Consider the following 55,123-nt stretch of genomic DNA (forward strand, 5'->3'; position numbering starts at 1 on the left):
GCGGCACCATTGGCGCCAAGAAGGTGGCCCAGGCCAAGAACGATGGCCATACCGTGCTGATCCACCATATCGGCATGGCTACGGCCCCGGCGCTGTACCGCAACCTGGGCTTCGATCCGCTGAAGGACTTCGAGATGGTCGGTGAAATCGCCGACGTGCCGATGATCCTGGTCGGCAACAAGCAGCTGCCGCCGAACACCTTCAAGGACCTGCTGCCGTACATCAAGGCCAACGCCGCCAAGCTGTCGCTGGCCAACGCCGGCATCGGCTCGGCCTCGCACCTGTGCGGCCTGCTGTTCCAGAGCGCGATCCAGACCGAGCTGACCACCGTGCCGTACAAGGGCGCGGCGCCGGCGCTGACGGATATCCTGGGCGGCCAGGTCAACCTGCTGTGCGACCAGACCACCAACCTGGCGGGCCACCTGAAGGCAAACTCGGTCAAGCCGTACGCCGCCATGCAGGCGCGCCGCGTGGAAGCCTTCAAGGACATCCCGACCGCGGGCGAGCAGGGCATGCCGAACGTGGAAGTGAAGGTCTGGCACGCCATGTACGCACCGAAGGGCACGCCCAAGCCGGTAATCGACAAGCTCACGGCCGCGCTGCAGAAGGCCGTGACCGACCCGGCCTTCCGTGCCAAGATGGCCGAGCTGGGCGCCGAGGCGGTGCCGGCACAGCGCGCCACGCCGGAATCGCTGCGCACCTACCTGACCGCCGAAATCAACAAGTGGACCCCGGTGATCAAGAAGGCCGGCGTCTACGCGGACTGATCGGGTGGATCGCTGGAAGTGATGCGCCAAGCGCGCGGGCCACTGGCTCGCGTGCGGCAACACTGGCATAAAAGAATGGGCCATGCGGCAACGCATGGCCCTTTTTGCTTTGGGGCCGGACGCACGGGGCGGGCCGGCAGGCCGGCGTCCGGCATCCTATATTGTTCAGACGCCCGCGCGGCGCGTCGCCTGTGTGGCCCGGCGCACGAAGGGGCTTGAAACCGGCCGGGGGCGTCGCCAACTACGGTCGTGACATATTCACGGAAGCCACCATGGAACAGTATCACGGCACTACCATCGTCAGCGTCCGCCGCGGCAACCAGGTCGCACTTGGCGGTGATGGTCAGGTCACTCTCGGCAATATCGTGATGAAGGGCACCGCACGCAAGGTGCGCCGCATCTACAACGGCAAGGTGCTGGTCGGGTTTGCCGGCAGCACGGCCGATGCATTCTCGCTGCTGGACCGCTTCGAGGCCAAGCTGGAGAAGTACCAGGGCAACCTGACCCGCGCCGCGGTCGACCTGGCCAAGGACTGGCGTTCGGACCGCGCGCTGCGCCGGCTTGAAGCCATGCTGATCACCGCCGACCGCGACACCACGCTGGTCATCACCGGCAACGGCGACGTGCTCGACCCCGAGGGCGGCATCGCCGCGATCGGCTCGGGTGGCGCGTATGCGCAGTCGGCCGCGAAGGCGCTGATAGAGAACACCGAGCTGTCGCCGAAGGACGTGGTCGAGAAAGCGCTGACCATCGCCGGCGAGCTCTGCATCTACACCAATACCAACTTCGTCATCGAGACGCTGGAATAAGCGAAGGCGGCAACGCGCGCCCTACTGAACGGATACCATGTCGCACACCATGACCCCGTCGGAAATCGTTTCCGAACTCGACAAGCACATCATCGGCCAGGACAAGGCCAAGAAGGCCGTGGCGGTGGCGCTGCGCAACCGCTGGCGCCGCCAGCAGGTGGCCGAGCCGCTGCGCCAGGAAATCACGCCCAAGAACATCCTGATGATCGGCCCGACCGGCGTCGGCAAGACCGAGATCGCGCGCCGCCTGGCCAAGCTGGCCGACGCGCCGTTCATCAAGATCGAAGCGACCAAGTTCACCGAGGTGGGCTACGTCGGCCGCGACGTCGACACCATCGTGCGTGACCTCGCCGAGATGGCGATCAAGCAGACGCGCGAGTCCGAGATGAAGAAGGTGCGCACCAAGGCCGAGGACGCGGCCGAGGACCGCCTGCTCGACGTGCTGCTGCCGCCGCCGCGCGACATCGGCTTCTCGCAGCCGGAAGAGAAGGATTCCAACACGCGCCAGGTGTTCCGCAAGAAGCTGCGCGAAGGCCAGCTGGACGACAAGGAAATCGAGCTGGAACTCGCCGCCGGGGTGCCGAGCATGGACATCATGGGGCCGCCGGGCATGGAAGACATGACCGAGCAGATCCGTTCGATGTTCGCCGGACTGGGCCAGGGCAAGAAGGCTCGCCGCAAGATGAAGGTAAAGGAAGCCTTCAAGCTGCTGATCGACGAAGAGGCCGCCAAGCTGGTCAATGACGAGGAGCTCAAGCACAAGGCCATCGCCAATGTGGAGCAGAACGGCATCGTGTTCCTGGACGAGATCGACAAGATCGCCAGCCGCAGCGATATCGGTGGCGGCGAGGTGTCGCGCCAGGGCGTGCAGCGCGACCTGCTGCCGCTTGTGGAAGGCACCACGGTGAACACCAAGTACGGCATGATCAAGACCGACCACATCCTGTTCATTGCCTCGGGCGCGTTCCACCTGTCCAAGCCGAGCGACCTGATCCCCGAGCTGCAGGGCCGTTTCCCGATCCGCGTGGAACTGGAATCGCTGTCGGTGCAGGACTTCGAGGCCATCCTGACGCAGACCGATGCCAGCCTGACCAAGCAGTACCAGGCGCTGTTGAACACCGAAGAGGTCAACCTGGTGTTCGCGCCGGATGGCATCCGCCGGCTTGCCGAGATTGCGTTCTCGGTCAACGAGAAGGTCGAGAATATTGGCGCGCGCCGCCTTTACACGGTGATGGAGCGGCTGCTGGAAGACCTTTCCTTCCACGCCACCAGGTCGTCGGGCGAGACCGTGACGATCGACGCGGCGTACGTCGACCAGCGCCTCGGCGATCTGGCCGGCAACGAGGACCTGTCGCGCTACGTGTTGTAAGCGGGCACAGGCCGGAAGAAGAAGGCGCACTACGGTGCGCCTTTTTTGTGCCGTTTTGGCCGGAATCTGTTGTCAGTAGGTATCCGCCTGCCACATCGCGGTAAGCATCGTAAGCATTGGTAAGCACACTGGCGGAGCCGCGTCTCGCAATGAGACCCTTGCGCACCTTGACGGTCGATTGACCGGTGCGGGAGCCACCGCATCCCACTCAACTACTGGCAGGAGAAATCAATGGTCAACTACAAGACCCGCCGCGTGGTGCTCGCCACCGGAGGCCTGCTGGCCGCACTGGCCGCGGCCACCGCATTCCTTTGCATCCGTCCCGCGGTGCCTTCCGTGCAGGCAGCCGAAGCCGCGCAGGCTGCACAGGCCACACAGGTCAATGCGCGCGGTGCCGCCGCCAAGGCTGCCGCCGCGACGCTGGCGCTCGATGCCGGCGCGCTGTTCTCGCTGTCGGACCGGCATGCGGGCGACGCCATGCGCATCGTCGCGCAGGGCGACACGGCCGAGGCCAGCGAAGGGCTGGACTGGGAACACGTGCAGCTGCGCCTGTAAGCGCGCGGCTGCCGCAATCCACCTTCCTTACCCTTCTACCGCGACACCGGCCGCTTCCCCAGCTTGCGCTGCAAGGTGCGCCGGTGCATGTTCAGCGCCCGCGCCGTGGCGGAGATATTGCCGCCATGCTCGGCCAGCACGCGCTGGATATGTTCCCACTCGAGCCGCGCCACTGACAGCGGCACCGGCTCTTCCAGCGCGGCCTGCGCCGCGTCTTCCGACACCCCCGCCATCAGCGCCGTCAGGATCGAATCGACATTGGCCGGCTTGGCCAGATACTCGTCCGCGCCTTGCTTGACCGCCGCCACCGCGGTGGCGATGCTGGCATAGCCGGTCAGGATCAGGATGCGCGCGTCGGGCAGCGCCTGGCGCAGTGGCGCGACCAGCTGCAGGCCGGATTCGGCCGGCGCGGTGCTGCCGGCTTCGGGCGGCGGTTCCAGGTGCAGGTCGAGCGTGACATAGGCAAAGTCGGTACGGCCCGCCAGCGCTAGCGCGGTGCGGCCGTCATGGGCCACTTGCACGGCGTAGCCGCGGCGCATGAGCGCGCGCGCCAGCGTGCCGGCAAAGACTTCGTCGTCGTCAATGACGAGGAACGGCGTGCCCGCCGGTGCGGTGGCTTCAGGAACCGTCTGGAAGGTATCGGTCATGGTCAGGTGTGGCGCGTGGGTTCAGGATGCGCTGCGCGCAGGCGGCGCCGATAGCGAGGACAGCGCGGGCAGCCGCAGCTCGGCCACCGTGCCGCCGCCCGACCGGTCGCGCCAGGCCAGCTCGCCGCCCATCTGGCGCGCGCCACTCTGCGCCAGGTACAGGCCGATGCCCTGGCCGCCATGCTGGCTGGCCACCGGCATTTCGCCGAGCTGGCCGCGCAGTGCTTCGGGAATGCCCTCGCCATGGTCGGCGACGCGGAACGACAGCCACGGCGCCACTTGTCCCGGCTCCATGGCGATCTCCAGTTGCAGCGGCTTGCTGGATCGGCCCGCGTTCTGCTGGGCGCGCGCGGCGTTGTCGAGCAGGATGGTCAGGATCTGGCCGACCCGCGCGGTTTCGACCGGCTGCGCGCCGGCACCCGGCGTGGCGCTGGCCTGCAGGCTGGCGTTGGGATGGCGCAGTTGCCAGCGCTCGGCGAAGGCCGGCAGCCAGGCAGCGAGGCGCTGCGGCGCGAGCGTCGCCGAATCTTCGCGCAGCCGCGCCAGCGTGGTGCGGCAGAGCGCCAGCTGCTGCTCGACGGTCTGCAGGTCGGGCAGGTAGCTGCGGATCGGCGTGGTGCCGAGCGCCGCGTCGGAGGCATCGGCGCGCAACTCGCCGGCGATCACCGCCAGCGTCGCCAGCGGCGTGCCGATCTCATGCGCCACCGCGGCGGCCTGGCCGTTGAGGTCTTCCACGCGCGCCTCGCGCAGCAGCTGCTCGCGTGCCAGGTTCAGTTGCGCTTCGCGCTGGCGCAGCACGCCCGACAGCCGTGCGACGAACAGCGCGATCATCACTGCGCTGGCGACAAAATTCAGCCACATGCCCGCCAGGTGGTAGTTCACGGCGTTGTCGGGGTTGTGCAGGTCCAGCGGCACGTACTCGAACAGCAGCACCGTGTAGCAGGCGAGCGCATACACCGACAGCGCGATCACCTGCCGCCACGGCAGGATGGCCGCGGCGATCGCCAGCCCGGGCAGGTAGAACGACACGAAGGGGTTGGTCGCGCCGCCGGTATAGAACAGGATCGCCGACAGCGCGGTCAGGTCCACCAGCAGCTGGCCCATCAGTTCGGCTTCGCCGGGCGCGCTGTTGCGCCGCCTGTGCTGGCGCAGGCGCAGGGCGGTGATCAGGTTGAACAGCGCCTGCAGCCCGAGCACCACCATCAGCGGCTTATACGGCAGCCGGATGCCGGCGATCGGGTCGCATGCCAGCAGCGTCAGCGCCTGCCCCGACAGCAGCGCCCAGCGCAGCCAGAACAGGCGGCGCAGCGTCACCTGGCCATGGCGGGGCGAACTGGCGGCCGGCAAGGGCGACAGGAAGGGCAGGTCAGGCAAGCGGGGCGAGGGGGGCACGGCTGCGGCAGTGGTCATGGCGCGAGTGTATCAATGCGGCTGGAAGGTGCCGGCGCGTGCGACACCTTGCCGCATTGGCGGCGCGGTGCCGCCGCTGCCAGACTAGCCGGCTTTGGCCGGTACCCGCGTGCCACCCGCGCGCCGCGTACCTGCCCCGGCGGGCCTGCACGCGGCGCGCGACGCCATGTTCTAATGTCTGCTTTCAGGAGAGACAAAGATGCAAGCCAAATTCCGCGCGGCCACGCTGGCCGCATCGATTGCCGCACTGGCCACGGCGCTGGCGTCCGGAGCCGCGCTGGCCCAGGTCGACGTCAGCAACGCCTGGGTGCGCGGCACGGTGCCGACCCAGGCCGCTTCGGGCGCGTTCATGGTGCTGCATGCGCACGAGAACGCGAAGCTGGTGGGCGTCTCGTCGCCGGTTGGCGAAGCCGAGATCCACGAGATGAAGATGGAAAACAACGTGATGCGCATGCGGCAGATCAAGTCGCTGGACCTGCCCAGGATGCAGAACGTCGAACTGAAGCCCGGCGGCTACCACGTGATGCTGATGGGCCTGAAGAGCCAGCTCAAGAAGGGCGATACCGTGCCCATCACGCTGAAGATCGAGCAGGGCGGCAAGGTGACCGAGCAGAAGGTCAACGCCGAAGTGCGCGACATGGTGCCGGGCGGCAGCCACGGCGAGCACAAGCACTGATCAGAAGGGGGCCAGGCATCGCCCTGGCCGCCAGCCATCATGGCCAACAAGCAACACGGCACGCGCCAGAAACTGGTTTTCCGCGGAGGCACGCCGCCCGCACCGCCCGCACCACCCGAAAAGCCGACAAGGCGCCCTGACGCCCGGCCGCAGCCGCCAGTGCCGGGTGCCGCCAAGCCGGCGCGGCGGCGTCAGCCGCGCAAGCTGATCGGCTCTTCCGATTCCTGACTGGCCGCCGCCGCCAGCATGCGCTCGCGCAGCCAGGCGTGGGCGGGGTCGGCATCGGTGCGCTCGTGCCAGATCATGCTGAAGGTGAAGTCCTCCAGCGCAAACGGCGGGTCGAACACGGCGTAGCGCGAGTCTTCCTCCAGCGCGGCCAGGCTGCGCCGCGCCGTGGTCAGCACCAGGTTGGTCCCGGCGATCAGCGCCGGCGCCACGCTCCAGTGCGGCACCACGCAGGCGATCTTGCGGCGCCCGCCCAGCCTGGTGACCGCAGTGTCGATCGCGTCCATGCGTTCGCTGTGGGTTGCCACCAGCACATGCGAGCGCGCCAGGTAGGCCACCTGGTCGAGCCGGCCGGTGTCCCGCACCGTGGCCGCGTCCACCGCGCAGGCATAGCTTTCGCGGAACAATTCGGCTGACTGCACGCCTTCAGGCTGGTAGCTGAACACGCCCAGCGCCATGTCGATCTCGCCGTCTGCCACTTGCGCCGTCATGCCCTCGCGGCTGGCCTGCGACACCACCAGGTCGATATTGGGCGCGGCCTTGCGCACCGCGCGCAGCAGCCGCGGCAACACCACCAGCGCACCGTAGTCGGACATCGCCAGCCGGAAGGTGCGGCGGGTGGTGGCCGGCTGGAAGCCGCTCGGCCCGAGCAGGATGCGCACCTGCGACAGGGCTTCGGCCAGCGGGCCGGACAGTTCATGGGCGCGCGCGCTCAGCACCAGGCCGCCCTTGCCGCGTACCAGGATGGGATCGTCGAGGAGCTGCCGCAGCCGCCCCAGTGCATGGCTGACCGCCGGCTGGCTCAGGTGCAGGCGCAGCGCGGCGCGGGAGATGTGGCGCTCGGCGAGCAGTGCTTCAAGCACCACCAGCAGGTTCAGGTCGATTCCGCGTAGGCTATTCATTCGACGAATATTAAACGTATGAAAGCAGAATTGGGAATTCGCTTTGCGATATTTCAAACTGTCAGGCATCGCAGTTTGCCCTACGGAGCGTGACATGTCAGGCATCCAGTTGCCGAATTCCTTCCCGATTACCTTGCTGTTGCCCCTCGCAACCGCCGTGCTGGCGGGCGCCGTGATTCCGTTCCAGGCGGGTGCCAATGCCACGCTGGGGCGTTCGCTGGGCCATCCGCTGGCGGCAACGCTGGTGTCGCTGCTGGTCAGCCTGGCGGCGCTGCTGCCGCTGCTGTGGCTGCTGCGCGTGCCGCTGCCCGCGGCATCGATCCTGGCGCGGGCGCCGGCGTGGACCTGGATCGGCGGCGTCCTGGGGGTGTTCTATATCTCGGCCGCCCTGGTCATGGCGCCGAGGCTGGGCGCGGCAGGCTTTATCGCCGCGGTGGTGGCGGGACAGGTGCTGGCCGCGCTGCTGGTGGACCAGTTTGGCCTCGCCGGGTTTGCGGCGCGGGCGATGACGCCGGGGCGGCTGGCGGGCGCGGCGCTGATCGTGGCGGGAATGCTGGTGATGCAGTGGGGCGGCGCCGCTGCGCCCGCCGGCGCGGCGCCGGCGGCTCAGTCCGCGGCGGGCTCCGGCGCCTGAGCGCCGCGCTGGCGCGCCGCCAGGCAGCCGGGACACAGGCAGTGTTGGCCCGGCACGATGCGCCGCGCCGGCAGCAGCGGCTGGCTGGCGCACCAGCACTCGCGCAGCCCCGCCACGTAGCCGCACACGAAGCCGGCGCCGCATTGGCTGCAATGCTCGACAGGACGGAGCTGGCCGGTCAGGACGGTGGCGGGATCGGTCATGGTGCGGGATTGGGAACTGGTGCGCCGGGGAGCGGGACAAACGGTCAAAGACGGCAAAGATGGCAAAGGCCGTGGGCCATGCCGGATTGCCCGCGCTGTTGCGCGAACGGAACGCTGGCGGGCCGCCGTGGTGCCCCGTGCGGCGCTTGCAGGCGGATGGCCGGACCTGCCCGGGCCGCGGGACTCGCGCCCCGCGCGGTTTCTTGTAAAATCGGCGCCTGCCATAGCCGGATGGCGCACTTTCGGGCGATCCCTGTTGCGCGCTGTTGCGTTTTCCCCCGGCTACGCGGCTGTTAGCCATCATACCTGTTGAATCTCACGGATGTCCCCCATGAACGCCGACAACCCCGGGCCTGCCGCGACTGCGGTGGCCGCCATCGCTCCCGCACTGAAAGCCGAGATCCTCGCCGAGGCGCTGCCGTATATCCGCAAGTTCCACGGCAAGACCATCGTGGTCAAGTACGGCGGCAATGCCATGACCGAAGAAAAGCTGAAGCACGGCTTCGCGCGCGACGTGATCCTGCTGAAGCTGGTTGGCATGAACCCGGTGGTGGTGCACGGCGGCGGCCCGCAGATCGATGAAGCGCTGAAGAAGGTCGGCAAGATCGGCACCTTCGTGCAAGGCATGCGCGTTACCGACGAAGAGACCATGGAAGTGGTCGAGTGGGTGCTCGGCGGCGAAGTCCAGCAGGACATCGTGATGCTGATCAACCAGTACGGCGGCCAGGCCGTGGGCCTGACCGGCAAGGACGGCGGCCTGATCCGCGCCAAGCGCCTGCAGATGCCCGACCGCGAAAATCCGGGTGCCTTCATCGATATCGGCTACGTGGGTGATATCGAGGCGATCAACCCGGCGGTGGTCAAGGCGCTGCAGGACGACGCCTTCATCCCGGTGATCTCGCCGATCGGCTTCTCCGACGACGGCCAGGCCTACAACATCAACGCCGACGTGGTCGCCGGCAAGATGGCCGAGATCCTGAAGGCCGAGAAGCTGGTCATGATGACCAACATCCCCGGCGTGATGGACAAGAAGGGCAACCTGCTGACTGACCTGACCGCGCGCGAGATCGAAGAGTTGTTCGCCGACGGCACCATCTCGGGCGGCATGCTGCCGAAGATCTCGTCGGCGCTGGACGCGGCCAAGAGCGGCGTGCATTCGGTCCACATCGTCGATGGCCGCATCGAGCATTCGCTGCTGCTGGAAATCCTGACCGAGCAGGCGTTCGGCACCATGATCCGCTCGCACTGAGCGGCACCGCCGGGGCGCGGGCCACGACCGGCCGCCCCGGCATCCCCATCATCACCAGAGCTGCCCGGCGTGACTTCCAGTCTTCCTCCTCCGCGCCGTGTCCGCGCTCGCCTGCGCCGCCGCCCGGCCGGGGACAACTCCGGGCGCACGGTCTGGCTGTTCGACCTCGACAACACGCTGCACGACGCCTCGCACGCGATCTTCCCGGCGATCAACCGGCTGATGACCGCCTACGTGGCGCGCGTGCTCGGTTGCGACGATGCCACTGCCAGCCGCGTGCGCGTCGATTACTGGCAGCGCTACGGCGCAACGCTGCTCGGCATGATCCGGCACCACGGTGTCGATCCCGCCGACTTCCTGCGCGCCGCGCATGAATTCCCGGCGCTGGCCGAGATGGTGCGCGTGCAGCGCGGGCTGGCGGCGCACCTGCGGCGCCTGCCGGGGCGCAAGATCCTGGTCACCAACGCGCCGCAGGACTATGCGCGCGCGGTGCTGGACATCGCCGGCATCGGCCACTGCTTCGAGCGCGTGGTGGCGATCGAGCAGATGTGGGTGCATGGCCACCTGCGCCCCAAGCCGGACCGCCGCATGCTGCGCCGGCTGCTGGTGCAGGCGCGCGTGGCGCCGCATCGCGCGGTGCTGGTGGAAGATACCGTGTCGCACCTCAAGCGCTATGCCGGCACCGGTATCCGTACTGCCTGGGTGACGGGCTACCTGCGCACGATCGCGCCGTCGCGCCCGCACGACGTACCTGGCGTGGCCGCTTCGGCGCAAGATGACGGCAGCCGGCGCGATGCGGCGGTACGCTCGACGCTCGAGGCGGAAGAAGACCGCCGCGCCGGCCATGCCGTGCAGGAGCAATCGGTCACGCTGATTGCCGCGGAAGCACAGGTACCGCAGGCACCGCAGGCGCAGCCCGACAACGTGCCGCGCGTGCGGGCCCGCGTCCCCAACCGGCCGGCCTATGTGGACATAAAAGTACAATCGATGCATCAACTCCAACGACGAATGCGGAGAAACGGGTCATGACGCAAAGCAACGGGGACCAGCCGGAGGCAGTCATTACAGGCGGGGCCGATGAGATGGACACACCCGCGGACACACCCGCCGCGCCTGCCGCGCCGGCGCGCAAGCGCCCGCGCCCGGGCGAGCGGCGCATCCAGATCCTGCAGACGCTGGCGACCATGCTCGAGCATCCGCGCGGGGAAAAGATCACCACCGCCGCGCTGGCCGCGCGCCTGAGCGTGTCCGAGGCGGCGCTGTACCGCCACTTCGCCAGCAAGGCGCAGATGTTCGAGGGCCTGATCGGCTTTATCGAGCAGACCGTGTTCGGCCTGATCAACCAGATCACCGCCAAGGAAGAACACGGCCTGCGCCAGGCGCATGCGATCGTGCGCATGCTGCTGTCGTTCGCCGAGAAGAACCAGGGCATGACGCGCGTGCTGACCGGCGAGGCGCTGGTGGGCGAGCATGAGCGGCTGCAGGAACGCATCAACCAGGTGGTGGACCGCATCGAGGCCTCGCTGCGCCAGTGCCTGAAGGTGGCAGTGACGCAGGCCGAGTTTCCCGCGGACGCCGATATCCCGGCGCGCGCGGCGCTGATCATGGCGACGGTGCAGGGCCAGTGGCACCGCTATGCCAAGAGCGGTTTCCGCAAGTCGCCGTCGGACCATGCCGAGGCGCATCTGCGCGTGCTGCTGGGCTGAAACCGACACGCCGGGCCGATTGCTCTATAATTGCCCGGTCGCGCCGATTTGATGACTGGCTTGCGGGCGCGCGGCAGCCACGGGAACACCAAGGGACCAAGGTCCGGGCTGCCACTATAAATGCGGCTAAAGAGGTTGGGTCGGCGCCCCACGTCACCACGACGATGATCGGCACCGGCACGCGGAATCCCGCAAGGAATCCAGTGAATCCCGACTTGGCTGCGATGCTTTACACGCAAATGCCGGTCGGGTTTTTTTATGCCCGTTCGCCGCGGGCCCGGATTCCATGACTGATGTCGCCCTGCCGTCTGCCGCGCCCAGCGCGCCCAACGCGCTCTCCCTGCCGCCCGATTCGGTCGGCGTGGTCACGCCGCAGCGCATGCACTTTGCCGAGCCGCTGAAGCTGCGCAACGGCACGTCCCTCGCCGGCTATGACCTGATGGTCGAGACCTACGGCACGCTCAACGCGGCGCGCTCCAACGCGGTGCTGGTGTGTCACGCCCTCAATGCCTCGCACCATGTCGCTGGCGTCTACGCCGACGACCCGCGCGACGTGGGCTGGTGGGACAACATGGTCGGCCCCGGCAAGGCGCTCGATACCAATCGCTTCTTCGTCATCGGCGTGAACAACCTGGGTTCGTGTTTTGGCTCGACCGGGCCGATGAGCGTGAATCCGGCGACGGGCCAGCCTTATGGCGCGACGTTCCCGGTGGTGACGGTAGAGGACTGGGTCAACGCGCAGGCGCGCGTGGCCGACGTGTTCGGCATCACGCAGTTCGCCGCGGTGATGGGCGGCAGCCTCGGCGGCATGCAGGCGCTGGCCTGGAGCCTGATGTACCCGGACCGGCTGCGCCACTGCATCGTGGTTGCGTCCACGCCCAAGCTGTCGGCCCAGAATATCGCCTTCAACGAAGTGGCGCGCAGTTCGATCCTGTCGGATCCCGACTTCCACGGCGGCAACTACTACGCGCATGGGGTCAAGCCCAAGCGCGGCCTGCGGGTGGCGCGCATGATCGGCCATATCACCTACCTGTCTGACGAGGACATGGCGGAGAAATTTGGCCGCGAACTGAAGGCGGAGGACATCCGCTTCTCGTTCGATGTCGAGTTCCAGGTGGAGAGCTACCTGCGCTACCAGGGAGACAAGTTCGCCGAGTACTTCGACGCCAACACCTACCTGCTGATCACGCGCGCGCTGGACTACTTCGACCCGGCGCTGGCCTTCGGTGGCGACCTGACCCGCGCGATCGCGCAGACGCAGGCGAGCTTCCTGGTGGCGAGCTTCAGCACCGACTGGCGCTTCGCGCCCAGCCGCAGTCGCGAGCTGGTCAAGGCGCTGCTGGACAACAAGCGCCCGGTCTCGTACGCCGAGATCGACGCGCCGCACGGCCACGATGCCTTCCTGCTCGACGACCCGCGCTACCACAACCTGATGCGCGCCTACTACGACCGCATCGCAGAGGAGATCGGTGCATGAACGCCCTGGCCAATCCCAATATCCTGGCGCTGCGCCCCGACTTCCGCGCGATCGCGCGCTGGATCGAACCCAACTCCACCGTGCTTGACCTGGGCTGCGGCGACGGCAGCCTGCTGCGCGTGCTGCAGGACGAGCTCGACGTGCAGGCCTACGGCATCGAGATCCGCGACGAAGGCGTGCTGGCGTGCGCGCAGAAGGGCGTGCATGTCATCCAGCAGAACCTGGAAGGCGGACTGGCGCTGTTCGAGGACAAGAGCTTCGATACGGTGATCCTGTCGCAGACGCTGCAGACCATCCACAACACCGCGCAGGTGCTGCGCGACACGCTGCGGGTGGGGCGCGAGTGCATCGTGTCGTTCCCGAACTTCGGCTACTGGCCGCACCGGCTGTCGGTGTTCCGCGGGCGCATGCCGGTGTCGGAGTCGCTGCCGTACCAGTGGTACAACACGCCCAACGTGCGCGTGCTGACCATCAGCGACTTCGAGGAACTGGCGCCCACGGTCGGCTTGCGCGTCATCGACCGCGTGGTGATGCACGAGGGCATTACCGTGAACTGGGGCGTCAACTGGCGCGGCAGCCTGGCGGTGTACCGGGTCTGCGCGGCCTGACCTCGCACGGCGGGCGGCGCCTGGCCGCCTGCCTTATTGCGGCAGCGCGCCGGCCTCATACTGCGCCGCATACTCCTCCGACGGCGGGATCGGCTTGATCACGTCGATCAGCACGCCGTTGGGATCGGCGGTGATGAAATGCCGCTGGCCGAAGGCCTCGTCGCGCAGCGGCAGCAGGATCGGCAGCCCCGCCGCCTGCAAGCGGTCATGGACCGCATCCGGGTCTTCCACTTCAAAGTTCAGCAGCAACCCCTGGGCGCGCTGGCCGCGTGCCGGCGCGGGGATGGTTTCGTGGCTGCTGTCCAGCACGGCGAGATTGACCGATGGATCCCCGGCCAGTTGCAGGTGCACATACCAGTCGCTGGTGAACAGCGGCACGAAGCCGAGGTGGCGCTGGTAGAACGCGGCGGTGCCGGCGACATCGCCGGTCATGATGACGGGGTAGCAGCTGGTGACTTTCACGGGACGAGCTCCTTTTTTCTGCATACATACAGCTTGTATGTAAATTGATATTAAGATACAGGCTGCATGTATGCAAGGAGAAAACCGCGTGGCCCGATCCAACCGCGAACGTACCGAGGCTACCCGGCAGGCGTTGCTCGACGCGGCTCGCACGCTGTTTGTCGAACGCGGCTACGGCGAAACCTCGACCCCCGACGTCTGCGCCGCGGCCGGCATCACGCGCGGGGCGCTGTACCACCACTTCGCCGACAAGCGAGACCTGTTCCGCCACGTGCTGGCTGACGAGGCCGCGGCGGTCGCCGCCGATATCGAGGCCGCCGCGCCCGCCGGCCTGGATCCCGCCGAAGCGCTGATGGCCGGCGCGCAGGCCTATCTGGATGCGATGACAGTGCCCGGCCGCACCCGGCTACTGCTGGTCGAGGGGCCCGCCGCGCTGGGCCTGCGCGAAACGCTGGCGCTGGACGACGCCAACGCCGCGCGCACACTGCGCGAAGGACTTGATGCTGCCGGCGTGGGCGGGCAGGGCGAGGTGGCGCTGCGCGCGCTGGCGCCGCTGCTGTCCGCGGCCTTTGATCGTGCCGCGCTGGAGATCGAGGCCGGCGCCGATGCCGCGCGGGTGCGCGAAGCCATGCTGTGGCTGCTGCGGCGGGCGCTGGGCAAGGATTAGTCAGGCAGGAAGCTCGCTGGCGGTGGCGGCCAGGTGGTCGACAAAGGCGCGCACCTTCGGCGGCACGTGGCGCGTCGGCGTATACACCGCGTAAGCTGTGCCGATATAGGGCTCCAGGATGTCCCACTCCGGCAGCACCGTGACGACGCGGCCCTCGTCCAGGGCGCTGCCGAGCGAGAAGTCCGGCACCAGCCCGATGCCCGCGTCGCCTTCCACCATTGTCATGATCGCCAGGCTGTTGTTCAGCGTCAGCCGTGGCGGGATACGTACCACCACGGTCTCGCCGCTGGCATGGTGGCGCAGCGTCCAGCGCTCGCCAAAATTGCCATAGCCCAGGTACAGGCAGCGCGCCGCCGGCAGTTCGGCCGGCGCAGCGGGCGTGCCGTGCTGCGCCAGGTAGCGCGGCGAGGCCACCAGCCGGTAGCGCACCTCGCGCAGCGGCCGCGCCGCCAGGCCGGGCGCCAGCTCGCGCGCGATGCGCACGGCCACGTCCAGGCCTTCCTCGACCAGGTCGACCATGCGGTCGATCAGGGTCAGCTGCAGGTCCAGTCCCGGGTATTTCTGCAACAGGGCGGGCAGGCGCGGCGCCAGCCAGGCCTGCCCGAACGAGACCGGCGCGCTGACGCGCAATACGCCGTGGGGCGTGCCGCCATGTTCGCCTGCCAGCGCGGTGACCTCGCGCGCGGCGGCGGTCATGCGCGCGCAGGCGGCGTAGACCGACTGGCCCAGCTCGGTCAGCGCAAAGGCGCGCGTGGTCCGCTGCAGCAGGCTGGCGCCGAGCGTCGCTTCCAGCCGAGACACGTGCCGGCTGACGCCCGACGGCGTCATGCCGAGATCCTGCGCCGCCGCGGAGAAGCTGCCGCATTCGACCACGCGGGCGAAAACGGCCATCGCGTTGAGTGGTGTATCCGACATGCGGCGTCTCCCATCTTTGATCACAGCTCAAATACTAATTGAGCTTCAGCGGGATTGTTGAGCGGATGGCACGGTGGAACAATGCCGCCATTGCATCCCCCGGAGCGCTCCATGCCTTCACCCCAATCCCTGCCCGGCGGTGCCTGGCGCATGGTCGCGGCCATGGTGTTGTCAGGCACCATCGGCTGGTTTGTCGTCACCAGCGGGCAGCCGCCGCTGGACGTGGTGTTCTTCCGCTGCATCTTCGGCGGCGCCGCGCTGCTGGGCACGCTGACGCTGCAGCGCGGCTGGGTGCGCATGAGCCGCGCGCAGCTGGGCTGGCTGGCGCTGGGCGGCGTCACGCTGGTGCTCAACTGGCTGGCACTCTTCTCGGCATACGCCCATAGCGGCATCGCGATTGCGACCGTGGTCTACCACACGCAGCCGTTCTTCCTGCTGCTGCTGACCTCGGCGATGCAGCGCGAGCCGTTCCCGTTCGCCAGGCTGCCGTGGCTGGTACTGGCCTTTGCGGGCGTGATGCTGATCACCGGGCTCGAGCACGGCACCACCGGCACGGCGATGCTGGCCGGGATCGGCCTGGCGCTGCTGGCGGCCTTGCTGTATGCGGTGACGACCATGGCTACGCGCCGGCTGCAGGCGATCCCGCCCGGGCAGATCGCGGGCCTGCAGATGGTGCTGGGCGTGCTGATGCTGGCGCCGCTGGCGCATCCCGCGGCCGGCAGCTACTGCACCGGCACCTGGGCCGCGCTGCTGGCGCTGGGACTGGTCCACACCGGCATCATGTACACCTTGCTTTACGGCGCTTTCCAGCGGCTGAGCGTGGTGTCGATCGCCACGCTGTCGTTCGTCTATCCGTTGGTGGCGATCGTCATCGACGTGATGGTGTTCGGCGTCGTGCTCGGCCCGCTGCAGGTCGCGGGCATGCTGCTGGTGCTGCTGGGCGTGGTCGCCAACCAGCTCGGCTGGAGCCTGCCGTGGCGGCGCCCGGCACAAGGCTGATGCGACGCCGGGGTCGCTTGCACGCAGCGCCGGTTGACCGAACTCCTGACTACGGTTAGTGTAGGCAGCTATCGAACGACCGTTCTATTTGCGCCCTCGCCATGACTGCTTCCGCCGCTTCCCTGTCCGCCACCGCTCCCGTCGCGCTGCATGCGTTCGACGAGGCCATCGCCCTGGAGGCCGCTGGCGAGAACCGTTTCCTGGGCCGCACCACGCCGGCCTACTGGAACATGATCGGCCCGTTCGGCGGCATCACCGCCGCCACGCTGCTGCAGGCGGCGCTGCTGCACCCGCAGCGGCTGGGCGACCCGATCGCGCTGTCGGTCAACTTTGCCGGCCCGATCGCCGAAGGCCCGTTCGAGATCGAGGCACTGCCGGTGCGGACCAACCGCTCGACCCAGCACTGGAACCTGACGCTGCGCCAGGGCGATTCCGTGGCCACCACAGCCACCGCGGTGTTCGCGGTGCGCCGAGAGACCTGGGCCTGCGGCGAGGCGGTGATGCCCGAGGTGCCGGCCGCGGACACGCTGCCGGCGATGGGCGGCTTCGCGCCGGTGCGCTGGCTCAAGTCCTATGACATGCGCCCGGTGCGCGGCGCCAAGCCGACCGCCGAGGCCGGCACCGAGCACCCCGACAGCCTGACCCAGTTCTGGCTGCGCGATGCGCCGGCGCGCACGCCGGACTTTGCCGCGTTGGCGTCATGGGCGGACAGCTTCTATCCGCGCATCTTCCTCAAGCGCGCGGGCTTCGTGCCGGCCGGCACGGTGTCGATGACCACGTATTTCCACGCCGATGCGCCCACGCTGGCGGCGCTGGGCGACAGCCACGTGCTGGCGAGCGCGCAGGCGCAGGTGTTCCAGCAGGGGTACTTCGACCAGCGCGCGCAACTGTGGAGCCCGGCTGGCCAGTTGCTGGCCAGCTCGCACCAGATCGTCTACTACAAGGAATAAGAAGGGGCGGGCTCAGGCGATCGCTTCGCGCGCCTGGGCCTCGTAGCGGTGCACGGTATTGCGCATGGCCCAGAGCAGCATCACGCCGGGCAGCGCCACCACCACGGTGCCAAGGTAGAACGGCGCCCAGCCCCAGGCCTCGACCATATAGCCCGAGGTCGGCCCCACATAGACCCGGCCCACCGACGCCAGCGCCGACAGCAGCGCGTACTGCGTGGCCGAGAACGAGCGGTTGCACAGCGTCATCAGCAGCGCCACGAAGGCCGCGGTGCCCATGCCGCCGCACAGGTTTTCCACCGCGATGGTCGCGCCCATGGTCCACAGGTGCGGCGGCGTCACGGCGAGGATCCAGTAGCCCAGGTTCGATACCGCCTGCAGCACGCCGAATACCATCAGCGAACGGTACAGCCCCAGCCGCACCATCAGCGTGCCGCCGAACAGCGCGCCGATGATGGTCGCTGCCAGCCCCAGCGTCTTGTTCACGATGCCCACCTCGCCCGCCGAGAAACCCACGCCGCGGATCAGGAAGGTGGTCGACAGGCTGCCGGCAAAGGCGTCGCCCAGCTTGTACAGCACGATCAGCAGCAGCAGCCACCACGCGCCTGGCCGCGCGAAGAAATCGCGCAGCGGGCCGAGCACCGCCTCCTCCAGCGAGCGTGGCGCGCGCGAGGGCACGTCGGGCTCGGGCGCCCACAGCAGCGTGAGGATGCCCACGGCCATCAGCGCCGCCATCAGCAGGTAAGTCTGCTGCCAGCCCAGCACGCGGTCAGCCAGCCACAGCGCCAGGCCGCCGGAGACCAGCATCGCCAGCCGGTAGCCCAGCACCTTGACCGCCGCGCCGGCGCCGCGCTCGGCCGGGCGCAGCACGTCGGTGCTGTAGGCGTCGAAGACAATGTCCTGCGAGGCCGACAGGAAGGCCACCAGCGTGGCCAGTGCCGCCAGCGTCCACAACGCCTCGCGCGGGGGGCAGAATGCCATCGCGGCGATGCCCGCCACCAGCCCCAGCTGCGTCACCAGCAGCCAGCCGCGGCGCCGGCCCAGCAGCGGCGGCGTGTAGCGGTCCATCAGCGGCGCCCACAGGAACTTGAAGATATAGGCCTGGCCTACCAGCGAGAAAAAGCCGATGGTCTTGATATCCAGGCCCTCGACCGTCATCCAGGCCTGCAGCGTGCCGGAGGTCAGCGCCAGCGGCAGCCCGGAAGCGAAGCCCAGGGTCAGCATGGCGCCGATGCGGCGGTTGCGGAAGATGTCGAGGTAGGCCTGGAAAGTCATGGATGCGCGGGGGGTGGAGCGCCGCGCGGCTGCGCGGGCGCCGTGTATTATTGCATCACCTGTTTGCCGCCCCGCCACTTGCGCTGCGGCGGCGTTGCCGCGGATCGCTCCGGTCCGCCGCTACGATCCCTCCACTGCGCCCGAGGAACCGCAAATGCTCCGCCCCCAGCATCGTGTCCAGCGTCCGATTCGTGTCCGGCTTGCCCGCGCACTCGCGCTGGCGGCGGCGTTGCTGGTCTGGTCGGGGGTGCCCGCCCAGGCGCAGGAAGCCGAACCGGGCGGCATCAAGATCCAGCGCGGCGGCTCGGCCGTGCGCAACATCGTGCCGGCCGAGGCGATCGAGCAGCAGGCCGCGCAGGAGTACGAGCAGCTCAAGCAGGAAGCCATCGCCAAGCGCGCGCTGGCCAGCGACGACAACCCGCAGCTCAGGCGGCTGCGCGCGATCGGCAAGCGGCTGCTGCCGCAGACCGTGCGCTGGAACGAACGCGCGCGCAACTGGCCTTGGGAGATCAACCTGATCGGCTCGAAGCAGGTCAATGCGTTCTGCATGCCGGGAGGCAAGATCGCGATCTACACCGGCCTGCTCGACCAGCTCAAACTGACCGACGACGAGATCGCGATGGTGATGGGCCACGAGATCGCGCACGCGCTGCAGGAGCATGCGCGCGAGCGCGCGGCCAAGTCCGAGATCACCAATCTCGGCGCCAATGTGATTTCGCAGCTGTTCGGCTTCGGCAACCTCGGCAACATGGCGCTCGGCACCGGCGCACACCTGCTGACGCTGCGCTTCTCGCGCGCCGACGAGACCGAGGCCGACCTGATTGGCATGGATATCGCCGCGCGCGCCGGCTTCGATCCGCGCGCCGCGGTGTCGCTGTGGCAGAAGATGGGCAAGATGTCGCAATCGGGCACTGAATTCCTGTCGACGCACCCGTCCGGGCGCAGCCGCATTGCCGACCTGGAAAAGCACATGCCCGAGGTGCTGCCGCTTTACGCACGCGCGATCAATACCCCGGTCGACAGGCTGCCGCCGTACCGCGCCAATATGGCGGGACTGGGCGATGCGCCGGTCGACGCGGGCGACGACGACCGAAGCAAGCCGCTGAAGCGCTAGCCGCTGCTCCTGGCGCCTGCGCCTGGCGACAGTAACCAGGGCGGCCACCGGATCGAAGGACAATGCGACAACCGTCTGGGGAAGGGGAACCCGCATGAACCTGAACCGCATGAGCCCGTCGGAGCAACGGGCCGCCTATATGCTGATCTTCGCGGGCTGCGAGGCCGAGCCCGACCGCTTTACCAGCGACCTGCCGGTCAGCTCGGAAGTCTGGCTGCTGTATGCGTCGGGAGAATCGTTCGAGGTGCCGCGCGGGCTGTTGCTGACCCCGCACCACGCCGCCGGCATTGCCGCCCTGCGCACGGCGGTTCTGCGGCGCCTGCCGGCGCTGGCCGAGCCGGCATCGGCTGCAACCGGCCAGCGCTTTCTAGCGGCCAATGAATCGTACCTGCTGGCGCAAATCGATTTCTTCGACATGCTCCGGCTGCTGCCGCTGACGGCCTGGTGGCACCGGCAGGTTCGGCTGCCGATGGCCGGCGTCAGGTGGTCGGCCGCCGCCCGCCACGCGCTCGAGCACAGCCTGACCGGCGATGCCTTTGTGCGCTGGCTGGGCGAGTCGGTGCTGGCACATGTCGGCAGCGAGGCGGCGCTGGCGAAGTTCAAGGATATCGGCTACACGGCGTCGCGGACGCGCTTCGGCGGGATCGCGGCACCGGCTGGCCAGGCGCTGGGGCAGTTGGTCAATGTTGCCGCGCAGTACGTCGCGCTGACGCTGCTGGGGCTGGACGACGACAGCTTCCCGCCCGGTGGCCTGACCCGGCGCGTCGCGCAGGCCAGCCGACAGGTGCTCGAAACCTTGTGGGCCTGCCTGCAGGACGACCATGCGGCGCTACCAACGGCATTGGCCGAGGCGTCGGGAGCGTTGGAGGGTGTTGCCGCTGCGGCCGCGGCGCCGCTATGGCGCATCTCCGTCAACCGCCCGGCCGAGCACGCGGTGTTTGCCTCGCGCAAGACCGTGAAAGCGGATGCCGCCATCCGCGTGTTCGATACCGGCGGTCAGGGCGTGCGCTGGGCGGTGATCGATTCCGGCATCGATGCGCGCCATCCGGCTTTCTTCGATCCCGCCAGACTGGAAGGACCGTTGCCGGTCCGCGACGGCCTGATCGCGCCGCGCCTGTCACGCGTGGTCAGGACGCTGGATTTCACCCGCCTGTCGGCCATCACAAGCGGCCGCCTGCCGCCCATGCCCAAGGGCAAGCGCGGTCCCGGCGAGGCCGAGCTCAGGGAGCGCATCGCGGCGATCGCCGACGACCTGGCCAACGGGCGCATCATCGACTGGTCCGTGATCGAGCCGCTGCTGGAAATCAGCCAGGAAGACCCCGCGCAGTACGTGCCGCCGGGCGGCAGCCACGGCACGCATGTGGCTGGCATCATCGGCGCGGGCTGGCCGTCGTCGGCGTATCTGGCGCGCCCCGACCCCATGCCGCTGCCGCCCGAACTCGCCGAAGCTGGCGACGTCAGCGGCATCTGCCCGCGCATCGAACTACTGGATCTGCGCATCTTCGATGCGCAGGGCAGGGGCGACGAGTTCGGCATCCTGGGCGCGCTGCAATACGTGCGGTGGCTCAACCAGAGCCGCGACCGGCAAACCGTGCATGGCGTCAACCTCAGCGTGGCGCTGCGCCATGACGTGCGCAACTACGCCTGCGGCAGCACGCCGGTCTGCGTCGAGTGCGACCGGCTGGTGGCAAACGGCGTGATCGTGGTGGCAGCGGCGGGCAACTACGGCTACGACGAGGCATTCGCGGCTGCGCACATGGGGGCGGGCTTTCGCGGCCAGACCATCACCGATCCTGGCAACGCGCGCGCCGTGATCACGGTGGGCGCGACCCATCGTACCGATCCTTACCGCTACGGCATCTCTTACTTTTCCAGCCACGGTCCCACCGGCGATGGCCGCATCAAGCCCGACCTCGTCGCCCCCGGGGAGAAGATCACCTCCACCGTGCCCGGTGGCACGCTGGCGTCGATGGACGGCACCAGCATGGCGGCGCCGCATGTGTCCGGCGTGGCCGCGCTGCTGCTGTCGCGCAACAATGAGCTGATGGGCCAGCCAGAGAGCGTCAAGGCCATCCTGTGCGACGCGGCCACGGATCTTGGGCGCGAGCGCGCCTTCCAGGGTGCGGGACTGGTGGATGCGTTACGGGCGCTGCAGCGCGTGTAAGCCGCGCCCGTAAGCCGCGCCCGTAAGCCGCGCCCGTAAGCCGCGCCCGCCGTCAGCCAACAAAAAAGCCGGCAGTGCCGGCTTTCTTGTGTTTAGGAAGCAGCTTTATCAGGCCTGCAGCCCGGTGGCCTCGTCGGCGCCGACATGCACGTTCATGCATTGCACCGCCGCGCCGGCCGCGCCCTTGCCCAGGTTGTCCAGGCGCGCGACCAGGTTCAGGCGCTCGGGCGTGCCGAACACGAACAGGTCGACACGGTTGGTGTCATTGTTGGCCTGCACATCGAAGAAACCGTCGTCGAGGTTGTCGTCGCTGTTGTAAGGCATCACGCGCACGAACTGCTCGCCTTCATAGTGCTTGCGGTAGATGTCGACGATCTGCTCGGGGCTCACCTTGCGCGCCAGGCGATCCGCGAACACCGGCACCGTCACCGCCAGGCCCTTCAGGAAATTGCCGACGATCGGGTTGAAGATCGGGTCCGACGACAGGCCGCCCTGCACCCGCATCTCGGGCAGGTGCTTGTGCTGCAGCCCCAGTGCGTACTTGCGCGGGCTGTGCAGCTTCGGGTTACCGCCGGCCTCGAAGTCGGCAATCATCTTCTTGCCGCCGCCGCTGTAGCCGGTCAGCGAGAACGCCGACACCGGGTAGTCGCGCGGCATCACGCCGGCATCCACCAGCGGACGCACGGCCAGCACGAAGGCGCTGGCGTGGCACCCCGGCACCGCGATGCGCTTGCTGGCGCGGATCTTCTCGCGCTGGCCGCGCACCAGCTCCGGCAGGCCATAGGCCCAGCTGTCGGTGGTGCGGAACGCCGTGCTGGCGTCGATCACGCAAGTATTCGGGTTGGTCACCAGCGATACCGCCTCGCGCGAAGCCACGTCCGGCAGGCACAGGAAGGCGACGTCGGCGGCGTTCAGGAAGCGTGCTCGCTCGGCCGGATCCTTGCGCTTGTCATCGGCAATGCGCAGCAGTTCCACGTCGGAACGACCGGAAAGATAGTCAAGCAGCCGGAGACCGGTCGTGCCTTCCTGACCATCGACGAACACTTTGAAAACCATGGCGGACTCGCTCTATGAAATGCGGGGATACGCGGAGAAAACGCGTGAATGCGCGCGTGAATGCGGAACATCTCCTGCCGGGCAGGGGAGAACCTGCATTGTAGCGGGGATGGGGGTCGGTCGCAGGGGTTTGTACCGATTGGATTATTGCGATCTGCCTCTGGATCAGCGCAAAGCCGCCGGGATCTTCGGCGGCGGTGTCAATGCTGCTGAAGTTGCTCGACCGCCACCCGGCACTGCTCGTGCAGGTCCGGGCGGCCTGCTCGCCGCGCTCAGAGCGGAAAGTCGTAGTCGATTGACAGCGGCGCGTGGTCGCTGAACTTCTCGTCCTTGTAGATCGAGCACAGCTGCGCGGTGTCGGCGATCTTTGGCGTCGCCAGGTGGTAATCGATACGCCACCCCACGTTCTTGGCGTAAGCCTGCCCGCGGTTGCTCCACCACGTGTACTGGTCCGGACGCGGGTCGAGCTTGCGGAACACATCCACGTAGCCGTGAACATCGAACAACTCGCCGATCCAGGCGCGTTCTTCCGGCAGGAAGCCCGAGTTCTTCAGGTTGCCCTTCCAGTTCCTGATGTCGATTTCCTTGTGCGCGATGTTGACGTCACCGCATAGCACGATCTCGCGCCCGCTGGCCTTCAGCTGCAGCAGGTGGGGCAGGAAGGCCTCCATGAAGCGGAACTTGGCGAGCTGGCGTTCCTCGCCGCTCGAACCGGACGGCACGTACACCGAGATCACCGCGAGGTGCGGGTACTGCACTTCCACATAGCGGCCTTCGCCATCGAACTCGCTGTTGCCGAACCCGGTGATGACACGCTCAGGCTTGTGTCGGGTGTACAGGCCCACGCCGCTGTAGCCTTTCTTCTCCGCATAGTGGAAGAAGCCATGGTAGCCATGTGGCGCCAGGAACGCTTCGGTCATGTCGGCCGCCTGGGCCTTCAGTTCCTGCACGCAGACCATGTCCGCGTCCTGCTTGCCCATCCAGTCGAAAAAGCCCTTCTTGGACGCGGAGCGGATGCCGTTGAGGTTGGCGCTGATAATCCGTAACATTCGGGGAAATTTTGAATTCAGAGAGAAATGATGACGCAGCAGAACACGCCGGCCGCCTTGTCCGAGGGCATGCAGGGTACCGACCTGAGCCAGACCTTCATCCGCTTTGCGCTCGATGCCGGCGTCCTGTCGTTTGGCGAATTCGTCACAAAGGCCGGCCGCAAGTCGCCTTACTTCTTCAATGCAGGCCTGTTCAACCAGGGCGCGATGCTCGGCGAGGTGGCGCAATTCTATGCGAAAACCCTGCTGGCCTCGGGCGTGCAGTTCGACGTGCTGTTCGGGCCGGCCTACAAGGGCATCACGCTGGCCTCGGCAACCGCGGTGGCGCTGGCGGGCATGGGACGTGACGTCGGCTTCGCCTACAACCGCAAGGAAGCCAAGGACCATGGCGAAGGCGGCACGCTGGTCGGCGCCAGGCTGCAGGGCAAGGTCGTCATCGTCGACGACGTCATTTCCGCCGGCACCTCGGTGCGCGAATCGGTCAACCTGATCCGCGCCGCCGGCGCCGAGCCGGCCGCGGTGCTGATCGCGCTGGACCGCATGGAGAAGAGCGGGACGGCCGAGCAAGTCGGCACGCATTCGGCAGTGCAGGACGTGCAGCGCGAATTCGGCATCCCCGTGATCGCGATCGCCAGCCTGAAGGACCTGCTGGCCTACCTCGACGCGTCGCAGGACCAGTCGCTGGCAACTTCGCGCGAGGCCGTGTCGGCCTACCGCCAGCGCTACGGCGTCTGACGGCGCCTTGCGCCCGCGCGCGCTGACGCGCCGGGCGCTGCAACGATCCAGGGCAGGCGGAGTATCCATTCGGCAGGGGGCGTGGCGTGGCGGCAAAAGAGCGGCAGGAACGGGCAGGGCGGCAACCGGCATCGGCAGCAGCGAAGGAGACGGAACGGGAAGCGGCAAAGGCCATCGGCAACGGCAACGGCAACGGCGATTCGCTCGCCGAGCGCGGCGCGCAGGTGCGCCCGCGCAAGCCGGTGCGCCAGGACGCGAAGGCGCCCGACCGGCCGCCGCATGAAGCCTACGCCGTGCGCGCGCTGGTGCTGCAGGGCGGCGGTGCGCTCGGCGCCTACCAGGCCGGCGTGTACCAGGGCCTGGCCGAAGGCGGCATCTACCCGAACTGGGTCGCGGGCATTTCCATCGGCGCGCTCAATGCCGCGGTGATCGCCGGCAATCCGCCGGAGCGCCGCATCGAACAACTGCGCGCGTTCTGGGAACACATCTGCGCGCAGCCGTGGCTGCCCAGCCTGTCGCCCACCTGGCTGACCGATAGCGCCGAGAGCTGGCCCGAGCCGCTGCGCATCTGGTTCGATGGCCTGCACGCAGCGCGCGCGATGGTCGAAGGCCAGCGCGGTTTCTTCCAGCCGCGCAGCTGGCCGGAGCTGGTGACGCGCTTTGCCGATCCCACTCGCGCCAGCTTCTACGACACCTCGCCGCTGAAGGCGACGCTGGAGCGCTTCGCCGACTTCGACCTGATCAACCATCGCCCCGACCTGATGCGGGTCTCGGTAGGCGCGGTCAATGTACGCACCGGCAATTTCGCCTACTTCGACAACACCCGCGACAAGCTCTGCCCCGAGCATTTCATGGCCTCGGGCGCGCTGCCGCCGGGCTTTCCGGCGGTGGAGATCGACGGTGAGTACTATTGGGATGGCGGCCTGGTCTCCAACACCCCGCTGGCCGAGGTGCTGACCGCGCAGCCGCGTCGCGACGCGCTGATCTTCCAGGTCGACCTGTGGAGCGCGCGCGGCAAGCTGCCGCACGATCTGGTCGACGTCGCCGAGCGGCAGAAGGACATCCAGTATTCCAGCCGCACCCGGGCCATCACCGACTACATGCGCGAGCAGCAGAACATGCGCCGCATGCTCAACGAAGTGATGGCGCTGGTGCCGCAGTCCAAGCGCAACAGCGAGTGGTACCGCCGCGCCGCCGAGCAGGCCTGCGACGCGCGCCGCAACGTGATCCAGCTGATCTACCGCGACAAGTCATTCGAGAACCTGGCCAAGGACTACCAGTTCGGCCTGCTGACCATGAACGAGCACTGGAGCAGCGGCCTGGACGATATCCGCCAGACGCTGCGCCATCCGCACTGGCTGGCCATGCCCAGCCGCGAGCACCCGTTCGTCACGCACGACGTGCATCGCGGCAACGGCGGCTGAGCCCGGCCGCCATCCGTCGGCCAGGCGCGCTACTCGACCTTGACGTTCGCCAGTTCCGGCTTGGGCGGCGGGTAGGCGGGCTTCAGGTCCTCGAACACCTGCGTCAGGATCTCCGCCACCATCAGGTTGCGGTGCGTCTTGGAATCGGCCGGCACCACGTACCACGGGCATTCCGGCGTGCTGGTCGCCATGATCGCGGCCTCGTACGCATCCATGTAGGCCTTCCAGTACTTGCGCTCGGCGAGGTCGCCGGTGTCGAATTTCCAGTGCTTTTCCGGGTCTGCCAGCCGCGCCTCCAGCCGCGCCTTCTGCTCGTCGCGCGAAATATGCAGGAAGCATTTGACAATGGTGGTGCCGGTCTCGGTCAGCATTGCCTCGAAGTCCCGGATCTGGCGGAAGCGCCGTTCGGTTTCGGTATTGTCGATCCAGCCATGCACGCGCGTGACCAGCACGTCTTCATAGTGGCTGCGGTTGAACACCACGATCTCGCCGGCCCTGGGCACCTGAAGGTGGATGCGCCACAGGTAGTCGCGCGCCAGTTCAATGGGCGTAGGCGCCTTGAAGCCGACCACGCGGATGCCGAGCGGATCGAAGCTGCGGAACACGCCGCGCACCGTTCCGTCCTTGCCGCTGGTGTCCATGCCTTGCAGCACGACCAGCAGTTTGCGGCGGTGTTCGGCGTAGAAGATGTCCTGTTGTGCGTCCAGGCCCTCGCCCAGTTCGGCGATGCGGGCCAGGTCCTCGGCCTTGTTGCCGCTTGACAGCGGCTTGCTGCCGGGGGGGAAGTCGGCAAGGCGGAATCGCTTGCCCGTCGTGATGCGGAAATCGTCCAGCGGCATGGGCGCTCCATCGGTATGACCTGCAAGATCAGGGAATGGGCGCCCCGCGTGGGCCGGAATGGATGCGGGCGGTGTCGTGGGGCGCGCTGCCCCTATGGTCAGGCCGGCAGGGTCGCCAGGTCAATGGTGCCTTCGAACACCGTGGTCGCCGGGCCGGTCATGCGCACCGGTTCGGCGCCGCCGTCCCAGGCAATGCTCAGGTCGCCGCCGTGGGTATGCACCCTGACCGGCGAATCCAGCAGGCCGCGCCGGATGCCGGCGACCACGGCCGCGCAGGCGCCGGTGCCGCAGGCCAGCGTCTCGCCGGCGCCGCGCTCGTAGACGCGCAGGCGGATGGTGTTGCGGTCCTGCACCTGCATGAAGCCGGCATTGACGCGGTTGGGGAAGCTGGCGTGCTGCTCGATCACCGGGCCGTCCTGCAGCACCGGGAAGTTCTCGACGTCTTCGACCACCTGCACCGCGTGCGGGTTGCCCATCGACACGGCCGAGATCCAGGCGGTGCGGCCATTGACCTCCAGGCCGTAGGCCGTATCCACGCCTTCCGCCCGGGTCGGCAGGCCCTCGGCACGAAACGGCACCTGGGCTGGTTCCAGCTCGGGCGCGCCCATGTCGACGGTGACCTGGCCGTCGTCCTGCAGCGTCAGCGTAATCACGCCCTTCATCACCTCCACGCGCACCGAGCGCTTGTCGGTCATGCCCTTGTCGCTGACAAAACGCACGAAGCAGCGCGCGCCGTTGCCGCAATGCTCGACCTCGCTGCCGTCGGCATTGAAGATGCGGTAGCGGAAGTCGACATCGCCGCGCGACGGTTTCTCGACCACCAGCATCTGGTCGGCGCCCACGCCGAAATGCCGGCTGGCGAGCGCGCGCCACTGCGCGGGGGTCAGGTCGATCTGCTGGTGGATGCCGTCGAGCACGACAAAGTCGTTGCCGGCGCCATGCATCTTGGTGAACTGGAGTTTCATGGTGGGGATTGTAGCCGCGGGCCGCGCGAATTGCTGCCGCCCTCGGCCGGCGCTCAGTAGATATCGGGTTCGCCCGGCAGGCGGTGCTTGAAGCGCTTGTGCACCCAGTAGTACTCATGCACGCGCGGGCGGATGCAGTCCTCGAAGAAGGCGTTCATGCGGCGCGTGTCGTCGGTGACGCTTTCTCCGGGGTAGTTGTCCCAGGCAGGCAGGATGCGCAGCACGTAGCCCTGGTAGTCGGGCAGCATCTCGGTGTAGATCGGCACCACCTTGGCGCCGGTCAGGCGCGCCAGCCGCGACACCGAGGTCAGCGTCATCGCCTGCACGCCAAAGAACGGCACGAATTCCGAATCGCGTTCGCCGAAGTCCATGTCGGCGATCAGCTGCAGCGCTTCGCCCTTCTTCAGGCAGCGCAGGATATCGCGCGCGCTGTCGTTGCGCGAAATCATGTTGGCGCCGAAGCGGCCGCGCGCGTGCTTGAGGAAGCCATCGAACAGGTCGTTCTTCTGCCTGGTGTACAGCGAGGCGCCGGAACGCCCCACGTGCTCGCGCAGGTGGATGGTCAGCCGGATCGCGCCGGCCTCGACGCCCGACAGGTGCAGCGTGACCAGGATGTGCGGCGTGCCGTCCAGCGACACCAGGTCGGCCTGGTCGTCGATCTGGACCCAGCGGCGCATCTGCGCTTCGTTGCCGGTCCAGAAGATGCCGCGCTCGGCAAAGCTGCGGAACAGGGTGCGGAAGCTCTGGCGCGCCAGTTCGTCGATCTCGGCCTCGGTCTTGTCCGGAAAGCACAGGCGCAGGTTGGCCTGCACCACGCGGCGGCGTTCGCCGGGAACCAGGTAGAGCAGGCTGCCCAGCCCTTCGCCGAAGCGGGCGACGAACGGATATGGCAGCTTGCCCAGCACCGTCAGCAGGCCGATGCCGAGCCAGGTGAACACGCGGCTCATGACATCGATTGGTCGGTGCTCGGCTCGGTGCTGCGGCTGGGGGCTGCTGCGGGTCCCTTGTAGCGGCTGTATCCCCACAGGTACTGGGTGGGACACAGCCTTACCAGGGTCTCGACGGCCTGGTTGATCACCGCGGCCGCTTCGGCAGGGTCATCCGGCAGCATGGCGCCCTCGTTGAGCACGTGCAGGTGCGCGCGATAACCCGCGCCCTTCGGCAGCCGCTCCGCAAAGACCGCGACCACCGGCGCGCCGGTCAGCTGCTGCAGCCGGTGTACCAGCGCCATCGTGTAGGCCGGCTTGCCGAAGAACGGCGCCCAGTTGCCCTCGCCGCCGCTGGGTACCTGGTCCGGCAGGATACCCACCGCCTGGCCTCGCTTGAGCGCCTTGACCAGCATGCGCACGCCGCGCGGCGTGGCCGGCGCCATGTGCATATTGGGCCGGGTGCGCATCTTTTCGATCCAGTCGCGCAGCCAGGGCTGGTGTGGCGGCTTGAACAGTGCCGTGACCGGGCGCACCAGCGCGTGGGACTGCGGCAGCACTTCAAAGCAACCCAGGTGGGGCGTCAGGATGATCAGGCCCTTGCCGCGGGCCTGCAGCTGTTCCAGTGCCGGCCACATGTAGTCGTCGAAGCCATACAGCCGCGCGCCAATCTTCTTGCGGCTCCAGAAATAGGGCATCTCGATCATCATGCGCCCGGCGGAGCGGGCGGCTTCATCGAGCATCTCTTGCGTGGCGTCAGGGAACGCCAGGCGGAAATTTTCACTCAGGCGCTGGCCGTAGCGGCCGGGCAGCCGTGCTGCGAGTAGTCCAAGCGCGCCGCCTGCGGCATGCAGTACGCGCAGCGGGAAACGGGAGATCAGCCAGAAAAGAAAGGTCATCGGGCGTGGCTTGCAGTCCGGGCTGCAACAGGTCAAAACCGGCGTTTTTTCGGCGCGGTATTCAGTTCCGCGCCGACTTGCCGTAATCCGGGCAAACGGCATGCCGTGGCGGCAGCGTGTTGCGTCGGCGCCTTTGGCGCGCTGCAACGAGCCCGGCAGGCGCGTATAATAGCGTGTATCGCCGAGTTAACTGACAACTTGCGGGGCGATGCGGCTCTAACCGGGCTGCCTTAAATACCGCTAAAGCGTCGCCGCCATGAACCCGACCGGGTGGCACGCAATAGCCAACCTGGAGAATAAGTTCGTGGCAAACGACTTCCTTTTTACTTCGGAATCGGTTTCCGAAGGCCATCCCGACAAGGTCGCCGACCAGATTTCCGACGCCGTCCTGGACGCCATCCTGGCGCAGGACAAGTACGCGCGTGTGGCTGCCGAGACGCTTTGCAACACGGGGCTGGTGGTGCTGGCAGGGGAAATCACCACGACCGCCAACGTCGACTACATCCAGATCGCGCGCGACACGATCAAGCGCATCGGCTACGACAACACCGAATACGGCATCGACTACAAGGGCTGCGCCGTGCTGGTGGCCTATGACAAGCAGTCCCCGGACATCGCCCAGGGCGTGGACCGTGCCTCTGACGACTACCTGAACCAGGGTGCCGGCGACCAGGGCCTGATGTTCGGCTACGCGTGCGATGAGACGCCGGAACTGATGCCTTTCCCGATTTATTATGCGCACCGCCTGGTTGAACGCCAGTCGCTGCTGCGCCGCGACGGCCGCCTGCCCTGGCTGCGTCCGGACGCCAAGTCGCAGGTGACTGTGCGCTATGTCGACGGCAAGCCGCACAGCGTGGATACCGTGGTGCTGTCGACGCAGCATTCGCCGGATATCACCCAGGCGCAGATTCGCGAAGCCGTGATCGAAGAGATCATCAAGCCGGTGCTGCCGGCCGAGATGCTGAAGGAAACCAAGTATCTGGTGAATCCGACCGGGCGTTTCGTGATCGGCGGCCCGCAGGGCGACTGCGGCCTGACCGGGCGCAAGATCATTGTCGATACCTATGGTGGCGCTTCGCCGCATGGTGGCGGTGCATTTTCGGGCAAGGATCCGTCCAAGGTGGATCGTTCGGCTGCCTACGCGGCGCGCTACGTGGCGAAGAACGTGGTGGCCTCGGGCCTGGCGCGCCAGTGCCAGGTGCAGGTGAGCTATGCCATCGGCGTGGCGCGTCCGATCAACGTGACGGTCTACACCGAAGGCACCGGCAAGATCCCGGACGCCAAGATTGCCGAGCTGGTGCAGGAGCATTTTGACCTGCGGCCGAAGGGCATCGTGCAGATGCTGGATCTGCTGCGTCCGATCTATGAGAAGACTGCCGCCTATGGCCACTTTGGCCGCGAAGAGCCGGAATTCTCGTGGGAAGCTACGGATAAGGCGGCTGCTTTGCGAGCTGCTGCTGGGCTGTAAGTGGTACTTCGGAGTCCGGACGCTGGACTCCGGCGCTTCTGACTTCGGCAAGCCCTGCTGGCCCGTTAGGGTTGGTGGGGTTTTTTGTTTTTGGTGGTCGGTCGATGCATCGTGACATGCTGTTGGCTGTTTAAGCGCCCGCTGTCGGTGTTGATGACATGCTGTCGGCCGTTGAACCGCCTGGTTCCGCCCTCCTGGGCGGGTCACTTTTTGTCCGAGCGACAAAAAGTAACCAAAAAACGCGTCGCCTGAGCGGCTGGCTAGCAATTTGGCGGCGTGGGTGGGTCGGGCGGTGGTGATTGCCGTTCGATGTGGCAAGTGGTTCGGACCTGCTACGCCAGGTGAGTTTGGGATCGTGGCTGCGTCGACCCACTATTGGACGATCCCCATGCAGGGCGTAGGCCGCCTGCTGCCGGTGTCAACGCGGGGACGCCTACGGCTGCGCTGCGCGCGCTCTGTATAGGTCGGGGGTTCGAGCACGGAGTGCGTCGCTGCGCTCCCACAGCGCCGTTGTGAAAGACGCCGCGCCCGAAGCCGGGGCGAGGACGTGGGCGGCAGCCCTGCCCTTAGGGCCGGCGCGCAGCGCAGCCGTAGGCGTTCCTACCATGCCGCCAGCAGCAGGGGCCACGCCCAGCTCTGGGCTAGTTCAAACATCGCTTTAATCCCAGGCCACCGCGGCGCACCACGGCGTCAGGCAGTCCTGCCCTGCAACGAAGCAAAGCCCCGTACGAAAGCCCCGCCCACTACCATAAGAGTGGCCGCCCGCAGGGCCGTAAACGCGCTTTTTGGTTACTTTTTGTCGCTCGGACAAAAAGTGACCCGCCCAGGAGGGCGGAACCAGGCGGTTCAACAGCCGACAGCATGTCACCAACAGCGATAGCAGACGCTAAAACAGCCGACAGCCTGTCACCAGGCCAGAACTCCACCATGCAAGAAAACCCCACCCCTGCGCCCCAATCGCCACCCAAACAACCAGGTAGTAAAATCCCATCACCATAAAATTCCTTCACGGGGGCCCGTCCCCAGAGGATTGCCATGCCCGCAGCATCAGCCATTTCCACTGCCACCGCGCCGGCCCGTTCCGCGGCCGGAGGCAATCTCGACCTGATCCGCCCGCAGCCCTACACCGACTGGGCCCCGCAGGTGTCGGCCGAGGTTCGCGCCACGCTGCGCCGCGAGCTGGAGCAGGGCGCCGTGCTGTACTTCCCTGACCTGAAGTTCCACTTCGAACCCGGCGAGGAACGTTTCCTGGACGCCCGCTATTCCGACGGCAAATCCAAGAACATCAACCTGCGCGCCAACGACACCGAGGTGCGCGGCGCGCAGGGCACCCGGCAGGACCTGTCCGACCTCTACACGCTGATCCGCCGCTACGCCGACAACAGCGAGTCGCTGATCCGCACGCTGTTCCCGGAATACATCCCCCACATGACCCGCGCCGGCACCTCGCTGCGCCCCAGCGAGATCGCCGGTCGCCCGGTCAGCTGGCGCAAGGACGACACCCGCCTGCACGTCGATTCTTTCCCGTCCAACCCCATGCTGGGCAAGCGCCTGCTGCGCGTGTTCCACAACATCGACCCGGCCGCGGCGCGGGTGTGGCGCGTGGGCGAGCCCTTCGGCGATTTCGCGCAGAAGTTCGTGCCGAAGACGCACGGCATGTGGCCGGGACAGGCGGCGTTGATGAAGCTGCTGCATATCACCAAGCGCAAGCGCTCGGAATACGACCATCGCATGCTGCAGCTGCACGACCTGGCAAAGGCCGACCTGGACTACCAGCGCGACGTGCCGCAGCAGGAGTTCCACTTCCCGCCCGGTTCGACCTGGATCGTGTTCAGCGACCAGCTGCTGCACGCCGCCATGCGCGGGCGCGCGATGATGGAGCAGACCATCTACCTCGATCCCCAGGCGATTTCCGACCATACCCACTCACCCGAGGCGGTGCTGGCGCGCATGCTCGGGCGGCCGATGCTGGTGTCCTGACCCGCAGGCCAGAAGCGCAGCGGTCGCGTCACCTCCGGACATCGGGATGGCGCGCCGGCTGCCGCGCGCAGCACATGGAGGCCAGCGGCGATCGCCGGCCCCAGGACCACGCCACAATCGCCGCACGGTAAAGCGGCATGCCGGCCGAGGCCATGGAGGCCTGGTTCCCATCGGCATTTCAACCACCCCGCCTGGCCGACAACGCCGGCACGCCGCAACCCTTCACCCCCGCTCAGGCTAGCGCCTACACTGAATTTCACGGCTTGCCATCCGCTGGCCCGGCTGACTCTCGCCGCCTGCGGACACGCGGGGAGACAGATGGAAACCACCTACGACTACGTCATCGTCGGCGCGGGATCGGCGGGCTGTGCGCTGGCCGGACGCCTGGCCGACAGCGGGGACGACACCATTGCCCTTGTCGAAGCCGGCCAGCACGACCACCATGTGCTGGTACGCACACCCGCCGCATGCGTCGCCATGCTGCCGCGCGCCGGCGCGCGCAACTACGCCTACGAAACCGTGCCACAGCCAGGACTCAACGGCCGCCGTGGCTACCAGCCGCGCGGCCGCGGCCTGGGGGGAAGCTCGTCGATCAACGCGATGGTCTACACGCGCGGGCGTCCCGCCGATTACGACGACTGGGCCGCCGCCGGCTGCGACGGCTGGTCATGGGACGACGTGCTGCCGTATTTCCGCCGCTCGGAATGCAATGAACGCCTCGCCGGCAGCGACGACGATCCGCTGCATGGCGGCAATGGCCCGCTTCATGTGTCGGACCTGCGCACGCCCAATCCCTTCGCCGAGCGCTTTATCGAGGCCGCGCAGCAGGCAGGCATTGTCCGCAACGACGACTTCAACGGCGAAGAGCAGGAGGGCGTGGGCTGGTACCAGGTCACGCAGCATGCCGGCGAGCGCTGGAACGCGGCGCGCGCCTACCTGCACGGCGGCAACGCGCGCGACAAGGCCTGCAACGGCGGGCGCGCGCGCCTGCAGGTGCTGACCGGCACGCAGGCACTGCGCATCGTCTTCGAGGGCCGCCATGCGGCGGGCGTGCTGGTCACGCGTGACGGACGCCAGCAACTGCTGCGCGCACGACGCGACGTGATCGTCTGCGCCGGCTCCTTCGGCTCCCCGCAGTTGCTGATGGTGTCGGGCGTCGGGCCCGCGGCGCAGCTGCTCGAGCTGGGTATCGACGTGGTCCACGACCTGCCCGGCGTGGGCGCCAACCTGCAGGACCATCTCGACATCATCCTGCACAAGCGCGTGGCGGCGCCTGAGTTGTTCGGCGTGTCGTTTAGCGGATTGATCACCCTGTTGTCGGAAATCCTGCGCTACCGGCGCGAGCGCACCGGCATGCTGTCGAGCAACTTTGCCGAGGCCGGCGGCTTTGTCCGCAGCCGCCCCGAACTGGCCGAGGCCGACCTGCAGCTGCATTTCGTCGTCGGCATGGCCGACAACCACATGCGCCGGCTCAACTTCGGCCACGGCTATTCGTGCCATGTGTGCGTGCTGCGTCCGCGCAGCCGCGGCGAGGTGCGGCTGGCATCGGCCGATATCCGCGAGGCGCCGCTGATCGACCCGCGCTACCTCAGCGATGTGCGCGATCTCGACGACATGGTCGCCGGCGTGCGCATCGTGCGCCGGATCTTCGCGCAGCCGCAGCTGGCCAGCTTCGGCGGGCGCGAGCTGTACTCCGGGCACCTGCTTGCCGACGGCAGCGACGATGCCGATGTGCGCGAGATGATCCGCGCGCATGCCGACTCGATCTATCACCCTGTCGGCACTTGCCGCATGGGCATGGACGCGATGGCGGTGGTCGATCCGCAGTTGCGCGTACGCGGCGTGGAGGGGCTGCGCGTGGTCGATGCCTCGGTGATGCCGACGCTGGTCGGCGGCAACACCAACGCGCCCGCGATCATGATCGGCGAGCGCGCGCATGACCTGATCCGCTATGCGCCGCGGGTGATGCTGCGCGCGCTGGAGTCGATGGAGGCGTGAGGCAGGGACTGGAACGCGTGCAGGGTTAGCCTTCGAAGCCGCGAGAAGCCACCCGCTTCAGGGCCTCCGCCTCGGCATCCAACGTGCCGAACACGCGCCCATGCTGCCGCCCCAGGCGGCTGGCGACGAATAGCTCCGCATTCTCCGCATCGGCATGCGCCAGCATCAGCGCCGCCTGCGTGGTCAGCACCAATCCTTGCGCAAAGCGGCGCGCGTTGGCTTCCAGATGCTCCGGCGCCTCGTGCAGCAGCGCCTGCAGCGACGCCAGTTCAGCGCGCACTGCGGGATGGCCGCCGGCGCGGCGCTGCAGGTTCTGCAGCAGGCGCGAACCGTCGTCGGGGTTGCGCTGGATCGCCCGCAGCACGTCCAGGCACATGATGTTGCCCGAGCCCTCCCAGATCGAGTTGACCGGCGCTTCGCGGTACAGCCGCGCCATCGGGCTTTCTTCCACGTAGCCGTTGCCGCCCCAGACTTCCATCGCCTCGCCGGTGGCCTCGATGGCGCGCTTGCAGATCCAGAACTTGGCCGCGGGCGTGACCACGCGCTTCCACGCTGCGGCGAGCGGGTCAGGGTTGTCGCCCTCGGCCTGCTCGAAGGCATGGCCCAGTTCCATCATCAGCAGCGAGGCCGCTTCGGATTCCAGCGCCAGGTCGGCCAGCACGTTGCGCATCAGCGGCTGGTCGGCCAGCAGGCGGCCGAAGGCGCTGCGGTGGCGGGTATGGTGCAGCGCCTGCACGAAGGCCGCGCGCAGGATCGCCGAGCTGCCGATCACGCAGTCGAGCCGTGTGTTGGTCGCCATCTCGATGATGGTGGGGATGCCGCGCCCTTCCTCGCCGATCAGGATGCCGGTGGCGTCGCGGAACTCGACTTCGCTGCTGGAGTTGGAGCGGTTGCCGAGCTTGTCCTTCAGGCGCTGGATCTGGATCGGGTTCTTGCTGCCGTCGTCGCGGAAGCGCGGCACGAAGAAGCACGACAGCGGGCCGTCTTCGGCGCCCATGCGCGCCACCACCAGGTGCGCATCGCACATCGGCGCCGAGAAGAACCACTTGTGCCCGGTCAGCGCATATTCCGCGCCACGGCCTTCACCGCGCACGGCGCGCGCCACGGTGGTGTTGGCGCGCACGTCCGAGCCGCCCTGTTTCTCCGTCATGCCCATGCCGATCATGATTGCTGTCTTGTCGCGCCAGGGCAGGTCGCGCGCATCGTGCTCGTTCGCGTACAGGCGGGGTTCGAGTTCGGCGAAGAGCGCGGTTTCCTTGCGCAGCACCGGGATGCTGGCAAGGGTCATGGTGGTCGGGCACAGCGAGCCGCATTCCACCTGCGCCTGCAGGAAGTAGCCCGCGGTGCGCGCGCTCCACGCGCCGGCGCGCGGCTGCGCGAAGGGCAGGGCCTGCAATTGCTGGCTGCGCAGCAGCGACAGCAGCGCGTGCCAGCTCGGGTGGAATTCCACCGAATCGATGCGCTCGCCGGTGCGGCTGTGCGTGTGCAGTTCGGGTGCATGGCGATTCGCGTCGGCCGCCCATTGCTGCACTTCCGGCTCGCCCAGCCGCGCGCCGAACTGCCCCAGCGCATCGGCATGCCAGCCGCCACCAAGGCGTTCCAGCGCGGCGCGAACGAAAGGATCGCAGCCGAAGAGGTTGTAGTGCGCAAGGTCCGGCACCTGGTTGAAGACGCGGTGCGTGGCGGCGTCGGTCATGATGGGTGTCTCCTGGATCGGTTCAATGCTTGCCGTTTTTCTTGCATGGTAGAGCACGTGACAGGCGTTTGAGTGCATGGTCGTCCGCTTGGTGGCGGCTTTTGCGATGCAGCATGCGCGATTCGATACCTTTGCGCACAGGTGTGGCACCACAAACGACGCGGAACTGGCACTGGCGCCCACCGGTGCTCTGTGCTTAAATTCACCCCGTTGGATGAAACAGGGGTGCCGTACGGATGGGCCGTGCGGCTGAGAGAGTCCCTTAGAACCCGATCCGGTTAGTACCGGCGTGGGAAGTTTCAGCAAGACCAAGCCTCTTGTCCCTCCGGGACTCGCCGCCCAGGCCACCACGCCGCAGGCAGCGCTCACAGGGCTCCTGGTTTCGTCCACCCCGCAAGAGAGAGAGGACGACACCCATGGCCCGTACTGCCCCCGCTGCATCTTTCGAATCGCTCGAGAGCGATCTCGACCAGAAATTTGCCTACCCCGCTTCCAGCAAGACCTACCTGACCGGCAGCCGTCCGGATATCCGCGTGCCGCTGCGCACGATCCTGCAGACTTCCACGCGCACGGAAAAGGGCGACATGCCCAATCCGCCGATCCCGGTGTACGACACCTCGGGCCCGTACAGCGATCCGGACGTGCATATCGACCTGAAGGCCGGCCTGCCGGCGGTGCGCGCCAAGTGGATCGACGAGCGCGGCGACACCGAAGTTCTTTCGGGCCTGTCGTCGGAATACGGCCGCGACCGCGCCAACGACCCGGCCACCGCGCACCTGCGCTTTGCCCAGCTGACCAACCCGCGCCGGGCCAAGGCCGGTGCCAACGTGTCGCAGATGCACTATGCGCGCAAGGGCATCATCACGCCTGAAATGGAGTACGTGGCGCTGCGCGAGTCGCTGAACCTGCAGGCGCTGTACGACAAGCCCGAGTACAAGGCGCTGCTGCGCCAGCACCCCGGCAACGCGCTGGGCGCCGGCCTGCCGCTGCGTCCGGAAGACATGACGCCGGAATTCGTGCGCCAGGAAATCGCCTCGGGCCGCGCGATCATTCCCGCCAACATCAACCACACCGAGCTGGAGCCGATGGCGATCGGGCGCAATTTCCGCGTCAAGATCAACGGCAACCTCGGCAACTCCGCCGTGACCTCGTCGCTGGCCGAGGAAGTGGAAAAGATGGTGTGGTCGATCCGCTGGGGCGCGGACACCATCATGGACTTGTCCACCGGCAAGCACATCCACGAAACCCGTGAATGGATCCTGCGCAACTCGCCGGTGCCCATCGGCACGGTGCCGATCTACCAGGCGCTGGACAAGACCGGCGGCATCGCCGAGGACCTGACCTGGGAGATGTTCCGCGACACGCTGATCGAGCAGGCCGAGCAGGGCGTCGACTACTTCACCATCCACGCCGGCGTGCTGCTGCGCTACGTGCCGCTGACCGCCGACCGCGTCACGGGCATCGTTTCGCGCGGCGGTTCGATCATGGCCAAGTGGTGCCTGGCGCACCACAAGGAAAACTTCCTGTACACGCACTTCGACGAGATCTGCGAGATCATGAAGGCCTACGACGTGTCGTTCAGCCTCGGCGACGGCCTGCGTCCGGGTTGCATCGCCGATTCCAACGACGATGCCCAGTTCGGCGAACTGCGCACGCTGGGCGAGCTGACCGCCAAGGCCTGGAAGCACGACGTGCAGGTGATGATCGAAGGCCCGGGCCACGTGCCGCTGCAGCGCATCCAGGCCAACATGGACGAAGAACTCAAGCATTGCTACGAGGCGCCGTTCTATACCCTGGGACCGCTGGTGACGGACATCGCCCCCGGCTACGACCACATCACCAGCGGCATTGGCGCTGCCAATATCGGCTGGATGGGCACGGCCATGCTGTGCTACGTCACGCCCAAGGAGCACCTGGGCCTGCCGGACAAGGAAGACGTGCGCGAAGGCATCATCACCTACAAGATCGCTGCCCACGCCGCGGATCTTGCCAAGGGCTGGCCGGGCGCGCAGCTGCGCGACAACGCGCTGTCCAAGGCGCGCTTCGAGTTCCGCTGGGAAGACCAGTTCAACCTGGGCCTGGACCCGGAACGCGCGCGTTCGTACCACGACGCCACGCTGCCGGCCGAAGGCGCCAAGATCGCCCACTTCTGCTCGATGTGCGGGCCGAAGTTCTGCTCGATGAAGATCACGCAGGAAGTGCGCGACTACGCGGCGTCGCTGCCCAAGGACGCGCAGCAGGGCATGGAAGAGAAGTCGATCGAGTTCCTGAAGAAGGGCAGCAAGATCTACTCGTAAGGCCACGGCAGTACGGGCATGGCGTCGCAACCGTGCCCGCGTATGTTCCGCCGCCGCGCAGCGCCCCGCGCGGCGGCCCTGACAACAAGGAGGCCGGCGCGGCCGCATGCCCGCATGCCCATGCCCCGGCACAACATCCCTCATGACAGCAGTACAGTCGTTTGACGTCGCCATCCTCGGGGCCGGACTCGCCGGCCGCCTGGCTGCCTGGCAACTGGTGCGCAGCGGTGCCCGCGTGGCACTGGTGGAGCGCGCGGGGCCGGACGGCGCGGGTTCGGCCGCCTACGTGGCCGCGGCCATGCTGGCACCACTGGCGGAGTCGGCCATTGCCGAACGCCGCATCGTCGACCTCGGCATTGCCAGCGTCGACCTGTGGCGCGCGTGGCTGGCCGAGCTGACCGAGCCGGTCTTTTTCCAGGAAGACGGCACGCTGGTGGTCTGGCATGCGCGCGATCGCGCCGAGATGTCGCTGTTCACCAGCCGCATGCGCGCGGTAGCGCCGCCCGAACTGGTGTCGCAGCGGCTGCGCGCGCTGGACGGCAAGGGCGTGGGCGAAGTCGAGCCGGCGCTGGCGGGCCGCTTCCCGCAGGGACTGCTGCTGGCCGGCGAAGGCCAGCTCGACAACCGCGGCGCGCTGCGTGCGCTGCTGTCGTGCGCGGTCAGCGAGGGCGTGCATTGCGTCTGGGAAGCCGGTGAGGTCGAAGCCGACACGCTGCCCACGCTGGGCATCCGCGCCGACGTTGTGCTGGATTGCCGCGGCCTGGGTGCGCGCACGGCGTGGCCGTCGCAGCCCGGCGGCACCACGCCCGGCCTGCGCGGCCTGCGCGGCGAAGTGGTGCGTGTGCATGCGCCTGACGTGAAGCTGCACCGTCCGGTGCGGCTGCTGCATCCGCGCTACCCGATCTATATTGCCCCCAAGCCCAATGACCTGTACGTGATCGGCGCGACCGAGCTGGAAAGCGAGGACGATTCGCCGATGAGCGTGCGTTCCGCGCTGGAGCTGCTGTCGGCGGCCCATTCGCTGCATCCCGCCTTCGGCGAGGCGCGCGTGCTGGAACTGAACGTGCAACGCCGCCCCACGCGCCCCGACCACCTGCCGGCGATCCGCGTCGACCAGCGGGCACGCGTGGTGCGCGTCAACGGCCTGTACCGCCATGGCTTCCTGATCGCCCCGGCGGTCACCGAGGCCGCGTGCGCGGTGGTGAACGCGTTGCTCAAGGGCGATCCTGCCGCCCACGCCGTGCCTGCCGCGCTGCGCTGGCCCGGCATGATCGAGGCAGTGACGCAAGCGCCGGCGGCCGCGCAGCACGCGCGCACCGGGATGCTGCACTAACGCAAGACTGACATGGAAATCCTGCTCAACGGCCGACCCCTCGCCCTTGCCGAATCCGCCACGCTGGCGGATGCGGTGGTCGTAGCGAAGATCGCGCCCCCTTTTGCCGCGGCGGTCAACGGCCAGTTCGTGCCGCGCGCCGCGCATGCCAACACCCCCCTTGCGGCCGGCGACCGCATTGACCTCGTGCAACCCGTGACGGGAGGCTGACCCCATGACATTCGAACCTTCCGAAACCCTGCGCGACCCGTTCGTGCTGTATGGCGAGTCGTTCGGCTCGCGCCTGCTGCTGGGCACCGCGCGCTATCCGTCGCCGGCCACGCTTGAAGCCGCCGTGCAGGCATCCGCGCCGGCCATGATCACCGTCGCACTGCGCCGCCAGGGCGCGGTGGGCGACGGCGAGGGCGGCCAGGCGTTCTGGCAGATGCTCAAGGCGCTGAACGTGCCGGTGCTGCCGAACACCGCCGGCTGCTTCACCGCGCAGGAGGTCATCACCACTTCGATGATGGCGCGCGAGGTGTTCGAGACGCCGTGGATCAAGCTGGAACTGATCGGCGACGACTACACGCTGCAGCCCGACACGCTGAACCTGCCCGCCGTGGCCGAGACCCTGATCAAGGAAGGCTTCAAGGTGCTGCCGTACTGCACCGAGGACCTGGTGCTGTGCCGCCGGCTGCTCGACGTCGGCTGCCAGGCGCTGATGCCGTGGGCCGCGCCGATCGGCACCGGCCGTGGCGCGGTCAATCCGCATGCAATGCGCGTGCTGCGCGAGCGCCTGCCGGATACGCCGCTGATCGTCGATGCCGGCCTGGGCCTGCCATCGCATGCGGCGCAGGTGCTGGAGTGGGGCTACGACGGCGTGCTGCTCAACACCGCGGTGGCGCAGGCCGCCTACCCGGTCAACATGGCGCGCGCGTTCGCGCAGGCTGTGGAAGCCGGCCGCACCGCGTACCTGGCCGGCCCGATGCCCGAGCGCGAAGTGGCGCAGGCCAGCACGCCGGTGGTCGGCATGCCGTTCTGGCATGCGGAGGCGGAGCAGCGGGAGCAGCGCGCATGACCCGCCGCCCCGTCCACGCCCCCAGCGACGGCCCGCTGCGCGCGGCAGTGCTTGAGCACTATGGCGAGACCTTCGGCATCGACGACAAGCCGTGGCAGGCCTGGCGCCTGGAAGACGCGCCCGCGCAGCCCGGTGCGCATGACGTGCTGCTGTCCGACGGCGAAGCCACCGGGGAAATCATCGCGCGCGTCGCCGCCAGCGGCGCCACGCTGATCGAGACCGACCGCGAAGGCGGCCAGTGGATCGACACGGTGCGCTCGCCGATGGGCACCTGGGTGTTCTCGGTTGCCGCGGACAGCGACCAGCCGCATTCGGCCGCGTTCGTCGCGGTGCTGCTGGCGAGCCTGTCGCTGCATTTTCCGGCGCATGACGCGCTGGCGCTGGCGCGCGCCTGGGCGCCGGGCTCGGCCGACTGGCCATCGGATTTCGCGCGTTTCCCGCGCGTGCGCCATGCCGCGCTGGTGGCGCCGGAGCAGGCCGTCGAGCCGTTCGCGCCGTGCCCCGCGCTGGGGCTGTACGTGGTGGTGCCTAGCGCCGAATGGATCGAGCGCCTGGCGCCGCTGAACGTGCCGACGGTGCAGCTGCGCTTCAAGTCCGACGATCCCGCCGCGGTGCGCGCCGAGATCGCGCGCGCGGCCAGGGCCATGCAGGGCTCGTCGTCGCGCCTGTTCATCAACGACCACTGGCAGGCCGCGATCGACCATCACGCCGCCAACGGTGCGCAGAGCGGCATCTACGGCATCCACCTCGGCCAGGAAGACCTCGACGACGCCAACCTCGACGCGATCCGCGCGTCCGGGCTGCGGCTGGGCGTATCCACGCACGGTTACGCCGAGATGCTGCGCGTCGCGGCGATCCGCCCGAGCTACCTGGCGCTGGGCGCGATCTTCCCGACCACGACCAAGGTGATGCCGACCCAGCCGCAAGGCATGGGCCGCTTCCGTGCGTATGCAAAGCTGATGCAGCCGGTGATCCCGTCGCTGGTCGGCATCGGCGGCGTCAATGCCACGAATATGCGCGAAGTGCTGGCCGTGGGCGTGGGCAGCGCCGCCGTGGTGCGTGCGGTGACCGAGGCCGACGATGTGCAGGCGGCGGTCGCGCATCTGATGAGCTTGTTCCCGGCGGTCTGAGCGCGCGATCGCGTGCAGGGTTGTGCCCGGGCCGGTGTGCTCCCCTCTCTCCTTGATGGAGGGGGGCACACCGCACTTGGAGAGGGGATCGCGTCGCCAAGATTTGTGCGACATTCGCCCAGCTGCGGGAACCGAACCGGACCCCGCCGCTATGATGTTGGGCAGCATTCCCCGCCAACCATCCAGCATCGCCCACCATGTCGACCCAGCTTCCCGAAATCATCCCCGCCGCCCCCGGCACGCCTGAAAAGCCCTATTTCGGCATCGATGTCCCGCTGATGCGCTATTTCGGCCTGCAGCCGGAGGTGATCGAGGAGGGCTACTGCCGCACGCGGCTCCCGGCGCACCCGCAGCTGGTGAACAGCCGCGGCGACGTGCACGGCGGCACGCTGATGGCGACGCTGGACTTCACGCTGAGCGGCGCGGCACGTTCGCATGCGCCCACGGAAACGGGCGTGATCACCATCGACATGTCGACTCACTTCCTGGCCGCCGCGCGCGGCGAGCTGACGCTGGAGGCGCGCTGCCTGCGCCGCGGCGCGCGCATCGCCTTCTGCGAAGGCGAAGTGAAGGATGCGGCTGGCACCATGGTGTGCGTGGCGCGGGCCGCGTTCAAGCTGGTGCCGCTGTCCAGCGGCGGCAACTGATTCCCGCCTGAAAATCCGGCCGCTCAGTCCTGCAGCGGCCGGTACACCTGTTCGAATCTCGCGCGCTCGGTGATGCCATAGTCACCGGGCGCGTATTGCATCAGCCAGTCGCCCGGATTGCCATGCAGCACGTCGCCACCGGTGCTGCGTTCGATGCTGAAGGCCTGGTGCATCTCGCGCGCCAGTACCGGGATCGGCTTGTTGCGATAGGCGCCGTCCTGGCCGTGCGCCAGCGGCGGGATGGCTTCGTACTTGGGGTCGAAGCGGTCGCGCGACACGCACCAGCGGTCGCCGCTGGCGCTGGTGATCAGCGCATCGCCGGGCTGGTAGCGGTTGGGGCCTTCGCGGCTGATCAGCTCGCCGGCCTCGGTGGCGAACGTCACCTCGACCACTTCGTGCTTGAGGTAGAAGGCGGCGTCGGGATCGCTGCGCAAATCGATATGGGTGAGCATCGGCATCTGGCGCTCAGCCCAGCGCACGCGGCGCGAAGGCGTGGTTCAGCGGGCCATTGCCGCTGCCCAGCCGCAATCCCGCGCCGGCCGCGATGGCCTGCGCCACATAATCCAGCGCCTTGCCCGCCGCATCGGCCAGTGCATCCCCACGCGCCAGCTGTGAGGCGATCGCCGCTGCCAGCGTGCAGCCGGTGCCGTGCAGGTTGCGGGTATCGACGCGCGGGTGCGTGAACACGCGCACGGTGCCGTCCTTCAGCATCAGCAGGTCGTCGAGCCCGCCGGCGATGCCGGCCGCGCCATCGTCTTCCAGGTGGCCGCCCTTGAGCAGCACGGCCGGGCAGCCCATCGCGATCAGGTCGGCGGCGGCCCGTTCCATGTCGGCGCGGCGCGCGATCCTGCGGCCCAGCAGGTAGGAGGCCTCCGGCAGGTTGGGCGTGACCAGCAGCGCGCGCGGGAACAGCAGCCGCACCATCGCCTGCGTGGTGGCGTCGTCGGACAGCGTCGCGCCCGAGGTCGAGATCATCACCGGATCCACCACCAGCTTGCGGATGCCATGCCGGTCCGCCGCGGCGGCCACGGCCTCGACGATGGCGGCGGTGCCCAGCATGCCGGTCTTGGCCGCGTCCACGCCGATATCGCCGGCCACCGCGTCGATCTGCGCGGCCACCATGTCGGCGGGGATGGCGTGCACGCGGGTCACGCCCAGCGTGTTCTGCGCGGTGATCGCGGTGATGGCGCTCATGCCGAAGCAGCCCAGCGCGGAAAAGGTCTTCAGGTCGGCCTGGATGCCGGCGCCGCCGCCGGAATCGGAACCGGCGATGGTCAGGGTGCGAGGTGGCGTTGGGTTCATCTGTCAGGAAATCAGGGGCAGCCAGTGCGCAAGGCGGCCGGGCACGCTACAATACCGCCACTCCGAGGAGCGTTGCAACGGATGCGGGACGAGAGCGCCACACAGGCGATCCCCGCGCATCCGCCAGGCTCGGACTGTCTTCAACGGCGCTCGCTGATCCGTGGTTCGCACGGAGGCGAGTCGACCTATCCGCCCGCTGCGCATGTGCCCCCTGCCATGCTCTGCAGCCCCCGGTTTCCCGATCTCGTCACCTGCGTGCCACTCTTCACCGGAGTGAAACATGAACGCCGTGACCGACCTGAAGCAAGACTACCTCGTCGCCGACATCAACCTGGCCGGCTGGGGCCGCAAGGAAATCGCCATTGCCGAGACCGAGATGCCCGGCCTGATGGCGATCCGCGATGAATTCGCCGCCGCGCAGCCGCTCAAGGGTGCGCGCATCGCCGGCTCGCTGCACATGACGATCCAGACCGCCGTGCTGATCGAGACGCTGCAGGCGCTGGGCGCCGACGTGCGCTGGGCCTCGTGCAACATCTTCTCGACGCAGGACCACGCCGCCGCCGCCATCGCCGCGGGCGGCACGCCGGTGTTCGCCTTCAAGGGCGAATCGCTGAAGGAATACTGGGACTTCACGCACCGCATCTTCGACTGGGCCGACGGTGGCACGCCCAACATGATCCTCGACGACGGCGGCGACGCCACGCTGCTGCTGCACCTGGGCGCCAAGGCCGAGAAGGACGCTGCGCTGATCGCCAACCCCGGCAGCGAGGAAGAAACCTACCTGTTCGCCGCGATCAAGGAAAAGCTGGCCAGGGACCCGAGCTGGTACAGCCGCAACCTGGAAGCGATCCGCGGCGTGACCGAGGAAACCACCACCGGCGTGCACCGCCTGTACCAGATGGCCCAGAAGGGCGAGCTGCGCTTCCCGGCGATCAACGTCAACGACTCCGTCACCAAGAGCAAGTTCGACAACCTGTATGGCTGCCGCGAATCGCTGGTGGACGGCATCAAGCGCGCCACCGACGTGATGATCGCCGGCAAGATCGCCATCGTGGCCGGCTACGGCGACGTGGGCAAGGGCAGCGCGCAGGCGCTGCGCGCGCTGTCGGCGCAGGTGTGGGTCACCGAGATCGACCCGATCTGCGCACTGCAGGCCGCGATGGAAGGCTACCGCGTGGTGACCATGGACTACGCCGCCGAGCACGGCGATATCTTCGTCACCTGCACCGGCAACTACCACGTCATCACCCATGAGCACATGGCGAAGATGAAGGACCAGGCCATCGTCTGCAACATCGGCCACTTCGACAACGAGATCGACATCGCCTCGATCGAGAAGTACGAGTGGGACGAGATCAAGCCGCAGGTCGACCACGTCAAGTTCCCGGACGGCAAGAAGCTGATCATCCTGGCCAAGGGCCGCCTGGTGAACCTGGGCTGCGCCACCGGCCACCCGTCGTACGTGATGAGCAGCTCGTTCGCCAACCAGACCATCGCCCAGATCGAGCTCTGGCAGGAGCGCGACAGCGGCAAGTACCCGGTCGGCGTCTACACGCTGCCCAAGCACCTGGACGAGAAGGTCGCGCGCCTGCAGCTGCGCAAGCTGAACGCGCAGCTGACCGAGCTGACCGAGCAGCAGGCCGCGTATATCGGCGTGAAGAAGGAAGGCCCGTACAAGGCGGACCACTACCGCTATTGATCGGCCTGTGCGTCCCTAGCCTGCCTCCCCTCTCCCGCGTGCGGGAGAGGGGAGGAACCACCAATCAAGGAGCCGTCATGAGACTACTGGTCGTCTGGGTCATCAACGCTGTCGCGCTGTTCGTGCTGCCGTACATCATCCCGTCGATCCACATCAAGAGCTTCGGCTCGGCGATGCTGGCGGCGCTGGTGCTGGGCCTGGTCAACACCCTGATCCGTCCGATCCTGGTAATCCTGACGCTGCCGGTCACGCTGCTGACGCTGGGGCTGTTTATCTTCGTCATCAACGCGCTGCTGTTCCTGTTCGTCGGCAACCTGCTGTCAGGATTTACGGTTGGCGGATTCTGGGCGGCGCTGCTGGGCTCCATCCTGTACAGCGTGATCTCGTGGCTGCTCGCCAGCCTGCTGCTGGGCAACCGCGACGACTGACCATATTTCGCGCGCCGCGGCAACGCGGCGCGCCACCATCATGCAAGACCGCTACTTCAGCTTTGAATTCTTCCCGCCCAAGACGGCGGAGGGCACGGAGAAGCTGCGCAACACGCGCGCGCAGCTGGCCCCGCTCAAGCCCAAGTACATCTCGGTGACGTTCGGCGCCGGCGGCACCACGCAGCAGGGCACGCTCGACGCCGTGCTGGAAATCCAGCGCGAAGGCATCGAGGCCGCGCCGCACCTGTCGTGCGTGGGCTCGTCGCGCGAGAGCATCCGCGCAGTCCTGCAGCAGTACCGCGACGGCGGCATTCGCCATATCGTCGCGCTGCGCGGCGACATGCCCTCGGGCATGGGCGAGATCGGCGAGTTCCGCTACGCCAACGAGCTGGTGGAGTTCATCCGTGCCGAGACCGGCGACTGGTTCAATATCGAAGTCGCGGCTTACCCCGAGTACCACCCGCAGGCGAAATCGCCGCGCCATGACCTCGACAACTTCGTGCGCAAGGTCAAGGCCGGTGCCGACTCGGCGATCACGCAGTACTTCTACAACGCCGACGCGTACTTCCGCTTTGTCGACGATGTGCGCGCGCAGGGCGTGGAGGTGCCGATCGTGCCGGGCATCATGCCGATCACCAACTACTCGCAGCTGATGCGCTTCTCCGAGATGTGCGGCGCCGAAGTGCCGCGCTGGGTGGCCAAGCGGCTGGAGAGCTTCGGCGACGACCGCGAATCGATCCGCGCCTTCGGCCTTGACGTGGTCACTGCGCTGTGCGAGCGGCTGCTGGCCGCGGGCGTGCCGGGGCTGCATTTCTACACGCTCAACGCGGCCGGCGCGACCAAGGCGATCTGGCAGCGGCTGAAGCTGTAAGGCACCAGCACGCGACATGGCCACGCGCCGCCCCGATCCCTTCATCGAACACCTGCTCGAGCTGATGGGGCCGCTGGCGGCGCGCATCGGGCCGGTCACGGCCAGGCGGATGTTTGGTGGACATGGGCTGTTCTATGACGGGCTGATGTTCGCGCTGGTGTCGGGCGGCACCTGCTACCTGAAGGCGGATGACGCCACGCGCGGCAAATTCGAAGCCGAAGGCAGCGAGCCCTTCCGCTACCAGTCCGCAAAGCGCGAGGTCACCATGCGCCACTACCTCAGCCTGCCGCCCGCCGCGCTGGAATCGCCGGCGGCGATGACGCCATGGGCGAAGCTGGCGGTGGAGGCGGCGCTGCGGCTGGGGAATGTGGGCTGAGGGTGCGCCCAGTGCGCAATCCATGCCAAATCGGTGCCATACTCGCCCCCATGGTCACCGCCACCTTCCGCTTCTACGAGGAACTGAACGACTTCCTCGCGCCGGACCAGCGCCGGCGTGACCTGCCCTGCGCGTGCGCGCGCGCCGCGACCGTCAAGCACATGATCGAGGCGCTCGGCGTCCCCCACACCGAGGTCGAGCTGATCCTGGTCAACGGCGAATCCGCCGTCTTCGAACGCCAGCTGCGCGACGGCGACCGGGTCTCGGTCTACCCCAAGTTCGAACGCCTCGACATCACGCCGCTGCTGCGCGTGCGCGAGCACCCGCTGCGCCTGATGCATTTCGTTGCAGACGCGCATCTGGGCGGGCTGGCGCACCTGCTGCGCATGACCGGCTTCGACACTCTCTACGACAACCACTTCGAAGACAGCGAGATCGAGCGCATTGCGGTCGACGAAGGCCGCATCGTGCTGACGCGCGACCGCGAACTGCTCAAGCGCCGCGGCATCACGCACGGCTGCTATGTGCGCGCGCTCAAGCCGCGCCAGCAGGTGCGCGAGATCTTCGCGCGGCTGGACCTGGCGCGCAGCGCGCGGCCGTTCTCGCTGTGCCTGGACTGCAACGTGCCGCTGCACGCGCTGGATGCGGCCGATGCGGCGGGGCGGGTGCCGGACGGCGTGTTCGAGCGCCACCGCAGCTTCGTCACCTGCGACCAGTGCCGGCGGGTGTTCTGGGAAGGCTCGCACTGGCGCTGCATGCGCGCGCTGGTGGATGAGCTGGTGCAGACCGGCTGAGCGCAAGCCTTGCCCGCGCGCTGCCGTCACCCTATCGGGCTAGAACGCCCCCGCTTCGGTCACGATCCAGTCCATCGCCACGTCATGCGGCTGCGCGGGCAGCGCGATGCGGCACGCTTCATGGCCAACGCCGATCGCCACCGGCCGGTGCGCCATCGCGGCCAGCGTGCGGTCGTAGAAGCCGCCGCCGTAACCCAGGCGGAACTTGTCCGGGCTGAAGCCGACACAGGGGATGAGCAACGCGTCGGGCATCACGGCCTCGGTGCCGTCGGGGACCGGGATGCCGTAGTGGCCCTTGGTCATCGGCGTGTCCGGGTCCCACAGGTGGAAGTCCAGCGGCGCGCCGGGCCGGCTTACCGCCGGCAGCGCGGCCTGCCGACCGGGCACGGCCGCGAGCCATTGCGCAACCGTGGCGCGCGCATCGAACTCCTGCTGGATCGGCCAGTAGAAGCCGAGGCAGCGCACGGCCAGGCCCGCCAGCAGCTCGGACAACGCGGCGGCGATGCGCGCATCGGCATCCGCGCGCGCGGGCAGGCCGGCACGCATTGCCAGCAGGCGCGCACGCTGCGCGCGGCGGTCGGGGGGCGAGGTGGCAGGCAAGGTAGCGTCCGAAGTGACGGAACTTGAAGACATGGCGTGGGATAATGCCCGCGTCCGAACCAACACGGACGGCGGAAGCTGCGGCGGCCCTTGCCTTGCATGGCGGGCACCGGCGCCGCCGTCAACGACAAGGAAGCAAAGAATGCTGAAGGGAGTATATCTGCAGCGTGCAGGGCGGGCCGCCTGGATCGCCATGGCATGTGCACTGCTTGTCACGCCGGTCCATGCGCAGAAGCGCCCGCAGGCGCCCGTGCGCCAGCAGCAGCCGGCGGTGATCCCGAGCGATCCGGACGAGGCCTTCGCCGCGCTGCGCGAAGCGGCGCGCAAGAACGACGTCGAGCGCGCCTATGCGATCTCGGCCACCCTGGTCGACTACCCGATTCCGTCGTACGTCGAGTACTTCCGCATCAAGCCGCAGATGTTCGACGCCAGCGGCCTGGCGCGCATCGACGCGCCCGACGATCAGGTGCGCGCCTTCCTGCAGCGCTACAAGGGCCAGGCCATCGCCGACCGCATGCGCAACGACTGGCTGCTGGTGCTGGGCAAGAAGCGCGACTGGGCCAATTTCGATGCCGAGTACCCGCAGTTCGCGCTCAAGGACGACACCCAGGTCGAATGCTATGCGCTGCTGTCGCGCGCGCTCAAGGGCCAGAACGTTGCCGCCGAGTCGCGCCAGGCGCTGAGCGATCCGCGCTATTTCGGCGAAGGCTGCGTCGACCTGATCGGCTACCTGGTGCAAAGCCAGCAGATCCAGCGCAGCGATGTCGCCTTCCAGGCGCGGCTGGCGCTGGAGCAGAACTACCTCACGCTGGCCGGCAAGATCGCCGCGCTGCTGCCCGACGCCCGCGTCGACGGCGACGCGCTCGCCACCATCGTCAAGATGGCGCGCACCGACCCCAACCAGGCCGTCGCCTACCTGGGTACCGCCCAGGGCACGCTGTCGCGCGACGAGCAGGGCGCCGCCTGGGGCGTGATCGGCCAGTTCGCGGCCAAGAAGCTGATGCCGGAAGCGGCAAACTACTACCGCCGCCAGATGGACCTGGGCGGCAACCAGTGGCTGTCCGACGACACCCAGGAATGGCGCGTGCGCGCCGCGCTGCGCCAGGGCGACTGGAAGCAGGTGCGCCAGGCGGTCGAGCTGATGCGTCCCGAGCTGCGTGCCAAGGATCCGGCGTGGCTCTACTGGTATGGCCGCGCGCTCAAGGCCGAAGGCCGCGACACCGAGGCGCAGCAGAATTTCCAGCAGATCGCCGGCCAGTTCAATTTCTACGGCCAGCTCGCCAGCGAAGAACTGGGCAACCGCATCACGCTGCCCGCGCGCACGACGGTCAGCGATGCCGACGCCAATGCCATGCGCTCGCGCGCCGGCTTCCAGCGCGCGCAGAAGTTCTATGCGATGAACATGCGCTTCGAGGGCAACCGCGAATGGAACTGGGAGCTGCGCGGCATGAACGACCGCGAGCTGCTCGCCGCGGCTGAATACGCGCGCCGCCTCGAATTGCTCGACCGCACCGTCAACACCGCCGACCGCACCCGCAACGAGCATGACTTCGCGCTGCGCTTCCTGATGCCGTACCGCGACATCATGCAGCGCGCGACCGACGATGTCGGGCTCGACATGGCGTGGGTCTACGGCCTGATCCGCCAGGAATCGCGCTTCCTCATGAGCGCGCGTTCGTCGGCCGGCGCGCACGGCCTGATGCAGGTGATGCCGGCGACGGCCAAGTACGTGGCGCGCAAGATCGGCATGAACGATTTTTCGCCGTCGATGATGGGCGATCCGAACATCAACATCCTGCTCGGCACCAATTACCTGAACATGGTGCTGACCGACCTGGACAGCTCCTGGACGCTGGCGTCGGCCGCGTACAACGCCGGTCCGGGCCGGCCGAAGACCTGGCGCAGCACGCTGGCGCGGCCCGTGGAAGGCGCGATCTTTGCAGAGACCATCCCGTTCAATGAAACGCGCGGCTATGTGAAGAATGTGCTTTCCAACGCCACGTACTATGCTGCATTGATGAGTGGCCGGCCGCAGTCGCTGAAATCGCGCCTGGGTACGGTCGCGCCGTCGCCGGTGACCACCACCAGCCTGCCCTGACGGGCACCCGACGGGACGGGCCGCTGGTGTGCAGTGCCGGGCGCGTTGCGGCGGCCCGGCTGGCGCAATGCGCCGCGACGTGCAGTTCACTTTGCACGGAGGCATCATGCAGACCAGCAACGTCCTCGTCATCGGTGGCGCCGGCTTTATCGGCAGCCACCTTGTCTCGCGCCTGGCCGGCGCCGCCTCTGCCTCGGGTGCGCCTTTAGCCCCGGGCAGCAATCCGGATTCACCGATCGCCCCCGACCGCATCGTGGTCGGCACCCGCAACGTCGAGCACGCACAGCACCTGTTGCTGCTGCCGCGCGTCGAGGTGGCGGAGCTGGGGCTGGCCGACAATGCCGCGCTCGATGACGCCATCGGCTCGCTCGGGGTTGACGGCATTGTCGTCAACCTGGTGGGCGTGCTGCACGGCGAGCGTGCCGATCCCTATGGCGACGCCTTTGCCAGCGCCCATGTGGAAATGGTGCGGCAGATCGTCGCTTCGTGCCTCTCCACCGGCGTGCGCCGGCTGTTGCATATGAGCGCGCTCGGCGCCGACAGCAAGGGGCCGTCGATGTACCTGCGCAGCAAGGGCGACGGCGAGCGCATCGTGCGCGCCAGCGGGCTGGAATGGACCATTCTCCGCCCGTCGGTGGTGTTCGGCCCCGATGACCATTTCCTCAACCTGTTCGCTCAGATGCAGCAGATGGCGCCCATCGTGCCGCTGGCCTGCGCGCAGGCGCGTTTCCAGCCGGTATTCGTACAGGACGTGGTGCAGGCCTTCCTCAATGCGATGGTCAACCCGGCCACCATCGGCCGTGGCTATGAACTGGGTGGCCCGCAGGTCTATACGCTGGAAGAACTGGTGCGCTTCGCCGGCCGCGCTTCCGGCCATCCACGCCCGGTAATCGCGCTGCCGGATGCGCTGGCGCGGGTGCAGGCGACCATCATGGAACACATGCCGGGCGATCCGCTGCTGTCGCGCGACAACCTCGACTCGATGCAGCTGGACAACGTGCTCGAACATCCGGTCGCGCCGGAGCTGGACCTGCATCCGGCCAGCCTGGAATCGGTGATGACCGACGCGCTGGCCGGGCGCAACCGCGATGCAGCGCTGACCTCGATGCGAGCCAGCGTGCACCGCTGAAGGGCGGGTGGGCGGCGGGCCGCGGGTGGCCTATGTGACCCATTTTCGGATCGTTTGCGAGTGCAATTCACTTTGAGGCAGGCTGGCGCGCTGGCAAAATGACCGGTCCGGCGCGCCGCCGCCGCCGTCTCCCTTCGCCTCCTCCCCCAAGGACCTACGATGAAGCTCGTCATCGGCAACAAGAATTACTCCTCCTGGTCGCTGCGCCCCTGGCTGCTGCTGCGCCAGGCCGGCATTGAATTCGAAGAGGTACAGGTGCGCCTGTTCACCGGCAGCTTCGCCGCCGAGATCGCGCGCTATTCGCCGGCCGGCAAGGTACCGGCGCTGGTCGATGGCGACGTCACCGTGTGGGACTCGCTGGCGATCGCCGAATATGTGGCCGAGCGCTTCCCGGAAAAGACGCTGTGGCCCGCCGACCGCGCCGAGCGTGCGGTGGCGCGCGCGGTTTGCGCCGAGATGCATTCCGGCTTCGGCAACCTGCGCAGCCAGTTGCCGATGAACGTGACCGCGGTGCTGCCCGGATGCGGCTGGAACGTGGCCGTGCAGCGCGACGTCGACCGCATTGCCGCGATCTGGGGCGGGCTGCGCCAGCAGCATGGTGCGCGCGGGCCGTTCCTGTTCGGCGAATTCACCGTGGCCGACGCCTTTTTCGCGCCGGTGGTGAGCCGCTTTGCCACCTACGGCATCCACCTGCCGGAAGACGCCAAGGCCTATGCCGACTTCATGCTGGCGCTGCCGACCATGCAGGAGTGGATCGCCGCCGCGCACGAGGAGCGCGATTTCCTGGCCGACGACGAGCCCTACCGCGTGTCCCCCGACCGGCCCGACGCGATCATCGTCAACCACTGAGCCATGCAGCCGGCGCCGGGCATCTGCCCCGTGCCGGCACCAGAAGAGGCCACAACGATGCAGGTGTATGCCGTCGGCGGCGCGATCCGCGACGAACTGCTGGGCAAGCCCAGCCAGGACCGTGACTACGTAGTCGTCGGCGCGACCCCGCACGAGATGGAAGCCGCGGGCTATCGTCCCGTCGGCAAGGATTTCCCGGTCTTCCTGCATCCGCGTACCCATGAGGAATACGCGCTGGCACGCACCGAGCGCAAGACCGCGATGGGCTACAAGGGCTTCGCCTTCTACTGCGAGCCCGATGTCACGCTGGAAGACGACCTGGTCCGGCGCGACCTGACCATCAATGCGATGGCGCGCGAGGTCGATGCCGACGGCAACCTGGTCGGCCCGGTGATCGACCCGCACGGCGGCCAGCGCGACCTGCAGGCCCGGCTGTTCCGCCACGTCTCCGATGCCTTCGCCGAAGACCCGGTGCGCATCCTGCGGCTGGCGCGCTTCGCCGCGCGCTTCCACGGGTTCACCGTCGCCGCAGAGACCCAGCGCCTGATGCGCGAGATGGTGACGGCCGGAGAGGTCGATGCGCTGGTGCCCGAGCGCGTCTGGCAGGAGCTGGCGCGCGGCCTGATGGAAGCGCACCCGTCGCGGATGTTCGAGGTGCTGCGCGACTGCGGCGCGCTGGCGCGCTTGCTGCCCGAGCTTGACCGCCTGTGGGGCGTGCCGCAGCGCGCCGACTTCCATCCGGAAGTCGATACCGGCGTGCACGTGATGATGGTGATCGACACCGCCGCCGCAATGGGCGTGCCGCTGCCGGTGCGCTTTGCCGCGCTGGTGCACGACCTGGGCAAGGGCACTACGCCCGAAGACGTGCTGCCGCGCCATACCGGCCATGAGCTGCGCAGCGTCAACCTGCTGGAAGAGGTCTGCCTGCGGCTGCGCGTGCCCAACGATTGCCGCGACCTGGCGCTGGTGGTGGCGCGCGAGCACGGCAATATCCACCGCTCGCTGGAATTCAGCGCCGCTGCGGTGGTACGGCTGCTGGAGCGCTGCGACGCGCTGCGCAAGCCCGGCCGCTTCGCGCTGGCGCTGCAGGCGTGCGAGGCCGACAAGCGCGGGCGCAAGGGCTTCGAGCACAGCGACTATCCGCAGGCGACGCGGCTGCTGGCGGCGCGCGAAGCCGCCGCCGGCGTCGATGCCGGTGCGATCGCGCGCGCCTGTGCGGACGACGTGGGGCAGATCAAGGACCGCGTCCATGCGGCCCGCGTCGCGGCCGTGGCGCAGCGGCTCGGCGAGCACGCACCGGATTGAGAAGCCGCGGCGCCGTTCCTACAAGAGCTTGCCGATCACCAGCGCCACCAGCGACAACAGGATCGTCGAAGCAAACGGCAGCACGAACTCCCGCCCGAACAGGCGGAAGCGCACGTCCCCCGGCAACCGTCCCAGCCCGATCTTCTGCAGCCACGGCAGGGCCGCGGACAGGATGATCACGCTCAGGAAGATGGTGACGGTCCAGCGCAGCATGGCGTTGCCTTTGGCTTACAGGGTGTGGCAGCGGTCGCCGCGGGCGAAGCCGGCCAGCGGCTCGCTCTGGTCCGTGCCGTCGTCGAGGCCCCGCGTCAGCGCGATGACCTTGAACAGCTCGCCCATCTCCGCTTCGGACAGCAGCTTTTGCACGGCGTTGGCTTGCGGCAGGAAGGCGCG

Annotated in this window: 55 protein-coding genes and 2 riboswitches (2 of these 57 only partly in view); of the genes, 36 read left to right on the plus strand and 19 right to left on the minus strand. The window is 67.9% G+C overall.

Annotated features, from left to right (window positions below; all coding sequences use genetic code 11):
• From LPA45_RS00785 to LPA45_RS00800, 4 genes are all read left to right on the plus strand, one after another.
• Positions 1-767, plus strand: the 3' portion of a protein-coding gene (locus LPA45_RS00785; RefSeq protein WP_116316872.1) for a tripartite tricarboxylate transporter substrate-binding protein. 220 nt of this gene lie to the left of the window's left edge; 767 of the gene's 987 nt are visible here — the last part of the coding sequence; the start codon falls outside the window, past its left edge; its stop codon occupies positions 765-767.
• A 272-nt stretch (positions 768-1,039) separates the two neighbouring features.
• Positions 1,040-1,576 carry an ATP-dependent protease subunit HslV gene (gene hslV / locus LPA45_RS00790; RefSeq protein ID WP_116316873.1) on the plus strand — a complete coding sequence of 179 codons (537 nt, stop codon included), beginning with the start codon at positions 1,040-1,042 and terminating at the stop codon, positions 1,574-1,576.
• Between the two features lie 37 nt (positions 1,577-1,613).
• On the plus strand, positions 1,614-2,945 hold the full coding sequence (hslU, locus tag LPA45_RS00795) for an ATP-dependent protease ATPase subunit HslU (RefSeq protein ID WP_116316874.1): 1,332 nt from the start codon (positions 1,614-1,616) through the stop codon (positions 2,943-2,945).
• 231 nt (positions 2,946-3,176) lie between these two features.
• The gene (locus LPA45_RS00800; protein ID WP_367394770.1) at positions 3,177-3,500 is read left to right on the plus strand and encodes a hypothetical protein; all 324 of its coding nucleotides are present in this window, start codon (positions 3,177-3,179) and stop codon (positions 3,498-3,500) included.
• A gap of 35 nt (positions 3,501-3,535) precedes the next feature.
• Here LPA45_RS00800 and LPA45_RS00805 read toward each other — a convergent pair whose 3' ends face one another.
• Complete coding sequence (locus LPA45_RS00805; protein WP_116316876.1) at positions 3,536-4,147, minus strand: response regulator transcription factor; 612 nt, start codon at positions 4,145-4,147, stop codon at positions 3,536-3,538.
• Positions 4,148-4,168: 21 nt separating this feature from the next.
• Positions 4,169-5,557, minus strand: coding sequence for an ATP-binding protein (locus tag LPA45_RS00810; RefSeq protein ID WP_116316877.1), 1,389 nt, complete (start codon positions 5,555-5,557; stop codon positions 4,169-4,171).
• 199 nt (positions 5,558-5,756) lie between these two features.
• On the opposite strand from LPA45_RS00810, the gene LPA45_RS00815 reads away from it, so the two are divergent.
• Positions 5,757-6,233, plus strand: coding sequence for a copper chaperone PCu(A)C (locus tag LPA45_RS00815; RefSeq protein ID WP_116316878.1), 477 nt, complete (start codon positions 5,757-5,759; stop codon positions 6,231-6,233).
• Between the two features lie 191 nt (positions 6,234-6,424).
• On the opposite strand, the gene LPA45_RS00820 is transcribed toward LPA45_RS00815, so the two are convergent.
• Positions 6,425-7,360, minus strand: coding sequence for a LysR family transcriptional regulator (locus LPA45_RS00820; RefSeq protein WP_116316879.1), 936 nt, complete (start codon positions 7,358-7,360; stop codon positions 6,425-6,427).
• A gap of 94 nt (positions 7,361-7,454) precedes the next feature.
• Here LPA45_RS00820 and LPA45_RS00825 point away from each other — a divergent pair, with 94 nt between their 5' ends.
• A complete protein-coding gene (locus tag LPA45_RS00825) occupies positions 7,455-7,994 on the plus strand; it encodes a DMT family transporter (RefSeq protein ID WP_116316880.1) in 540 nt (179 codons plus the stop codon).
• Here the strand turns inward: LPA45_RS00825 and LPA45_RS00830 are convergent.
• Complete coding sequence (locus tag LPA45_RS00830; RefSeq protein ID WP_116316881.1) at positions 7,967-8,197, minus strand: cysteine-rich CWC family protein; 231 nt, start codon at positions 8,195-8,197, stop codon at positions 7,967-7,969. The two genes, LPA45_RS00825 and LPA45_RS00830, sit on opposite strands and share 28 nt — an antisense overlap.
• Before the next feature lie 331 nt (positions 8,198-8,528).
• Between LPA45_RS00830 and argB the strand changes: the two genes are divergently transcribed.
• From argB to metW, 5 genes are all read left to right on the plus strand, one after another.
• Positions 8,529-9,446 (plus strand): acetylglutamate kinase, encoded by a 918-nt coding sequence (gene argB, locus LPA45_RS00835; protein ID WP_116316882.1) that lies wholly within the window; start codon positions 8,529-8,531, stop codon positions 9,444-9,446.
• Between the two features lie 69 nt (positions 9,447-9,515).
• Entirely contained in the window at positions 9,516-10,475 is a 960-nt protein-coding gene (locus tag LPA45_RS00840; protein ID WP_116316883.1) for a pyrimidine 5'-nucleotidase, read from the plus strand.
• Positions 10,472-11,152 carry a nucleoid occlusion factor SlmA gene (gene slmA, locus LPA45_RS00845; protein WP_199414490.1) on the plus strand — a complete coding sequence of 227 codons (681 nt, stop codon included), beginning with the start codon at positions 10,472-10,474 and terminating at the stop codon, positions 11,150-11,152. Before LPA45_RS00840 ends, slmA begins: the two co-directional genes overlap by 4 nt.
• 286 nt (positions 11,153-11,438) lie before the next feature.
• Positions 11,439-12,629, plus strand: coding sequence for a homoserine O-acetyltransferase (locus LPA45_RS00850; protein ID WP_116316884.1), 1,191 nt, complete (start codon positions 11,439-11,441; stop codon positions 12,627-12,629).
• Positions 12,626-13,237: a methionine biosynthesis protein MetW gene (gene metW, locus LPA45_RS00855; RefSeq protein WP_063241126.1), complete on the plus strand. Its 612-nt coding sequence runs from the start codon at positions 12,626-12,628 to the stop codon at positions 13,235-13,237. Before LPA45_RS00850 ends, metW begins: the two co-directional genes overlap by 4 nt.
• Positions 13,238-13,270: 33 nt before the next feature.
• On the opposite strand, the gene LPA45_RS00860 is transcribed toward metW, so the two are convergent.
• Positions 13,271-13,699 carry a VOC family protein gene (locus LPA45_RS00860; RefSeq protein WP_116316885.1) on the minus strand — a complete coding sequence of 143 codons (429 nt, stop codon included), beginning with the start codon at positions 13,697-13,699 and terminating at the stop codon, positions 13,271-13,273.
• 88 nt (positions 13,700-13,787) lie between these two features.
• Between LPA45_RS00860 and LPA45_RS00865 the strand changes: the two genes are divergently transcribed.
• Positions 13,788-14,366 (plus strand): TetR family transcriptional regulator, encoded by a 579-nt coding sequence (locus tag LPA45_RS00865; protein ID WP_367394771.1) that lies wholly within the window; start codon positions 13,788-13,790, stop codon positions 14,364-14,366.
• On the opposite strand, the gene LPA45_RS00870 is transcribed toward LPA45_RS00865, so the two are convergent.
• Positions 14,367-15,281, minus strand: a complete 915-nt coding sequence (locus LPA45_RS00870; RefSeq protein ID WP_317924276.1) for a LysR family transcriptional regulator — start codon at positions 15,279-15,281, stop codon at positions 14,367-14,369.
• A gap of 111 nt (positions 15,282-15,392) precedes the next feature.
• On the opposite strand from LPA45_RS00870, the gene LPA45_RS00875 reads away from it, so the two are divergent.
• Both LPA45_RS00875 and LPA45_RS00880 read left to right on the plus strand, forming a co-directional pair.
• Positions 15,393-16,280 (plus strand): DMT family transporter, encoded by an 888-nt coding sequence (locus LPA45_RS00875; protein ID WP_367394772.1) that lies wholly within the window; start codon positions 15,393-15,395, stop codon positions 16,278-16,280.
• Positions 16,281-16,381: 101 nt separating this feature from the next.
• The gene (locus LPA45_RS00880; RefSeq protein WP_367394773.1) at positions 16,382-17,230 is read left to right on the plus strand and encodes an acyl-CoA thioesterase; all 849 of its coding nucleotides are present in this window, start codon (positions 16,382-16,384) and stop codon (positions 17,228-17,230) included.
• A 12-nt stretch (positions 17,231-17,242) separates the two neighbouring features.
• Here LPA45_RS00880 and LPA45_RS00885 read toward each other — a convergent pair whose 3' ends face one another.
• Positions 17,243-18,502, minus strand: a complete 1,260-nt coding sequence (locus LPA45_RS00885) for a muropeptide transporter (RefSeq protein WP_116316890.1) — start codon at positions 18,500-18,502, stop codon at positions 17,243-17,245.
• A gap of 154 nt (positions 18,503-18,656) precedes the next feature.
• On the opposite strand from LPA45_RS00885, the gene LPA45_RS00890 reads away from it, so the two are divergent.
• Together LPA45_RS00890 and LPA45_RS00895 are read left to right on the plus strand one after the other, a co-directional pair.
• Positions 18,657-19,616, plus strand: a complete 960-nt coding sequence (locus LPA45_RS00890) for a M48 family metallopeptidase (protein ID WP_367394774.1) — start codon at positions 18,657-18,659, stop codon at positions 19,614-19,616.
• Between the two features lie 94 nt (positions 19,617-19,710).
• Positions 19,711-21,780 carry a S8 family peptidase gene (locus tag LPA45_RS00895; protein WP_367394775.1) on the plus strand — a complete coding sequence of 690 codons (2,070 nt, stop codon included), beginning with the start codon at positions 19,711-19,713 and terminating at the stop codon, positions 21,778-21,780.
• A gap of 108 nt (positions 21,781-21,888) precedes the next feature.
• Here the strand turns inward: LPA45_RS00895 and argC are convergent, their stop codons facing one another.
• Both argC and LPA45_RS00905 read right to left on the minus strand, forming a co-directional pair.
• The gene (gene argC, locus LPA45_RS00900) at positions 21,889-22,836 is read right to left on the minus strand and encodes an N-acetyl-gamma-glutamyl-phosphate reductase (protein ID WP_116316893.1); all 948 of its coding nucleotides are present in this window, start codon (positions 22,834-22,836) and stop codon (positions 21,889-21,891) included.
• A 272-nt stretch (positions 22,837-23,108) separates the two neighbouring features.
• Positions 23,109-23,885 (minus strand): exodeoxyribonuclease III, encoded by a 777-nt coding sequence (locus LPA45_RS00905; RefSeq protein WP_116316894.1) that lies wholly within the window; start codon positions 23,883-23,885, stop codon positions 23,109-23,111.
• A gap of 30 nt (positions 23,886-23,915) precedes the next feature.
• On the opposite strand from LPA45_RS00905, the gene pyrE reads away from it, so the two are divergent.
• A complete protein-coding gene (pyrE, locus tag LPA45_RS00910) occupies positions 23,916-24,620 on the plus strand; it encodes an orotate phosphoribosyltransferase (RefSeq protein ID WP_376790652.1) in 705 nt (234 codons plus the stop codon).
• Between the two features lie 86 nt (positions 24,621-24,706).
• The gene (locus LPA45_RS00915; protein ID WP_317924283.1) at positions 24,707-26,044 is read left to right on the plus strand and encodes a patatin-like phospholipase family protein; all 1,338 of its coding nucleotides are present in this window, start codon (positions 24,707-24,709) and stop codon (positions 26,042-26,044) included.
• Between the two features lie 29 nt (positions 26,045-26,073).
• On the opposite strand, the gene LPA45_RS00920 is transcribed toward LPA45_RS00915, so the two are convergent.
• The 4 genes from LPA45_RS00920 to LPA45_RS00935 form a co-directional block, all read right to left on the minus strand.
• Positions 26,074-26,883 carry a polyphosphate kinase 2 family protein gene (locus LPA45_RS00920; RefSeq protein WP_367394776.1) on the minus strand — a complete coding sequence of 270 codons (810 nt, stop codon included), beginning with the start codon at positions 26,881-26,883 and terminating at the stop codon, positions 26,074-26,076.
• A 98-nt stretch (positions 26,884-26,981) separates the two neighbouring features.
• Positions 26,982-27,848: a diaminopimelate epimerase gene (gene dapF / locus LPA45_RS00925; protein WP_116316898.1), complete on the minus strand. Its 867-nt coding sequence runs from the start codon at positions 27,846-27,848 to the stop codon at positions 26,982-26,984.
• Between the two features lie 53 nt (positions 27,849-27,901).
• On the minus strand, positions 27,902-28,795 hold the full coding sequence (locus LPA45_RS00930; protein ID WP_116316899.1) for a lipid A biosynthesis lauroyl acyltransferase: 894 nt from the start codon (positions 28,793-28,795) through the stop codon (positions 27,902-27,904).
• A complete protein-coding gene (locus tag LPA45_RS00935) occupies positions 28,792-29,673 on the minus strand; it encodes a lysophospholipid acyltransferase family protein (RefSeq protein WP_317924286.1) in 882 nt (293 codons plus the stop codon). Before LPA45_RS00935 ends, LPA45_RS00930 begins: the two co-directional genes overlap by 4 nt.
• Before the next feature lie 304 nt (positions 29,674-29,977).
• Here LPA45_RS00935 and metK point away from each other — a divergent pair, with 304 nt between their 5' ends.
• From metK to LPA45_RS00950, 3 genes are all read left to right on the plus strand, one after another.
• Positions 29,978-31,141, plus strand: coding sequence for a methionine adenosyltransferase (gene metK / locus LPA45_RS00940; RefSeq protein ID WP_029047350.1), 1,164 nt, complete (start codon positions 29,978-29,980; stop codon positions 31,139-31,141).
• A 1,035-nt stretch (positions 31,142-32,176) separates the two neighbouring features.
• Positions 32,177-33,121, plus strand: coding sequence for a Kdo hydroxylase family protein (locus tag LPA45_RS00945; RefSeq protein WP_367394777.1), 945 nt, complete (start codon positions 32,177-32,179; stop codon positions 33,119-33,121).
• A gap of 318 nt (positions 33,122-33,439) precedes the next feature.
• A complete protein-coding gene (locus tag LPA45_RS00950; protein WP_367394778.1) occupies positions 33,440-35,119 on the plus strand; it encodes a GMC family oxidoreductase in 1,680 nt (559 codons plus the stop codon).
• Between the two features lie 25 nt (positions 35,120-35,144).
• Here the strand turns inward: LPA45_RS00950 and LPA45_RS00955 are convergent, their stop codons facing one another.
• Entirely contained in the window at positions 35,145-36,815 is a 1,671-nt protein-coding gene (locus tag LPA45_RS00955) for an acyl-CoA dehydrogenase family protein (RefSeq protein ID WP_367394779.1), read from the minus strand.
• Positions 36,816-37,026: 211 nt separating this feature from the next.
• Positions 37,027-37,128: riboswitch (TPP riboswitch) on the plus strand.
• Between the two features lie 103 nt (positions 37,129-37,231).
• Here LPA45_RS00955 and thiC point away from each other — a divergent pair.
• From thiC to LPA45_RS00985, 6 genes are all read left to right on the plus strand, one after another.
• On the plus strand, positions 37,232-39,112 hold the full coding sequence (gene thiC, locus LPA45_RS00960; protein ID WP_116316904.1) for a phosphomethylpyrimidine synthase ThiC: 1,881 nt from the start codon (positions 37,232-37,234) through the stop codon (positions 39,110-39,112).
• Between the two features lie 142 nt (positions 39,113-39,254).
• Complete coding sequence (locus tag LPA45_RS00965) at positions 39,255-40,445, plus strand: FAD-dependent oxidoreductase (RefSeq protein WP_317920465.1); 1,191 nt, start codon at positions 39,255-39,257, stop codon at positions 40,443-40,445.
• 12 nt (positions 40,446-40,457) lie between these two features.
• A complete protein-coding gene (gene thiS, locus LPA45_RS00970; protein ID WP_029047356.1) occupies positions 40,458-40,655 on the plus strand; it encodes a sulfur carrier protein ThiS in 198 nt (65 codons plus the stop codon).
• A 4-nt stretch (positions 40,656-40,659) separates the two neighbouring features.
• On the plus strand, positions 40,660-41,502 hold the full coding sequence (locus tag LPA45_RS00975) for a thiazole synthase (RefSeq protein WP_116316906.1): 843 nt from the start codon (positions 40,660-40,662) through the stop codon (positions 41,500-41,502).
• Entirely contained in the window at positions 41,499-42,632 is a 1,134-nt protein-coding gene (locus tag LPA45_RS00980; RefSeq protein WP_367394780.1) for a thiamine phosphate synthase, read from the plus strand. Before LPA45_RS00975 ends, LPA45_RS00980 begins: the two co-directional genes overlap by 4 nt.
• Positions 42,633-42,829: 197 nt before the next feature.
• The gene (locus LPA45_RS00985) at positions 42,830-43,279 is read left to right on the plus strand and encodes a PaaI family thioesterase (RefSeq protein ID WP_367394781.1); all 450 of its coding nucleotides are present in this window, start codon (positions 42,830-42,832) and stop codon (positions 43,277-43,279) included.
• 23 nt (positions 43,280-43,302) lie between these two features.
• Here LPA45_RS00985 and LPA45_RS00990 read toward each other — a convergent pair whose 3' ends face one another.
• Together LPA45_RS00990 and thiD are read right to left on the minus strand one after the other, a co-directional pair.
• Positions 43,303-43,737, minus strand: a complete 435-nt coding sequence (locus tag LPA45_RS00990; RefSeq protein WP_367394782.1) for a PGDYG domain-containing protein — start codon at positions 43,735-43,737, stop codon at positions 43,303-43,305.
• A 7-nt stretch (positions 43,738-43,744) separates the two neighbouring features.
• The gene (thiD, locus tag LPA45_RS00995) at positions 43,745-44,581 is read right to left on the minus strand and encodes a bifunctional hydroxymethylpyrimidine kinase/phosphomethylpyrimidine kinase (protein ID WP_367394783.1); all 837 of its coding nucleotides are present in this window, start codon (positions 44,579-44,581) and stop codon (positions 43,745-43,747) included.
• A 58-nt stretch (positions 44,582-44,639) separates the two neighbouring features.
• Positions 44,640-44,740: riboswitch (S-adenosyl-L-homocysteine riboswitch) on the plus strand.
• Between the two features lie 121 nt (positions 44,741-44,861).
• Between thiD and ahcY the strand changes: the two genes are divergently transcribed.
• The 5 genes from ahcY (at position 44,862) to LPA45_RS01020 (ending at position 48,749) form a co-directional block, all read left to right on the plus strand.
• On the plus strand, positions 44,862-46,280 hold the full coding sequence (ahcY, locus tag LPA45_RS01000; RefSeq protein WP_367394784.1) for an adenosylhomocysteinase: 1,419 nt from the start codon (positions 44,862-44,864) through the stop codon (positions 46,278-46,280).
• Between the two features lie 77 nt (positions 46,281-46,357).
• A complete protein-coding gene (locus LPA45_RS01005) occupies positions 46,358-46,708 on the plus strand; it encodes a phage holin family protein (RefSeq protein WP_063241156.1) in 351 nt (116 codons plus the stop codon).
• Positions 46,709-46,748: 40 nt separating this feature from the next.
• A complete protein-coding gene (gene metF, locus LPA45_RS01010) occupies positions 46,749-47,579 on the plus strand; it encodes a methylenetetrahydrofolate reductase [NAD(P)H] (RefSeq protein WP_114131115.1) in 831 nt (276 codons plus the stop codon).
• Between the two features lie 16 nt (positions 47,580-47,595).
• On the plus strand, positions 47,596-47,955 hold the full coding sequence (locus tag LPA45_RS01015) for a TfoX/Sxy family protein (RefSeq protein WP_367394785.1): 360 nt from the start codon (positions 47,596-47,598) through the stop codon (positions 47,953-47,955).
• Between the two features lie 50 nt (positions 47,956-48,005).
• Positions 48,006-48,749, plus strand: coding sequence for a Mut7-C RNAse domain-containing protein (locus LPA45_RS01020; protein ID WP_367394786.1), 744 nt, complete (start codon positions 48,006-48,008; stop codon positions 48,747-48,749).
• A gap of 39 nt (positions 48,750-48,788) precedes the next feature.
• On the opposite strand, the gene LPA45_RS01025 is transcribed toward LPA45_RS01020, so the two are convergent.
• A complete protein-coding gene (locus tag LPA45_RS01025) occupies positions 48,789-49,382 on the minus strand; it encodes a 5-formyltetrahydrofolate cyclo-ligase (RefSeq protein ID WP_367394787.1) in 594 nt (197 codons plus the stop codon).
• 109 nt (positions 49,383-49,491) lie between these two features.
• Here LPA45_RS01025 and LPA45_RS01030 point away from each other — a divergent pair, with 109 nt between their 5' ends.
• From LPA45_RS01030 to LPA45_RS01045, 4 genes are all read left to right on the plus strand, one after another.
• Positions 49,492-51,447, plus strand: coding sequence for a transglycosylase SLT domain-containing protein (locus tag LPA45_RS01030; protein ID WP_367394788.1), 1,956 nt, complete (start codon positions 49,492-49,494; stop codon positions 51,445-51,447).
• 106 nt (positions 51,448-51,553) lie between these two features.
• On the plus strand, positions 51,554-52,576 hold the full coding sequence (locus LPA45_RS01035) for a complex I NDUFA9 subunit family protein (RefSeq protein WP_116317794.1): 1,023 nt from the start codon (positions 51,554-51,556) through the stop codon (positions 52,574-52,576).
• 159 nt (positions 52,577-52,735) lie between these two features.
• Complete coding sequence (locus LPA45_RS01040) at positions 52,736-53,425, plus strand: glutathione S-transferase family protein (RefSeq protein WP_116316918.1); 690 nt, start codon at positions 52,736-52,738, stop codon at positions 53,423-53,425.
• 57 nt (positions 53,426-53,482) lie between these two features.
• Entirely contained in the window at positions 53,483-54,730 is a 1,248-nt protein-coding gene (locus LPA45_RS01045) for a multifunctional CCA addition/repair protein (RefSeq protein WP_116316919.1), read from the plus strand.
• Positions 54,731-54,748: 18 nt separating this feature from the next.
• On the opposite strand, the gene LPA45_RS01050 is transcribed toward LPA45_RS01045, so the two are convergent.
• On the minus strand, positions 54,749-54,943 hold the full coding sequence (locus LPA45_RS01050; RefSeq protein WP_367394789.1) for a DUF2905 domain-containing protein: 195 nt from the start codon (positions 54,941-54,943) through the stop codon (positions 54,749-54,751).
• Between the two features lie 15 nt (positions 54,944-54,958).
• Positions 54,959-55,123: the final stretch of a class I SAM-dependent methyltransferase gene (locus LPA45_RS01055; protein WP_367394790.1), read on the minus strand. 1,038 nt of this gene lie beyond the right edge of the window; only the last 165 of its 1,203 coding nucleotides appear in the window; the start codon falls outside the window, past its right edge; the stop codon is at positions 54,959-54,961.

Origin of the sequence: Cupriavidus sp. Agwp_2, assembly GCF_040784895.1 — a bacterium.
GTDB lineage: Bacteria > Pseudomonadota > Gammaproteobacteria > Burkholderiales > Burkholderiaceae > Cupriavidus.

What these genes read in the sequence shown, in the direction of transcription:
- hslV (WP_116316873.1), top strand. Translation starts at nt 1,040, where the DNA reads ATGGAACAGTATCACGGCACTACCATCGTCAGCGTCCGCCGCGGCAAC.
- hslU (WP_116316874.1), top strand. Translation starts at nt 1,614, where the DNA reads ATGTCGCACACCATGACCCCGTCGGAAATCGTTTCCGAACTCGACAAG.
- LPA45_RS00800 (WP_367394770.1), top strand. Translation starts at nt 3,177, where the DNA reads ATGGTCAACTACAAGACCCGCCGCGTGGTGCTCGCCACCGGAGGCCTG.
- LPA45_RS00805 (WP_116316876.1), bottom strand. Translation starts at nt 4,147, where the DNA reads ATGACCGATACCTTCCAGACGGTTCCTGAAGCCACCGCACCGGCGGGC.
- LPA45_RS00810 (WP_116316877.1), bottom strand. Translation starts at nt 5,557, where the DNA reads ATGACCACTGCCGCAGCCGTGCCCCCCTCGCCCCGCTTGCCTGACCTG.
- LPA45_RS00815 (WP_116316878.1), top strand. Translation starts at nt 5,757, where the DNA reads ATGCAAGCCAAATTCCGCGCGGCCACGCTGGCCGCATCGATTGCCGCA.
- LPA45_RS00820 (WP_116316879.1), bottom strand. Translation starts at nt 7,360, where the DNA reads ATGAATAGCCTACGCGGAATCGACCTGAACCTGCTGGTGGTGCTTGAA.
- LPA45_RS00825 (WP_116316880.1), top strand. Translation starts at nt 7,455, where the DNA reads ATGTCAGGCATCCAGTTGCCGAATTCCTTCCCGATTACCTTGCTGTTG.
- LPA45_RS00830 (WP_116316881.1), bottom strand. Translation starts at nt 8,197, where the DNA reads ATGACCGATCCCGCCACCGTCCTGACCGGCCAGCTCCGTCCTGTCGAG.
- argB (WP_116316882.1), top strand. Translation starts at nt 8,529, where the DNA reads ATGAACGCCGACAACCCCGGGCCTGCCGCGACTGCGGTGGCCGCCATC.
- slmA (WP_199414490.1), top strand. Translation starts at nt 10,472, where the DNA reads ATGACGCAAAGCAACGGGGACCAGCCGGAGGCAGTCATTACAGGCGGG.
- LPA45_RS00850 (WP_116316884.1), top strand. Translation starts at nt 11,439, where the DNA reads ATGACTGATGTCGCCCTGCCGTCTGCCGCGCCCAGCGCGCCCAACGCG.
- metW (WP_063241126.1), top strand. Translation starts at nt 12,626, where the DNA reads ATGAACGCCCTGGCCAATCCCAATATCCTGGCGCTGCGCCCCGACTTC.
- LPA45_RS00870 (WP_317924276.1), bottom strand. Translation starts at nt 15,281, where the DNA reads ATGTCGGATACACCACTCAACGCGATGGCCGTTTTCGCCCGCGTGGTC.
- LPA45_RS00875 (WP_367394772.1), top strand. Translation starts at nt 15,393, where the DNA reads ATGCCTTCACCCCAATCCCTGCCCGGCGGTGCCTGGCGCATGGTCGCG.
- LPA45_RS00880 (WP_367394773.1), top strand. Translation starts at nt 16,382, where the DNA reads ATGACTGCTTCCGCCGCTTCCCTGTCCGCCACCGCTCCCGTCGCGCTG.
- LPA45_RS00885 (WP_116316890.1), bottom strand. Translation starts at nt 18,502, where the DNA reads ATGACTTTCCAGGCCTACCTCGACATCTTCCGCAACCGCCGCATCGGC.
- LPA45_RS00890 (WP_367394774.1), top strand. Translation starts at nt 18,657, where the DNA reads ATGCTCCGCCCCCAGCATCGTGTCCAGCGTCCGATTCGTGTCCGGCTT.
- LPA45_RS00895 (WP_367394775.1), top strand. Translation starts at nt 19,711, where the DNA reads ATGAACCTGAACCGCATGAGCCCGTCGGAGCAACGGGCCGCCTATATG.
- argC (WP_116316893.1), bottom strand. Translation starts at nt 22,836, where the DNA reads ATGGTTTTCAAAGTGTTCGTCGATGGTCAGGAAGGCACGACCGGTCTC.
- LPA45_RS00905 (WP_116316894.1), bottom strand. Translation starts at nt 23,885, where the DNA reads ATGTTACGGATTATCAGCGCCAACCTCAACGGCATCCGCTCCGCGTCC.
- pyrE (WP_376790652.1), top strand. Translation starts at nt 23,916, where the DNA reads ATGACGCAGCAGAACACGCCGGCCGCCTTGTCCGAGGGCATGCAGGGT.
- LPA45_RS00920 (WP_367394776.1), bottom strand. Translation starts at nt 26,883, where the DNA reads ATGCCGCTGGACGATTTCCGCATCACGACGGGCAAGCGATTCCGCCTT.
- dapF (WP_116316898.1), bottom strand. Translation starts at nt 27,848, where the DNA reads ATGAAACTCCAGTTCACCAAGATGCATGGCGCCGGCAACGACTTTGTC.
- LPA45_RS00930 (WP_116316899.1), bottom strand. Translation starts at nt 28,795, where the DNA reads ATGAGCCGCGTGTTCACCTGGCTCGGCATCGGCCTGCTGACGGTGCTG.
- LPA45_RS00935 (WP_317924286.1), bottom strand. Translation starts at nt 29,673, where the DNA reads ATGACCTTTCTTTTCTGGCTGATCTCCCGTTTCCCGCTGCGCGTACTG.
- LPA45_RS00945 (WP_367394777.1), top strand. Translation starts at nt 32,177, where the DNA reads ATGCCCGCAGCATCAGCCATTTCCACTGCCACCGCGCCGGCCCGTTCC.
- LPA45_RS00950 (WP_367394778.1), top strand. Translation starts at nt 33,440, where the DNA reads ATGGAAACCACCTACGACTACGTCATCGTCGGCGCGGGATCGGCGGGC.
- LPA45_RS00955 (WP_367394779.1), bottom strand. Translation starts at nt 36,815, where the DNA reads ATGACCGACGCCGCCACGCACCGCGTCTTCAACCAGGTGCCGGACCTT.
- thiC (WP_116316904.1), top strand. Translation starts at nt 37,232, where the DNA reads ATGGCCCGTACTGCCCCCGCTGCATCTTTCGAATCGCTCGAGAGCGAT.
- LPA45_RS00965 (WP_317920465.1), top strand. Translation starts at nt 39,255, where the DNA reads ATGACAGCAGTACAGTCGTTTGACGTCGCCATCCTCGGGGCCGGACTC.
- thiS (WP_029047356.1), top strand. Translation starts at nt 40,458, where the DNA reads ATGGAAATCCTGCTCAACGGCCGACCCCTCGCCCTTGCCGAATCCGCC.
- LPA45_RS00975 (WP_116316906.1), top strand. Translation starts at nt 40,660, where the DNA reads ATGACATTCGAACCTTCCGAAACCCTGCGCGACCCGTTCGTGCTGTAT.
- LPA45_RS00980 (WP_367394780.1), top strand. Translation starts at nt 41,499, where the DNA reads ATGACCCGCCGCCCCGTCCACGCCCCCAGCGACGGCCCGCTGCGCGCG.
- LPA45_RS00985 (WP_367394781.1), top strand. Translation starts at nt 42,830, where the DNA reads ATGTCGACCCAGCTTCCCGAAATCATCCCCGCCGCCCCCGGCACGCCT.
- LPA45_RS00990 (WP_367394782.1), bottom strand. Translation starts at nt 43,737, where the DNA reads ATGCCGATGCTCACCCATATCGATTTGCGCAGCGATCCCGACGCCGCC.
- thiD (WP_367394783.1), bottom strand. Translation starts at nt 44,581, where the DNA reads ATGAACCCAACGCCACCTCGCACCCTGACCATCGCCGGTTCCGATTCC.
- ahcY (WP_367394784.1), top strand. Translation starts at nt 44,862, where the DNA reads ATGAACGCCGTGACCGACCTGAAGCAAGACTACCTCGTCGCCGACATC.
- LPA45_RS01005 (WP_063241156.1), top strand. Translation starts at nt 46,358, where the DNA reads ATGAGACTACTGGTCGTCTGGGTCATCAACGCTGTCGCGCTGTTCGTG.
- metF (WP_114131115.1), top strand. Translation starts at nt 46,749, where the DNA reads ATGCAAGACCGCTACTTCAGCTTTGAATTCTTCCCGCCCAAGACGGCG.
- LPA45_RS01015 (WP_367394785.1), top strand. Translation starts at nt 47,596, where the DNA reads ATGGCCACGCGCCGCCCCGATCCCTTCATCGAACACCTGCTCGAGCTG.
- LPA45_RS01020 (WP_367394786.1), top strand. Translation starts at nt 48,006, where the DNA reads ATGGTCACCGCCACCTTCCGCTTCTACGAGGAACTGAACGACTTCCTC.
- LPA45_RS01025 (WP_367394787.1), bottom strand. Translation starts at nt 49,382, where the DNA reads ATGTCTTCAAGTTCCGTCACTTCGGACGCTACCTTGCCTGCCACCTCG.
- LPA45_RS01030 (WP_367394788.1), top strand. Translation starts at nt 49,492, where the DNA reads ATGCTGAAGGGAGTATATCTGCAGCGTGCAGGGCGGGCCGCCTGGATC.
- LPA45_RS01035 (WP_116317794.1), top strand. Translation starts at nt 51,554, where the DNA reads ATGCAGACCAGCAACGTCCTCGTCATCGGTGGCGCCGGCTTTATCGGC.
- LPA45_RS01040 (WP_116316918.1), top strand. Translation starts at nt 52,736, where the DNA reads ATGAAGCTCGTCATCGGCAACAAGAATTACTCCTCCTGGTCGCTGCGC.
- LPA45_RS01045 (WP_116316919.1), top strand. Translation starts at nt 53,483, where the DNA reads ATGCAGGTGTATGCCGTCGGCGGCGCGATCCGCGACGAACTGCTGGGC.
- LPA45_RS01050 (WP_367394789.1), bottom strand. Translation starts at nt 54,943, where the DNA reads ATGCTGCGCTGGACCGTCACCATCTTCCTGAGCGTGATCATCCTGTCC.